Annotated in this window: 44 protein-coding genes, 2 pseudogenes and 1 other annotated feature (1 of these 47 cut by a window edge); of the genes and pseudogenes, 13 read left to right on the forward strand and 33 right to left on the reverse strand. The window is 45.3% G+C overall.

Annotated features, from left to right (window positions below):
* Together ACZM6M_RS06445 and ACZM6M_RS06450 are read left to right on the forward strand one after the other, a co-directional pair.
* On the forward strand, positions 1-776 hold the 3' end of the coding sequence (locus ACZM6M_RS06445) for a sensor histidine kinase (RefSeq protein WP_489489976.1). It extends 1069 nt beyond the left edge of the window; 776 of the gene's 1845 nt are visible here — the last part of the coding sequence; the start codon falls outside the window, past its left edge; it ends in the stop codon at positions 774-776.
* Positions 773-2260 carry a PHP domain-containing protein gene (locus ACZM6M_RS06450; RefSeq protein ID WP_489489977.1) on the forward strand — a complete coding sequence of 496 codons (1488 nt, stop codon included), beginning with the start codon at positions 773-775 and terminating at the stop codon, positions 2258-2260. The genes ACZM6M_RS06445 and ACZM6M_RS06450 overlap by 4 nt, the downstream gene beginning before the upstream one ends.
* Positions 2261-2322: 62 nt before the next feature.
* On the opposite strand, the gene ACZM6M_RS06455 is transcribed toward ACZM6M_RS06450, so the two are convergent.
* The 6 genes from ACZM6M_RS06455 to ACZM6M_RS06480 form a co-directional block, all read right to left on the reverse strand.
* On the reverse strand, positions 2323-4758 hold the full coding sequence (locus tag ACZM6M_RS06455; RefSeq protein ID WP_317438911.1) for a hypothetical protein: 2436 nt from the start codon (positions 4756-4758) through the stop codon (positions 2323-2325).
* A gap of 23 nt (positions 4759-4781) precedes the next feature.
* A complete protein-coding gene (locus ACZM6M_RS06460) occupies positions 4782-5648 on the reverse strand; it encodes a carbohydrate ABC transporter permease (RefSeq protein ID WP_066549054.1) in 867 nt (288 codons plus the stop codon).
* Positions 5649-5662: 14 nt separating this feature from the next.
* Positions 5663-6589: a carbohydrate ABC transporter permease gene (locus tag ACZM6M_RS06465; protein WP_296038127.1), complete on the reverse strand. Its 927-nt coding sequence runs from the start codon at positions 6587-6589 to the stop codon at positions 5663-5665.
* A gap of 121 nt (positions 6590-6710) precedes the next feature.
* On the reverse strand, positions 6711-8156 hold the full coding sequence (locus ACZM6M_RS06470) for an ABC transporter substrate-binding protein (RefSeq protein ID WP_489489979.1): 1446 nt from the start codon (positions 8154-8156) through the stop codon (positions 6711-6713).
* Positions 8157-8335: 179 nt separating this feature from the next.
* Complete coding sequence (locus tag ACZM6M_RS06475; RefSeq protein ID WP_178275760.1) at positions 8336-9505, reverse strand: AI-2E family transporter; 1170 nt, start codon at positions 9503-9505, stop codon at positions 8336-8338.
* A 16-nt stretch (positions 9506-9521) separates the two neighbouring features.
* The gene (locus ACZM6M_RS06480; protein ID WP_178275759.1) at positions 9522-10697 is read right to left on the reverse strand and encodes an alanyl-tRNA editing protein; all 1176 of its coding nucleotides are present in this window, start codon (positions 10695-10697) and stop codon (positions 9522-9524) included.
* Between the two features lie 190 nt (positions 10698-10887).
* On the opposite strand from ACZM6M_RS06480, the gene ACZM6M_RS06485 reads away from it, so the two are divergent.
* A complete protein-coding gene (locus tag ACZM6M_RS06485) occupies positions 10888-11121 on the forward strand; it encodes a hypothetical protein (protein WP_066549066.1) in 234 nt (77 codons plus the stop codon).
* A gap of 159 nt (positions 11122-11280) precedes the next feature.
* On the opposite strand, the gene ACZM6M_RS06490 is transcribed toward ACZM6M_RS06485, so the two are convergent.
* Positions 11281-11448, reverse strand: coding sequence for a hypothetical protein (locus ACZM6M_RS06490; protein ID WP_167544866.1), 168 nt, complete (start codon positions 11446-11448; stop codon positions 11281-11283).
* A 136-nt stretch (positions 11449-11584) separates the two neighbouring features.
* Between ACZM6M_RS06490 and ACZM6M_RS06495 the strand changes: the two genes are divergently transcribed.
* Positions 11585-12013, forward strand: coding sequence for a hypothetical protein (locus ACZM6M_RS06495; RefSeq protein ID WP_317438906.1), 429 nt, complete (start codon positions 11585-11587; stop codon positions 12011-12013).
* A gap of 67 nt (positions 12014-12080) precedes the next feature.
* Positions 12081-12362: a hypothetical protein gene (locus ACZM6M_RS06500; protein ID WP_066549070.1), complete on the forward strand. Its 282-nt coding sequence runs from the start codon at positions 12081-12083 to the stop codon at positions 12360-12362.
* A 41-nt stretch (positions 12363-12403) separates the two neighbouring features.
* On the opposite strand, the gene ACZM6M_RS06505 is transcribed toward ACZM6M_RS06500, so the two are convergent.
* The 17 genes from ACZM6M_RS06505 to ACZM6M_RS06585 form a co-directional block, all read right to left on the reverse strand.
* Positions 12404-13132, reverse strand: coding sequence for a L,D-transpeptidase family protein (locus ACZM6M_RS06505; protein ID WP_178275757.1), 729 nt, complete (start codon positions 13130-13132; stop codon positions 12404-12406).
* Between the two features lie 5 nt (positions 13133-13137).
* On the reverse strand, positions 13138-13395 hold the full coding sequence (locus ACZM6M_RS06510) for a hypothetical protein (RefSeq protein WP_418762139.1): 258 nt from the start codon (positions 13393-13395) through the stop codon (positions 13138-13140).
* Positions 13396-13503: 108 nt separating this feature from the next.
* Entirely contained in the window at positions 13504-14085 is a 582-nt protein-coding gene (locus tag ACZM6M_RS06515; RefSeq protein WP_066549074.1) for a 5S rRNA E-loop-binding protein, read from the reverse strand.
* A 103-nt stretch (positions 14086-14188) separates the two neighbouring features.
* Positions 14189-16603 (reverse strand): leucine--tRNA ligase, encoded by a 2415-nt coding sequence (leuS, locus tag ACZM6M_RS06520; protein ID WP_296038150.1) that lies wholly within the window; start codon positions 16601-16603, stop codon positions 14189-14191.
* Between the two features lie 81 nt (positions 16604-16684).
* Positions 16685-16921, reverse strand: a binding site (T-box leader).
* Positions 16922-17003: 82 nt separating this feature from the next.
* Entirely contained in the window at positions 17004-18005 is a 1002-nt protein-coding gene (locus ACZM6M_RS06525) for an isocitrate/isopropylmalate dehydrogenase family protein (protein WP_337434376.1), read from the reverse strand.
* Positions 18006-18008: 3 nt separating this feature from the next.
* Positions 18009-19352, reverse strand: coding sequence for a citrate synthase (locus tag ACZM6M_RS06530; RefSeq protein WP_337434377.1), 1344 nt, complete (start codon positions 19350-19352; stop codon positions 18009-18011).
* A gap of 20 nt (positions 19353-19372) precedes the next feature.
* The gene (locus ACZM6M_RS06535; protein WP_340277345.1) at positions 19373-21679 is read right to left on the reverse strand and encodes a hydratase; all 2307 of its coding nucleotides are present in this window, start codon (positions 21677-21679) and stop codon (positions 19373-19375) included.
* Positions 21680-22047: 368 nt separating this feature from the next.
* Positions 22048-22752, reverse strand: a complete 705-nt coding sequence (locus ACZM6M_RS06540) for an MFS transporter (protein ID WP_484074190.1) — start codon at positions 22750-22752, stop codon at positions 22048-22050.
* Positions 22753-22840: 88 nt separating this feature from the next.
* Entirely contained in the window at positions 22841-23368 is a 528-nt protein-coding gene (locus ACZM6M_RS06545; RefSeq protein WP_489489983.1) for a hypothetical protein, read from the reverse strand.
* Positions 23369-23406: 38 nt separating this feature from the next.
* The gene (locus ACZM6M_RS06550) at positions 23407-23622 is read right to left on the reverse strand and encodes a PF20097 family protein (protein ID WP_419504569.1); all 216 of its coding nucleotides are present in this window, start codon (positions 23620-23622) and stop codon (positions 23407-23409) included.
* Between the two features lie 296 nt (positions 23623-23918).
* Positions 23919-24245, reverse strand: a complete 327-nt coding sequence (locus ACZM6M_RS06555) for a DUF2651 family protein (RefSeq protein ID WP_066549100.1) — start codon at positions 24243-24245, stop codon at positions 23919-23921.
* A gap of 19 nt (positions 24246-24264) precedes the next feature.
* Complete coding sequence (locus ACZM6M_RS06560; RefSeq protein ID WP_066549102.1) at positions 24265-24957, reverse strand: MBL fold metallo-hydrolase; 693 nt, start codon at positions 24955-24957, stop codon at positions 24265-24267.
* An 83-nt stretch (positions 24958-25040) separates the two neighbouring features.
* Complete coding sequence (locus ACZM6M_RS06565) at positions 25041-25193, reverse strand: hypothetical protein (protein WP_317438888.1); 153 nt, start codon at positions 25191-25193, stop codon at positions 25041-25043.
* Positions 25190-25762, reverse strand: a complete 573-nt coding sequence (locus ACZM6M_RS06570) for a GrpB family protein (RefSeq protein WP_484074104.1) — start codon at positions 25760-25762, stop codon at positions 25190-25192. The genes ACZM6M_RS06565 and ACZM6M_RS06570 overlap by 4 nt, the downstream gene beginning before the upstream one ends.
* A 9-nt stretch (positions 25763-25771) precedes the next feature.
* Positions 25772-26158 (reverse strand): DUF5655 domain-containing protein, encoded by a 387-nt coding sequence (locus ACZM6M_RS06575; protein WP_337932999.1) that lies wholly within the window; start codon positions 26156-26158, stop codon positions 25772-25774.
* 25 nt (positions 26159-26183) lie between these two features.
* Entirely contained in the window at positions 26184-26678 is a 495-nt protein-coding gene (locus tag ACZM6M_RS06580; RefSeq protein WP_337434383.1) for a hypothetical protein, read from the reverse strand.
* Positions 26679-26707: 29 nt separating this feature from the next.
* Entirely contained in the window at positions 26708-27400 is a 693-nt protein-coding gene (locus ACZM6M_RS06585) for a DUF5714 domain-containing protein (RefSeq protein WP_337933003.1), read from the reverse strand.
* A gap of 180 nt (positions 27401-27580) precedes the next feature.
* On the opposite strand from ACZM6M_RS06585, the gene ACZM6M_RS06590 reads away from it, so the two are divergent.
* A complete protein-coding gene (locus tag ACZM6M_RS06590; RefSeq protein WP_337933005.1) occupies positions 27581-28231 on the forward strand; it encodes a Crp/Fnr family transcriptional regulator in 651 nt (216 codons plus the stop codon).
* A gap of 81 nt (positions 28232-28312) precedes the next feature.
* On the opposite strand, the gene rd is transcribed toward ACZM6M_RS06590, so the two are convergent.
* On the reverse strand, positions 28313-28477 hold the full coding sequence (gene rd, locus ACZM6M_RS06595) for a rubredoxin (RefSeq protein WP_066549112.1): 165 nt from the start codon (positions 28475-28477) through the stop codon (positions 28313-28315).
* Positions 28478-28565: 88 nt separating this feature from the next.
* Positions 28566-30659, reverse strand: coding sequence for an elongation factor G (locus tag ACZM6M_RS06600; protein WP_296038182.1), 2094 nt, complete (start codon positions 30657-30659; stop codon positions 28566-28568).
* Between the two features lie 329 nt (positions 30660-30988).
* On the opposite strand from ACZM6M_RS06600, the gene aroF reads away from it, so the two are divergent.
* From aroF to ACZM6M_RS06620, 4 genes are read left to right on the forward strand one after another with little or no spacing between them, the layout of a single operon-like run.
* Entirely contained in the window at positions 30989-32008 is a 1020-nt protein-coding gene (gene aroF, locus ACZM6M_RS06605) for a 3-deoxy-7-phosphoheptulonate synthase (RefSeq protein WP_296038184.1), read from the forward strand.
* Between the two features lie 34 nt (positions 32009-32042).
* A complete protein-coding gene (locus ACZM6M_RS06610) occupies positions 32043-33173 on the forward strand; it encodes a prephenate dehydrogenase/arogenate dehydrogenase family protein (RefSeq protein ID WP_489489985.1) in 1131 nt (376 codons plus the stop codon).
* A gap of 21 nt (positions 33174-33194) precedes the next feature.
* A complete protein-coding gene (gene aroA, locus ACZM6M_RS06615; RefSeq protein WP_337434387.1) occupies positions 33195-34487 on the forward strand; it encodes a 3-phosphoshikimate 1-carboxyvinyltransferase in 1293 nt (430 codons plus the stop codon).
* Positions 34487-34999 (forward strand): GNAT family N-acetyltransferase, encoded by a 513-nt coding sequence (locus ACZM6M_RS06620; RefSeq protein WP_066549130.1) that lies wholly within the window; start codon positions 34487-34489, stop codon positions 34997-34999. The genes aroA and ACZM6M_RS06620 overlap by 1 nt, the downstream gene beginning before the upstream one ends.
* Before the next feature lie 78 nt (positions 35000-35077).
* On the opposite strand, the gene ACZM6M_RS06625 is transcribed toward ACZM6M_RS06620, so the two are convergent.
* From ACZM6M_RS06625 to pdxR, 4 genes and pseudogenes are all read right to left on the reverse strand, one after another.
* Positions 35078-36565, reverse strand: a complete 1488-nt coding sequence (locus tag ACZM6M_RS06625; protein WP_340277325.1) for an aldehyde dehydrogenase family protein — start codon at positions 36563-36565, stop codon at positions 35078-35080.
* A gap of 16 nt (positions 36566-36581) precedes the next feature.
* Positions 36582-37196 (reverse strand): dehydroquinate synthase/iron-containing alcohol dehydrogenase family protein, encoded by a 615-nt coding sequence (locus ACZM6M_RS06630; protein WP_489489994.1) that lies wholly within the window; start codon positions 37194-37196, stop codon positions 36582-36584.
* 18 nt (positions 37197-37214) lie between these two features.
* A pseudogene (locus ACZM6M_RS06635) lies at positions 37215-37664 on the reverse strand (iron-containing alcohol dehydrogenase); the annotation flags it as partial.
* 118 nt (positions 37665-37782) lie between these two features.
* A complete protein-coding gene (gene pdxR, locus ACZM6M_RS06640) occupies positions 37783-39180 on the reverse strand; it encodes a MocR-like pyridoxine biosynthesis transcription factor PdxR (RefSeq protein WP_066549131.1) in 1398 nt (465 codons plus the stop codon).
* A 99-nt stretch (positions 39181-39279) separates the two neighbouring features.
* On the opposite strand from pdxR, the gene ACZM6M_RS06645 reads away from it, so the two are divergent.
* Positions 39280-40071 carry an SDR family oxidoreductase gene (locus tag ACZM6M_RS06645; RefSeq protein WP_489489987.1) on the forward strand — a complete coding sequence of 264 codons (792 nt, stop codon included), beginning with the start codon at positions 39280-39282 and terminating at the stop codon, positions 40069-40071.
* Between the two features lie 35 nt (positions 40072-40106).
* Positions 40107-40448, forward strand: coding sequence for a nuclear transport factor 2-like protein (locus tag ACZM6M_RS06650; protein ID WP_066549137.1), 342 nt, complete (start codon positions 40107-40109; stop codon positions 40446-40448).
* Here the strand turns inward: ACZM6M_RS06650 and ACZM6M_RS06655 are convergent.
* The 3 genes from ACZM6M_RS06655 to ACZM6M_RS06665 all read right to left on the reverse strand — a co-directional run bounded on the left by ACZM6M_RS06655 (position 40429) and on the right by ACZM6M_RS06665 (position 43326).
* Positions 40429-41145: a hypothetical protein gene (locus tag ACZM6M_RS06655; RefSeq protein WP_418926221.1), complete on the reverse strand. Its 717-nt coding sequence runs from the start codon at positions 41143-41145 to the stop codon at positions 40429-40431. The genes ACZM6M_RS06650 and ACZM6M_RS06655 overlap by 20 nt on opposite strands.
* On the reverse strand, positions 41138-42529 hold the full coding sequence (locus ACZM6M_RS06660) for an AAA family ATPase (protein WP_337434392.1): 1392 nt from the start codon (positions 42527-42529) through the stop codon (positions 41138-41140). Before ACZM6M_RS06660 ends, ACZM6M_RS06655 begins: the two co-directional genes overlap by 8 nt.
* Positions 42530-42882: 353 nt before the next feature.
* Entirely contained in the window at positions 42883-43326 is a 444-nt protein-coding gene (locus ACZM6M_RS06665; RefSeq protein ID WP_340277320.1) for a hypothetical protein, read from the reverse strand.
* 193 nt (positions 43327-43519) lie between these two features.
* Between ACZM6M_RS06665 and ACZM6M_RS06670 the strand changes: the two are divergent.
* Positions 43520-43993, forward strand: a pseudogene (locus ACZM6M_RS06670) (transposase); the annotation flags it as partial.

A 43993-nucleotide genomic window follows, 5' to 3' on the forward strand; every position in this document is an offset into this window, starting at 1 on the left:
ACCAGATGAAATATAAGGATGAAATAGGCCAGTTGAATATGGCTATCAATTCCATGTACAAAACGATACAAGAACAGATACAGCAGATACGCGAAAATGAAAGAGATAAATATCAGGCAGAAATACAGCTTTTATCTGCCCAGATCAGCCCCCATTTTCTGTATAATACTCTGGAATGCATCAACATGGAAATCCTGAGCGACCGAAAACAAACAGCCTCTGCCATGATTACAAGCCTGGGAGATTTTATGCGCATCGGACTGAATTACGGAAATGAACTGATCCCTTTATCCAGAGAACTGCTCCATGTCAAATCATATATAGATATTATGAATTATCGTTTCAGTCAGAAAATTGAATTGATCAGTACCATTCCTCCAGAGCTTACAGACTGTCTGATCTTAAAATCCATTCTGCAGCCTCTGGCCGAAAATTCCATACGGCACGGATTCAGTCTGGATGAATCTGGCTGTATTCCGGTTCCCATGCCGGAAATTTCTGTAAATGTTTTTGAAAATAACGGAATCCTCACAATTGAGGTGATCGATAACGGTCATGGTATTGATATTTCACGGGCAAATGAAGCTCTGTCTCGAGATGGGCGTCAGCCCTGTTCTAAGCATGTAGGCCTGAATAACGTCTACGCCCGCTTAAAAGCCTGCTACGGAACTGCTCAAATTCACTTTGAAACCATTCCTTATTTCAGGAATGTCGTCCGCATTACCATTCCTTATAAAATTGCCAAAAATAATCAAAAGGAGATAAAAACACTATGAACAGATATTGGGGAGACCTTCACAACCACTGCGGCATCACTTATGGCTACGGTTCTCTAAAACACGCCTTAGACCGTGCGAAAAGCCATCTTGATTTCTGCGCTGTCACCGGACATGCCATGTGGCCGGATATACCGGAGCGAAATGAAGAAACCGCTTTTGTGGTGGACTTTCACCACAGAGGCTTCCAAAAATTGTATGACCACTGGGAAGAAGTACGGCACACCATCGCAGAGGCTAATACAGAGGACTTTATCACCTTTCAGGCTTATGAAATGCATTCCTCTCTGTACGGGGACCATCATATTGTCACTCCTGACGACAGCCTTCCTCTGATTTACCGTGACTCTCCTGCGCAGCTGCTGCATGACAGCGGCTGTGACGGTATTACGGTTGCACATCATATTGGTTATACGCCCGGCTATCGCGGAATCAACTGGGATCTTTACGATCCTGCAGTAACGCCTTTAATCGAAGTTTGTTCCAAACATGGCTGCGGTATGAGTGAAACAGCCCCCTATCCGTATTATCACAATATGGGCCCCCGAGACAGCCGCTGCACCGTATACGAGGGTTTGAAGAGAGGATTTCATTTTGGTTTTGTAGGTTCTACCGATCATCACGCCGGCTATCCCGGATCTTATGGCGATGGAAAATTGGCTGTTCTGGCAGAATCAAAGACCAAATCTGCAATCTGGGATGGACTGAAAAACAGAAGAACCTATGCAGTAACAGGTGACCGGATTAAATGCGATTTTTCAGTGGACGGACATCTGATGGGCAGTATTGTTCCACTGACCTCACCCCGTCATCAAATTTCCTATCAGGTAGAAGGCTGTGCTAATATAGATAAAATTGTCATTTACCGTAATCTAAATCCCATTCATATTGCAGAAGGTTTAACCATGATGCCAAAATCAGAAGATAACCGTTATAAAATTCGGATTGAAATGGGATGGGGAAATAATGAGCAGGAACTTTTCCTATGGAAGGGAAGGATCAGAGTATCCGACGGACAAATTTTAGAAGCAGAGCCCTGTTTCCGCGGCAGAAGCGTTCTGGCTCCCAGTGCTTCCCAGGACGTATCCCAGGATAATATAAATGAAATTGATAATCGTATCCTGTCCATCAGCGATGATTCTGTTTCCTGGCAGTGCTTTACAGTCAAAAATCCATCTCCCGTTCAGCCCCAGACATGCGCTGTAATCGCCGAAATACAGGGCAGCAGAGATACTGTGGTAGAAATCGAAGTTAACGGCCACTGCCGCCGGACATCAATCGGTGAATTATGCAGATATGGATACAGTGAACATATGAAGCCATATCATTCACAGGCATACAAAGTTCATACTGCCGTTTCCTGCTCCCAGTATACTGCGGAAAACTCTTTTACTGACGAATGGGAGGGACCTGCATTCTATCATATGGAAGTGGCTCAAACCAATCAGCAGTGGGCATTTGTAAGCCCCATATTTTTCGAATAATTGTCTGCACAAAAAATGCCGCCGAAGCAATCAAGCCTGCGGCGGCATTTTACTGTTAATTTTTAAATATACTGTGTTTCGTCCCTGTATTTTTTATACATTACTTCAAATGCCCCTGTTCTCAGTTCTCCATCTGCATAAACCGGAGTTCTCTTTTTGCAGTTCTCAATAAAGGCTTCCATTGTATTATATTCCTTCTGATCCCCACAGAAAACACAGTACGCAATCTCATCTCCATAACTGCGGTATTCACAGTTAAAGACCTGATCCTGATAGGGCTGCAGTTTTTTGCTGCACCACATTCCTATATAACCATTTCCCTTTTTTCCAAACAACCAGTGATCTTCCACCTTGTTCTGATCAAACTTTACACCAGGCCAGTATACATGAGTGAAGTGAATCGGATGCTCTTTTGGAATCTGATACACAGCTCCCAGTATTCCCTTTTCCTGACGCACAGCCGGCATTACACCATTTCCATACCAGTATCCCGGCCGCATCTGGCTGGAATCACAGGTGCCGCCTGGATGATTGGCAAAAATCTGTGTTTCACTGTCCAAAGCACAGCTCCACATATGCTGCTGATACCCATAAACCCCAGGTTCAAAACAGGTTGTCCCATGGAACCGCTCATTCAAGGACTTTGTGTAAGCGTGGGAGGTTTTATCTACATTCTGTCTTTCTTCCAAAAGTGTCAAATTAACCCATCGGTCATAATCTGTATCTTTTCTTGGAGACTGAACAGATGTGATACAGTATGCCTCATTCTTCTCCAGCCGAATCACCGCATTTCCCGTATTATACTCTGTCAGAACAGGATCTCTCATAAGTTTTTTGAGGCCTTCCGGAATTTCGTAACGGCTGGTAGCGTAAAAGGCCAGCCATCCTTCCCCATAAGAGTATGGAACATCCGGATCAATCAGATTCATCAGAGCCTGCGCTCCCTGAAGGAACGGATAAATAACCTGACGATACACACGTCCCATAGGCGCAATCACGGAACCTTTATAGGTATGAAGAGCCAGCATTTCAAGCAGACGGTCTGTAACTTTGACTGCTCTGTCTGAAATTTCCTTCGGGGTATAGTCAATCACATTTAAGAGCCCGGCAAATGTCACACACATATATACTGTGCTGAGGAATTCTTCAAACCCTCTCTCCTCTACATCATCCAGCCATTGTTCTACTCTTTTTTTTCCTGCTTCCCACAGCTGACGGCCTGTCATGTGCGCACGGGTAAAATACTCTTCCGGATAAAATTCTCCTGCATTCATTGCAGATACATAGAACATCAGGGAGTGATTTTCACTCCAGAAACACATGGCATCTGATCCTTCCTGATCCATCCAATATCTGTAATTAAGTAGTACCTCCTTTACCCTATTCTTTAATTCATCATCTAACTCATAATTTTTAAGATACCTTACCAGACCGCAGACCAGAAAATCGGAACAGTCAAACCGTTTTTCAATCTGCGAAAGAGTTTCCAAAAACAGCTCTCTGTCTTTTGCTGTAATTCTTCCTGTTGCCTTTCGTGCCAGAATGTTAGAAATGGAAAATCCGAATTTTCCTCCCCGGCTTAAGGACTCTACATCGGAAATCCTATGATATATCGCTTCTTTATTTTTCTCATAGTCCATTACTTTCAGGAATGACGGCACAATCATCGCCGTATCTTCCATCCGTCTTGCAAGCTTCTGGCCCTCTGCCGTACATTCTACAACAATATACGGTCTGCCAGCTTCAAGAACCGCCTCTGTTGCCCCACCGATATCATGGCGTTCTACCTTTGTCTCTGCCTTAGCAAAATCAGGACTCATGGAATCATATCCCAACGTTGTTCCCTTTGGAGCAGGGGTGTGGCAGAAAAGTTTTCCGTCCTGTATGATCAGCTGATCCAGCCATTTAGCGCAGTTTAAAACGCAGTTTGTATGCTCCTCGTCCGGTAAAACCACACGAATTTCATCTTTATGATCAATAACCTGAATTCCAAAAAGTGTACGCGTATCCCTGACGCCCAGGGTCTGCAAACGAATATACAATCTGTTTATTCCCTTTTTCAGGTTAAACATAACATTCTGCTTCTGAATGGGTTTGTAAACCGGAGGAGCCATAGCGCAGACATGCTCACCATTGCACCAAAGATCAACAGATGCATAAGACCAGACCACAGCTCTCACCTGCATATCCTCCTCTGCTTCAAGCTGCGTGCAGGCATCCATCTCCACCCGGGTAAGTACAGAATAAAATGTGCTTAGGTCTACAAACCAGTTTCCATAGTTATAGTAATATCTCCACGGAAGACCCAGGCTTCCCGTTTCATTCAGTTTAACCCGATCCTGCGGCTCCTTTGTCTGAGGTCTGGTAAGAATCGATCGAAGGTATTTTTCATAACGAAGTTGATTTTCATCTGCTGTATGGTCAATAAACGGCTCTTCCCGCAGTCCCGATATCAGATACTGCATAATAAAACCTTCCTCATTCAGTCTGTTTTCCATCCTGATTTTCTCCTCTCTTTTGCTTATCCTTTTACAGCTCCCGCTGTCATTCCGCTCATAAAATGTTTACTGGAAAAAATATAAATTACCACAATCGGCACAATGGAAATAGTAGCTCCTGCAAACATCAGATTCCAGGCAGCCGTTCCGTCTCCGCTGTTTTTGAGCATGGTAACGCCTACTGTCAGGGGACGCATTTTTTCATTAGACATCGTAAATACCAGCGGCATAATATATTCATTCCAGCCTCCTCTGAATGACAAAAGTGCTATGGTAGCTAAAATAGGTTTTAACAGAGGCAGAATTACCATATGGTAGATCTGGAAAAATGTACATCCGTCAATCATGGCCGCTTCATCTAATTCCTTTGGAATTGTATTTACAAAGCCTCTTACCAGAAAAATATAGGTTGTCTGCGCAGTTCCCGCCGCAATCAGTATAACACTTAAAAGTGACTGATTCATCTTTAATTTTACCGCCAATTCAAACAGTGGACGCAGTGTAACGCTTCCTACATTTACAAACATAAATGCTACAAACAAACTGTACAGAAGTTCTTTTCCACGGAAATTTTTCCTGGCAAATACATAACCGGACATACTGGTTGCAAACAGGGTTACCAGCATGACGCCCAAACTTATAATTACACTGTTTAATGTATAGCGTGCAAAATTTGCCTTTTCCCAGGCTTCCTTATAATTATCCAGGACAAATTTTTCAGGAAGAAGCTTTGTTCCTCCCCGAAGAAGCTCTGCGTTTTCTTTAAAGGAACCAAAGACAATATAGATCAATGGATACAGCGTAAATCCTGCTACAATAATGAGAAATATCGTCAAAATCAGACGGATACATTTTGTTTTTGTAGAGTACACACTATGATTCTTTTCCATGTTCCTCTCCTTTCCTAAACTACATCATCCAGTTTTCTTGCCACAAACATATAAATCGCAGTGACAATACCTATAATAAGGGCAGCAACAACACTTAACATTGTAGCGTATCCAATTTGAGGCGTTGTACTGGAACTGAATATAAGCTTATAAATATAAGAAAACATAACATGAGAACGATTGTTTGGACCTCCGTCTGTAAGTACCAGAATTGACTGATAGTCCTTAAATGCAGTGGTGATCGCCAGCATTAAAATAACCTTCAGAACCGGGCTCAGCATAGGCAGTGTAATATGGAAAAAGGTCTGTACTCCGTTGGCTCCGTCAATTCGGCTGCTCTCATAAATTTCCTCCGGAATACTGCTCATACCAGATATAAAATAAATCATGTAATTGCCGAAACCACCCCATACTGCTACAATCACAATCGAAAGCATAACAATAGAAGGATCCCCCAACCAGTCAATAGGAGCCTGGATGAGCCCCATTTTCTGCAGGGATGCATTTAAAACACCATTATACACCGCAAAAATAAATCCAAAAATCAAACTGTAGATTGCAGAGCTAATAACAGTAGGCATAAAATAAATTCCCCTGTATATCGAGGATCCTGTCAGCTTCTGGTTTAAAAGCACTGCCAGAAGAAGGGATAGCGGAATTACAAATAAAAGCTTCAGTCCTGCATACTCAAAGGTATGGAGTACACTCCGCCAGAAGGTTTCATCCTCCAGCATACGCATGAAATTTCTTGCCCCTGTAAAATAAGCATTAAATCCATTATAGTCATAACAAATATATCGAAACAGCCAGAAGAACGGATAAATCGACATTACCACTAACAGGATTACAGCCGGAAGCATCATGAATACAGCTGCAAAATCTCCCCTGGAGTTAGCCCTAGCAATTCGATCCCGAAACGATAATTTATTACTGCTTTTCATAGCCAGCCTCCTTTTTCTTTTATTAAAGTGTTATAAAACAGTAAGAAGGTGCTGCAAGACCTGTGACAGTCACCTTACAGCACCTCCTGCATTAACCATATCCGATCGTTACACCCAGCACCTATTCTGTATATTCTACCGTTCCCTCACCCGGATGCAGGGGATCAAAATCTTTGATGACAATACGTTTTGTTTTTTCTATCTTGATATCATTTTCCAAAGCCTCATTGTAGCGCTTATTCAAATCCGCAATGGCTTCATCTGCACTGATATCACCCATAATTGCTCTCCAGATTACAGTTCCATAAGGATCTCCTTCCAGCGTTACAGAAGGAACTGTCGGATATACGCTTTCATAATCAGTCAGCGCGAAATCTGCAAGACGTCCTGTCTTAGATTTATCTATAATGCCATCCATATAATCGGAAATCGGAAGATATAATCCAGCCTCCAGATAACCCTTTAAGAATTCTTCACTGCTGAAAAATTTGATTACTTCCCAAGCTTTATCCTTATGAGGACAGGAGGAAAACATCATATATCCCTTCTGAGGTTTAATTGCCTGGGCTCCCTTTCTGGTTCCGTCTAAAGACGGTACCTCTGCAACGCCCCACTCAAACTTATCAATGGGGAACTGAGAAGTAAATACTCCCGCCTCCTGAGAAGCATTTCCCCAGATACCAAACGTGCCCTCTACAAACTGTGCTCTCATCGCATCTACTCCCTGAGACATGGATCCCGGGAATACACTGTTATTTGTAAAGAATTTGGATGCTGTTTCAATCAAAGGTTTATATCCGTCAAAATTAAACTTTCCTTCTTTAAAGTCATAACGGTAAATACCGCTTGTCTCAGCGACTCCTTCCAGCCATCGTTCAAACGGTACAGACTGGGTAAAACCTACGCCATAAGTGGTTCCTTCTCCCTGCTGTGTGATCTTGTCAGCCAGTTCCACTACACCTTCCAGTGTGTCAGGAAATTCCGTATATCCTGCTTTTTCCACCAGTTCTTTATTATATTCGATTCTAGTACCGCTTCTCATTCCTGTCGGAATCCAGTATACATTACCATCAATTACATTTATTCCCTCAAACTGCAGCTTGCTGGCTTCTGTAACCTTTTCATATTCAGCATCCTTTATGTACTCATTTAAGGGTTCCAGTATACCAGCTTCAGCAAATGTCTTCAGATCAAATCCACTGGTTGCTGCTCCCACACCTGCAATATCCGGCGCGGTCCCTGAGGAATACGCTAATGACATCATATTTGCATAATCATCTGTAATTACATTTAATGCAATTTCGATTCCCTTATCATTCGTATTATTAAATTCCTCGATTTTTGACTCCACATACTCAGAATCATGTCGATCCTGTGTCCATACTGTGACAACTGTCTTTTCTCCGGAGTCTGCTGCCTCCTCCTTTTTTTCGAACCCAGCCTCTGCACTCTTTTCTGTCTTTGCCGGCTCCTGATCCTTGGCAGCATCACTGCTGCCTGAACATCCTGCTAATGATGCTGCCATTGTCCCTGCCAACATCAGACTCACCCATCTTCTCCTTCTCATAATAACCTCCTTTGTTACTTTTAACTTGTTATTCTGATTTTACCATTTAAAACTATATATTTTGATGGCTTATTCCAATATAAATATCACTTTTTTAATTATAATGCACTATATTTACAAAAAAAAGACATTCTGTATCAGTGTTTATGCTGTAGCAGAATGTCTTTTTGCAATACTTTTTAATTTTCAGCACTGTCTCTTTTTAAATCATCTGGCTTTACGCTCAACTTTCTCCTTTTTAACCGTTCATTCACCGTATCCCGCAAAAGTGTATACAGCACGGAGCACAACGGAATAAAAATCAGCATTCCTACCACGCCCATCATACTGCCGCCCAGAGTTACAGCGACCAAAACCCAGATAGACGGCAGGCCCACAGAATTGCCTACCACATGGGGATAGATCATATTCCCCTCAATCTGCTGGAGAGTGAAAAATACCACACTGAACAGCAGCGCATCCATAGGGGAAATGATCAGCATGAGAAAAGCTCCTACCGCCCAGCCGATAAAGGCCCCAAATACGGGAATCAGCGCTGTAAATGCGATCAGAACACCGATGAGCAGCGCATAGGGCAGACGCAGCACCACAAGCACAATAAAAAACATAGAGCCCAGGATTACAGCTTCCATACACTGGCCGGTAAAGAAATTAGAAAATGTCCTTGAAGTAAGCGCTGCGATCCTCACAATCCCTTCAACGGTTCTCTCCGGAAGAAAAGCCGCCAGAAGCTTTTTTATCTGCCTGATAAGATTTTCTTTCTGAAGAAGAATATAAATTGAAAAAATAAAGCCGATCAGGAAAGTAGACATTCCATTCACAATGGATATAGCCGCAGAGAAGGTCGTATCCAGCATGGAGCCAGCTCCATTTTTCAAAAATTTCAAAGAGTCATTGAAAAGCTGCTGCCAGTCAATCTGAATCTGTTCCATATTGATAAGAATCTGGGGATTTTCTGCAAACAGCTGCTCAAGCCACTGACGGACTTCTCCGAAAAATACGGGGATACTGCTTTGAAGGCCTAATAGTGTGCGCACCAGCTGGGGAGCCACTACAAACATAACAAGAAACAGCACACCTGCCACCAGGAGGATGGACAGTGCCATACTCACAGGGCGCAGCAGACGGCTGCCCTTTTTCAGCACGTGGCTTAAGCTGCTCTCGATCCTGCGCATAGGTACATTTAGTACAAAAGCGATGGCTGCTCCCAGGATAAATGGGGCAGCCATATTAACAGCTGCCGCCAGCAGTCCCAGCACCTTTATATAATTGATGCCTACAATGACCGTAATCACGGTAAAGAGAATCAAGCCCCTTATTTTATTGATGGTATCGCGATTCAGTTCCATTTTCATTTCCTTTTCTTTACAATTTTCCTGCCTCTTCTAAAAATACAAGCCGGATTTCTTCCCTGGTTCCCTTAAGGGTTCCCTGAGCCATCATCATACTTCCGCCGCCTCTTCCCTCAAGGCGATCATTCATGGCCTTGCTTAAAGTCCTCATATCTGCCTGGCTGCTGCCAAGAGCATACTGATACAGACCAGCTTCATCATTTCCGGAAAATACACCTGTAATCCTTCCCTTGTTCTGTTCATAAAGCAGGGTGGCAAACTGGCGGAGCTGAAGCGGCTCCATGCCTTCCTCAAAAAATTCCTCCGGTCCGTGGCTTTCAGGACATACTGCAAGCTTCAGCTGAAAGATCTGACGCCACATTTCCCCGATATGCCCATCTTTTTGCTGGCTTTCCTGCTTAAGCTTTTCTACTGCCTCAGGAACCTGAGCTACTTTGGCGGAAAGAAAATTGGAAATGCGGATTTCATCCTTTAAACGGTTTCTGTAATCCAAAAGGGCCAGACGGCCGCAAAGCATGGAAATACGCACTCCGCCCTTATAATGGATCATCGTCCTTGTTTTGATTATACCCACTTCTCCCGTACGTTCTACATGGGTTCCGCAGCAGGCGCACACATCCGCGCCGGGGATTTCCACAATACGCACCTGTCCGGTAAGCTCTTTTTTACTCCTGTATTCCAGATTTTTTAATTCCTCATCTGATGGATAAAGCACCTTTACCGGCACATTGGCATATACAATTTCATTTGCCTCATCCTCCAGCATCTCAAGCTGTTCCTGGGTGAGAACACCGTTAAAATCAATCGTTACTTCATCCGCTCCCATGTGAAAGCCCACATTGTCATAGCCGAAATGGCGGTGCACCAGTCCGGATAAAATGTGCTCTCCGGTATGCTGCTGCATCAGGTCATACCGTCTATTCCAGTCTATGATTCCCTCGGCCCGGATTCCTGCTTCAATGGGCTCTGCCAGCTCATGAACAATCTCCCCCGCTCTCTCATGGACGCTTAATACAGAAATCCCGTTGATTGTTCCTGTATCATAGGGCTGTCCGCCGCCCTCAGGATAAAAGCCGGTCTGATCAAAGACAGCCTCCCATGTTCCTTTTTTTGATGGTGTACATGACAAAACGGTACACATAAAGCTTTTTACATAAGGTGTTCCGTAATATAAACGATTCTGATCCATTTTTTCTCCTCCGGTCCCATACGCATAATCTGCTGTCCGTTTTATACACGGACAGGACTGTAACAGATTATACTACATTTTGTCAGGCTCTTCCATTTAATTTTTCTAAAATTTTTTCGTATTTTCAGAAACATGAGCAAGCTTCCCTTCATATGATACATTGTAATCAAACAGTTCTGGAGGAACAAAAATGAGTGATGTAGCAGCAACAAATTGCGGATGCGGATGTGACTGCGGGTGCGGATGCCAGTCAGGAGGCGGCTTTAATATCATCTGGCTGATCCTGATCCTGTGCTGCTGCGGCGGAGGCAGCTTCGGCGGCGGATGCTGTGAACATAACCACGGCGGCGGATTCGGATGCGGATGCGATATCATCTGGATCCTTCTGATCCTGTGCTGCTGCGGCGGAAACAGCTTCTGCTGATTCCCCTGCGCACAGACTTAACGCTTTAACCCCCTTATCTTCCTCACAGGGCCGCAGACCGGCAGGCGCAGACAGCGTCCGAAGGGCTGCGGCCCTGTCCTTTAAAAAATAAGCCGAAGAAAAAGCGGCCCTCAGCCGCCCTTTCTCAATCCGTCCATCTTATCCCCGTTCGCCCGGTTTGTGAACTGCTTCCGGAGAAGATTTCAATGGACATCCCATTCCCTGGCAGCCGTTTTGACCGCCCATTTTTTCGTCCCTTTTTCTCAAAAGACAGGCTTCATCTATTTCATATACAGCATTTCCATCTATAACAAGCTTTCCATACATATACATTAACCTCTTTTTCCATACTTTGCGTTTTTGAAAATGGGGAATATCAATCCTTCCCTTATTTTATATATATGCATGAGATTCCCAAAAACAGCATATGTTTAGACCAAAGCATGAAAGCTGGTGAAGCAGTATGGCGAACCCTTCAGGGGAAAGCAGTGATTATAAACTCACCGATCTGGACTATCTCATTGGTGACCACCACCTTCAGATGATCAAGGCTGCCCTGCCTTTTTTAGAAGTACCGGAACAAAAAGCTGTATCTGTATTTGTAAAAGCTCAGGAATTAAAAAATACATTGGAGCTTTTTGAAACAGAAGAAATAGCTTCCATGGGAATCTGTTCTCTGGAAGAACCTCAGTCCCGCGGCTCTGTCAAAGAGCTTTTAAAGGCGATACGGCCTTATGGAACCCCACAGGAACAGGATCTAATCGATCTGGCAAAAGCCTTTATCGAAGGGCAGACCCCCATGGAACAGCTGCGCCGTCTCCTGTCTCCGGAACAGCAGGCCCGTTTTGAAACACTTCAAATGATGGTCACGGCTTTCCAGGCCATGGCATAATGCTTCGTACAAACATTCATTCTAAAAGGGAATCGTACATGCAGATCCCGGAAAGGATTACATAATTATGGACGACAGCTGGAAAAATGATCCCCGTCTTAAGACTATGGACAAAGAAAAACTGGAGCTTCTGACCCGCTTTGCCGAACAGGCAGGCCGATCCAAAAAGGAAGAGCTTCCCCAGACCCTTATGGCGATTCACTTAGAATCCCAAAAACAGGGAATCCATTTTAATGACAAAGAGACCGCTCTCCTTATAAATATCCTCAGCGCCCATATGACGCCCAAGGAAAAAAAGAAGGTCGATCTCTTAAAAATGATCTCTCAAAAACTTATGGCTGGAAAATAGCCCCAAATCACACAGATATTTTGTCAGCAGAGGCGGACTCGTCATCCGTCACTGCCGACAATAACAATCTTCGTATCCGATGTTACGTTCTTTATCAGCTCCTCCATCCGTTCCTGAGGCAGACAAATGCAGCCTGAAGAACCTTTATAGGAGGAATCCATAAAACAGTGAAGAAAGATAGCAGAACCCTCTCCCGGCACACAATCTGCATTGTAGGTCAGATTCAGAGCATAATTATAATAGGGCGAGGCCTGAATGAGGTTTTCGCCCGAAACCCAGTCCTTTGATACAGAAGATGTATTTACAAGGCGGTTATAATATGCACTGGCAGGATCATCCACCCAGATATCTCCCTGGACAATCTGGTGATAAGGCAGCACACTTCCCGGATCCTCCAAAAGGCCGAATGCCAGATCAAAGCTGTAAACTCCAGCCGGTGTGGCCTTATCTCCTTCCTTTTTATCTTCTGTGATCCCTTTGCTTCCCACATAGCCCGGCTCTGTCCACATATGCTGCCAGCCATTCTGCATATGAACATAGTAGGAAATATCAGCCTCACAGCCGACTGTTCCTTTAACAAGGATCAACTGATCTGTATTCTGAAACTGATCCTGCGTTTTTTTCTCGTCATGAGTTTTTATCTCACCGGGTCCGCCGCTCATTGCCCCTGTCTCAGCCTGTCCTGCTGCAAAAGCCGTTGCCGTCCCAAACATCAATGCTGCACAGATGCATACTCCAACAGCAGTGCCCATCCTTTTTCTTTTGTACATATCTCCTACCTCCGCTCCAGCGCCTTTTTCACAATATAGGCAGCTTCTTCCGCATCCTTTTTATCTACATAGGCATAGTACGAGGTCTGGCGTCTGAGAGTTTCTCCCACAGAAGCCGCAGTACCAGTCATCCAATTTACAGTAGTACCGTTTACATGTTTTGTTTCATATCTTATTCCATGTTCCTTAAGCGCTGCTGTTATCCGAAAGAAAAGCTCCAGATCCGTATTCATAAATATTTCTTTCTTTGAAAAACCAAACATAGAAGCACACACTCCTCTCTGATGATTTCATTCTACCATAGATTGATCCGAAAATCTCTTACAGTTTCCTGAATGTATGCCTCTGTTTTGACGATCTGTTTCTGTTTTCTATGTTTCTTCTGATCCATCTGTATCTGCCTGAGAATCCTGATATGTTTTATCACTGATACGCAGAACAATTTCCTCCGGATCCACCCGCAGTTCAATCGTATCACTCATAAGCTCAGGAATATCCTTCACCATTACCACTGTGCCTACCGCCATTCCATCCAGGTCAATGGTAATCGTATCGATCATGTCAGCCGGGAGAGATGCATATGGGATCTCCATCATCATCTTCTCCAGCTGGTTCCCAGCCTTTTCTTCATTCTCAAGCAGAATGTGGATTACACTGTTTACCTTCTCATCTGCAACCAGCGCCTGAAAGCTGAGGTGAAGGATTTCGTTATTCAGCGTGTTCAGGCTTTTTTCCTTAATCTGCGCCGGAATAGCCTGTCCCTCCAAGTCAATGGCAATCTTACTTCCCTCTCTTAACTGCCGCACCAGCCTGCGGGCCTCTGCCTCCTCCATCTGAATAGAAATGGACTCAGGAAGGGACTTTCCAATAATATTACCCGGAACCATCCCCAACTGTCTCAACCGCTTTGCCTTTATTCCAGTATCTCTCTTTTTTACATGAATCTGATCCATAATTTCGCCTCCTTATAGACTATATATGCCGTGTGCGGCGAAATATGCCTAAAAAAGAGGAGACCTTTCGCAACATACGAAAATCTCCTCTCTTTTTCTCAAATTATTTGCAGACAATATTTACAATTCTTCCAGGAACGTAAATCTCTTTTACGATATTTCCTGCCAGCTTGTCCTTTACCGCTTCTCTTCCCTGAGCGATCACATCATCCTTTGCAATATCAGCAGGTACGTTGATGACTGCGCGGGTCTTGCCGTTTACCTGAACAGCGATCTCAATCTCGTCGTCCTTCATGGCTTCCTCATCGCACTCCGGCCACTGGGAATGGAATACGCTGTCTGTGCCGCCCAGCTGGCTCCACAGCTCTTCGCCGATATGAGGTGCAAATGGAGCAAGGAGAGTAACGAAGGTCTTTAAGGTTTCTTTATCGATTCCTCCTTCCTTCTTTGCCAGCTCGATAAACTTGTTGTTGTACTCCATAAAGCCAGAAATAACGGTATTTAAGCTGAACTGGTTGAATCTCTGCTCAATATCATATACCAGCTTATGGCGGAGCTTGATCATTTCCTTTGTCGGCTGGATATCCTTATCCTTGCTGTCCATGACCAGGTTCCAGAAGCGATTTAAGAAACGGGAAACGCCCTCGATCCCTCGGTCATCCCACTCTGCATCCAGCTCCGGCGGTCCTACGAACAGCTCGTACAGACGCAGGGAATCACAGCCGTAATCTCTTACCAGGTCATCCGGGGAAACGACATTTCCCTTGGACTTGCTCATCTTGATGCCGTTCTTTCCGGTGATCATACCCTGGTTAAAGAGCTTCTTAAAGGGCTCATCAAAATCGACAACACCGATATCGCAAAGGAATTTGGTGTAGAAACGGGAATACAGAAGGTGAAGCACCGCATGCTCTACGCCACCGATATACATATCTACAGGAAGGTATTTATCTGCCTTTTCTCTGGAAACAAGGGCCTCACTGTTGTGGCTGTCCACATAGCGCAGGAAGTACCAGGAGGAACCGGCCCACTGAGGCATGGTATTGGTCTCTCTCTTTGCAGCAGCTCCGCAGACCGGACAGGTGGTATTGACCCACTCGTCAATGGCAGCCAGAGGAGATTCACCGGTACCGGTAGGCTGATAGCTCTCTACCTCAGGCAGACGCAGCGGAAGCTGATCCTCCGGAACAGGCACGCAGCCGCACTTTGGACAGTGGATGATCGGAATGGGCTCGCCCCAGTATCTCTGACGGGAGAATACCCAGTCGCGCAGCTTGTAGTTGACTGTCTTGCGTCCAAAGCCCTTTTCCTCGATCATCTGAGGAGCTTCTTTTTTCAGAACAGAGGACTCCATGCCGTTCCATTCGCCGGAATTGATCATGGTTCCACTTGCCTCTGTATAGGCTTCAGTCATATTTTCAATTTCCTTGCCGTCCTTTGCGATTACCTGAACGATAGGAAGGCCGAATTTCTTAGCAAATTCAAAGTCTCTGTCATCATGGGCAGGTACACACATGATAGCACCTGTGCCGTAATCAGCCAGTACATAATCGGACAGCCAGATTGGCGTCTTTGCTCCATTTAAGGGGTTGATGGCATAGCTGCCTGTAAAAACGCCGGTCTTTTCCTTTGCCTGCATACGGTCTACGTTGGAACGCATGGAGGAATCGAAAATATATTTTTCAACGGCTTCTCTTGTCTCATCGGTAGCCAGGCTCTTTGCCAGCTTGTGCTCCGGAGCCAGAACCATAAAGGTTGCGCCGTGAAGGGTATCAGGTCTTGTAGTATAAACGGTGATCTTTTCCTCTCTGCCGTCAATGGGGAATTCCACCTCGGCGCCGTAGGATTTGCCGATCCAGTCCGCCTGCATCTTCTTAACCTTTTCCGGCCAGTCTAATTTGTCAAGATCATTTAACAGGCGCTCTGCGTAGGCCGTGATCTTTAACATCCACTGACGGAGGTTCTTCTTTGTAACAGGGGTTCCGCATCGCTCGCAGCAGCCGTTTACCACCTCTTCGTTTGCAAGGCCGGTCTTACAGGAAGGGCACCAGTTGATAGGGAATTCCTTCTCATAGGCAAGTCCCTTTTTAAACATCTGCACAAAGATCCACTGCGTCCACTTGTAAAACTCAGGATCTGTGGTATTTACTTCCATATCCCAGTCATAGATTGCAGCAATCTGCTTGATCTGGCGCTTGATATTGGTAATGTTGGCCTCTGTGGACTTTGCAGGATGAACGCCCATCTTGATGGCATAATTTTCTGCCGGAAGTCCAAATGCATCCCATCCCATAGGATGGATCACATATTTGCCTCTTAACAGCTGATACCGGCTCCATACATCAGAGATTACATAGCCTCTCCAGTGACCTACATGAAGGCCGCTTCCAGATGGATACGGGAACATATCCAGGCAGTAGTATTTTTCTTTCGTTCCGTCATTTACATTGATCGGATTTTTTTCCCAGTTCTCACGCCACTTCTTTTCAATGGCGCTGTGATTGTACTGTGATGCCATAATTCATTCCTCCGTTAATATTAGTGCTCAGAGCTGGACACACTTTCCTGTAAAACAAAAAACCGCATCTCTTAAATTGCTTCAAGAGACGCGGTCATAGTTCCACGCGGTACCACTCTGATTCGCATGGTAAGCCCATGCGCACTCATCTGCCCCTGTAACGGTGGGCACTCCGGCTTTTCCTACTCAGACTGGCAAATGCCCTTCAGAAAAGCTGCTCCAGGACCAGTTCAGTATCCTCCTGCCGCCGGCTCTCAGCCTCTACCGGCTCTCTGTGAGACAAAATAAATACGTACTACTTCCTGTCAATGCATTTATACTGAATCTTAATTTAACACATTTGACAATGGCTGTCAATATACTGTCAAAAAAAGCCGTGGCTGTTTATACCGCCAAAAACTTACAGGCGTTCGATAATTGCCTTTGTATATGCTTCCGTTCCAGCGCATCCGCCCAGATCCGGCGTTAGAATCGTTCCATCCTTTAATACCTCATCCACTGCTCTTCGGATTTTTGCAGAAATCTCCTGCTTTCCCAGATGCTCTAACATCATGCAGGCGGACCACAAAAATGCAGTGGGATTGGCAATTCCCTTTCCTGCGATATCGGGGGCGCTGCCGTGAACTGCCTCAAACATGGCAAAGTCCGTTCCCATATTGCTGGAGGGCAGAAGACCCAGTCCGCCGATGAGCCCGCTGGTAAGATCCGACAGAATATCTCCATACAGATTTTCTGTCACTATTACGTCAAAGGTTTCCGGATGCATTACCAGCTGCATGGCTACATTATCAACGATCTTATCCTCTGCTTCAATTCCAGGATATTCCCGGCTGATCTCGTAAAAAACATCACGGAACAGGCCGTCGGAAAGCTTCATGATATTAGCCTTATGGACGCAGGTTACTTTTTTTCTTTTGTTCTTTACCGCATAGTCAAAGGCGGATCGGACAATGCGCTCACTGCATTTTCTGGTAATGATTTTAATGGAATGGGCCGTATTCTCATCAATCTTTTCTTCCACGCCTGCATAGAGATCCTCTGTGTTTTCTCTGAACATTACAATATCCACATGTTCAAAGGGCGTCTTAACTGCAGCGTTAGACTTTGCAGGGCGCATATTGGCGTAAAGATCGTATTTTTTGCGCAACGTTACATTCAGCGAACGGAAGCCGGTTCCTAATGGAGTCGTGATCGGAGATTTTAAAAGCACATGGGTCTTTTCAAAGGAAGCAAAGCCTTCTTCCGGTATCAGAGCACCATTTTCCTCATACTCTGCCGCTCCTACACGGAAAATCTCATAATCCAGATCTGCACCTGCCGCATCCAGGATTGCAAGCACTGCATCTGTAATCTCCGGTCCAATGCCGTCTCCCTTAAATACTGTGATTGTATTCGTTTCCATGACTTATCTCTCCTCCATTGGCATATAGTCCTTATTGTCCCCTACATACTTGGTAGCAGGACGCATGATCCGTCCGTCATACAGCTTGTTTTCGATATTGTGGGCCACCCAGCCTACCATACGGCTGCACATAAATAATGGTGTATACAGGTCTCTGGGAATATTTAACATTCCATAAGCAAAACCACTGTAATAGTCTACATTGGTAGGCAGAGCCACACCCTTTCTCTCCTTCATAACCTCCAGGGCAGCATTTTCAAACCTCTGGCGGAAGTCAAATTCCGTCATCTGCTTTTTCTCCTTAGCCACCTCTGCACAGCAGGCTCTGAGCATATCCGCACGGGGATCGGAAACCGTATAAACCGCATGGCCGAAACCGTATACCAGACCAGAACCGTCATACAGCTTTCCATCCATCAGCTTATGGACTGCAGCCCGCAGCTTTTTATCATCTGCCGTATAGCCTCCGACTTCATCCAAAACTGCATCCATCATTTCTGCCACCTTGATATTGGCGCCTCCGTGTCTGGGGCCTTTTAAAGAACCGATGCTGGCAGATACGGTCGAATAAATATCTGTCCCTGTAGAGGAAATTACCACGTTGGTAAAAGTAGAGTTATTTCCGCCGCCATGATCCGCATGAAGCATCAGGATCGTATCTAAGAGGCTGGCTTCCTTATCCGTAAACTTCTGATCTTTTCTCAGAACACTCAGGAAATTTTCTGCAATGGAATATTCCGGATTGGCATAATGGATAAAGAGGCTGTCTCTGTTATAATAATGAACCTTACTCTGATAGGCATAGCAGGCAATGGACGGCAGCTTTGCCACCAGGTTGATTCCTTTTACCAGCGTTTCATATACATCTGTATTGTCTGGATCGTCATCATAATTATACAGGGTAAGAACCGCATCCTGCAGCTTGTTCATCAGGTTCTTTCCCGGCATCCGCAGCAGGTTCATTTCCACAAATTCATCTGGTATCTCATAACAATCTCTTAAGATTGCACAGAACTGATCCAGCTCCTTTCTTTTTGGAAGATACCCAAAAAGCAGAAGGAAGCATACCTCCTCATAGCCGAAATGGCTGTTCAGCTTTCCCTTTACCAGATCGACCACATTGTAGCCTCTGTAATAAAGCTCTCCGGGAATCGCCACGATCTGTCCGTCCGCTCCCTCACTGTATCCTACAACATCTGCAACCCGTGTAAGCCCAACACGGACACCTGTGCCATCCTCATTTCTCAGACCTTTCTTTACATTGTATTCCTTATACCATTTATTAGGAATATCTGTATAATTCTGAGACTTTCCATAAAACTGTGCAAGATAGCTTTCTCTTGTCATGGCGGTTCTCCTTTCTGATTTTAATGACGGTTTCTGTTATAGTTGATCAGACATCCGGCCTTTACGATCTGCCGTTCTTCAGCCGTCATGTCTGCCATATAAAGCCTGATTTCTTTTATCGGTGCAGTTCCGTCTTTTCCCAGAACATACGCCGGAATTTCCTTTAAATCTCCTTCCAGGGCAGCTTTTATTCCGGGTACATAAATGTAATCACCCACTTCAAAATCCGGCTCCTCCTCCATCTGGAAGGGAAGCATACCCCAGTTAATTACATTGGAGCGGTAGCGCTTGGTCGCATACTCCTTACAGATATTTGCAAGACCGCCCAGCACTCTCTGGCAGCTGGCCGCCTGCTCTCTGGCAGATCCGTCGCCTGGTTTTACAGCATAAACCATGCTTCCAAGCTCTGTGTCATCCATTTTTACCATTTCATTTCCGGAAATGGTACGGATGGCTGCAAAGATACCTTCAAGAGCCGGTTCTGCTTCCAGCTGCGCTCCGGTGCCCCTGGTTCTTCTGGCTGTTTCCAGAGCTCCCGCCTCCTTGGCGCGGCCCACATACTCCGGATCCCTTCTGGATAAAGTAAACTCTGCCAGCCCCAGAGGATTGGAGCGGTAGGATGAGGTCTCGCCGGAGGGAATCAGCTCATCCGTAGTCGTCACAGGATCCAGAATCTTTGAACATACCTTTAATAAAATATTGTCTGTCAGCGGGCTCATCTCCGGCCAGTCTTTGATATTCGGCCCGTATACCAGATCTGCAGACGCATCACCCGCTCCAAAGCCTGTGTATACCCGGTTTCGATAAGAAGTATCGTCATATTCATACTCAGGCACCTGATCCCAGCCGTCCATCTCCCAGGCAGAAGTCAGTCTGCCTCCGTTTGCCGCTGTTGCCGCAATGGAACGGGCATCCATCAGCGCTACTGCTGCCATCTGTCCGTTTCCAGGCTTGGAGCCTTCCCGGTTAGGGAAATTCCTGGTAGTGTGGCGGATACTTAAACCATTATTGCAGGGCGTATCACCTGCGCCAAAGCAGGGGCCGCAGAAGGCGGTGCGGACAATGGCTCCCGCGTTCATCAGATCCGAAACAGCTCCCTTCTTTACCAGATCTGCAAATACAGGCTGAGAAGAAGGATAGACTGCCAGGGAGAACTCGCCGCAGCCGCAGTTTCTTCCCCGAAGGGCCTGAGCCGCTTCCATTACATTTGTATAATTTCCGCCGGCGCAGCCTGCAATCACTGCCTGCTGTACCATCAAATCTTTTCCCTGTACCTTATCAAGCAGGGTAAAGGATGCACGGCCGCCTGAAATCCTTGCAGCTTCCTTTTCCACCAGAGCCAAAATATCCGTCAGATTTTCCTTCAGCTCGTCAATCTCATATGTATTGCTGGGATGGAACGGCAGAGCGATCATGGGCTTTACCGTAGAGAGATCCACATACACACAGCCGTCATAGTAAGCCACATCAGCGGGATCCAGCTGTCTGTAATCCTCTTCTCTGTGATGCTTTGCCAGATAGTCCCTGGTGTCCTCATCAGTGCGCCAGATGGAGCTTAAACAGGTAGTTTCTGTGGTCATCACATCTACGCCGTTTCTGAAATCCGTTGTCATGGAAGAAACGCCGGGGCCTACAAATTCCATCACCTTATTTTTCACGTATCCATTTTTAAATACAGCTCCGATAATCGCAAGGGCAATATCCTGAGGCCCGGTTCCCGGTCTTGGCGCTCCGTCCAGATATACGGCAACTACGCCGGGATAAGACACATCATAGGTATCCTTAAGAAGCTGCTTTACCAGCTCTCCGCCGCCCTCTCCTACTGCCATGGTGCCGAGAGCGCCATAGCGGGTATGGCTGTCGGAGCCTAAAATCATCTTTCCGCAGCCTGCCATCCGCTCTCTCATGTACTGATGGATCACCGCAATGTGCGGAGGTACATAGATACCGCCGTACTTCTTTGCCGCAGAAAGCCCAAACATATGATCATCCTCATTGATGGTGCCGCCTACTGCGCAGAGCGTGTTGTGACAGTTCGTCAATACATAGGGAATAGGAAACTGCTCCATCCCGGAGGCTTTGGCTGTCTGGACGATCCCCACAAAGGTAATATCATGGGAAGCCATACTGTCAAAGCGAAGTTTTAAGTGCTCCATGTCCTCCGTTGTGTTGTGCGCCTTTAAAATAGAATAGGCAATCGTACCCTTTTTGGCAGTCTCACGGTCTGCCGCTTTTCCAGTTAGTGCCTCTACCTTTCCTGCTTCCTTTTCCGGAACCAGCTCTGTTCCATTTACCAGATAAACGCCGCCTTCATATAATGATACCATGCTCTCTACCTCCCGGATTCTCCTGTCTGTTTCCAAATCTGTGAATTCGTTGTTTTTTATACTATAAAACACAGATGCTTATTTGTCCAGTTGAAAAGTTGTAATTGATACAGCTTTTTAGTTGTGGCAAAACCGAATCTCCTGTACTCAGCACTGTTATTTACTATCACTTCACACTGTTAAAATATCTGTTTTGGCTTTTTGACAGTGTATGCGGCGGCTGTTATCCTCATGCCGGAATATGAAAAAGGTGGATCCATCTGTAAATTTGGGGATGTATTGAGGACGTTCATCCGGATTCTTATATGTATCTTTGAGCTTTTCATAATAGAATTGTATCGTTTCTTCTATAATATTTGCGAATAAGGTTATAAAGACTGCTTTGTATAACTTACCTGCGGTGATATTGCATTAGCGCAACCGCAGTATTTATCCTTTCTTGCCATTTTTCGCATTGCAATCAAAGCGGCCAACATGATCAAAGGAAATATGCATCCCATCAATAAACCTGTCTGAAGATTATCTCCTGCCTGCTGCGAAAAATATCCCACCATACTCGGACCCAAAGCACCACCCATATCTCCGGCTACAGCCAGCAGTGCAAACAAGGCTGTACCTCCTTTTGGAATCCTCGGAACAGTAATGCTGATACTTCCGGGCCACATAATACCAACTAAGAAGCCACATATGATACATCCAATCAACCCCAAAATCGGCATTGCAGACAGACCAACAAAAAGATAGCTCAATACACAAAGAACTCCCGATACCTGCATGAACTTTGTCAAATCTATCTTATCACCAAATTTGCCGTACAGCACACGGGCAATTCCCATTGTGATCGCAAACAAACACGGCCCCGCCAAATCGCCAACGGATTTTGTTAATCCTAATGCAGATTCTGCAAAAGCTGATGCCCACTGAGCCATTGACATTTCAAAAGCTCCGGCGCAAATCATCAGGATAATTGCAACTCCGAAAAAATGATTCGGGATACAAAATCCTATTTTCATAACCAGCAATGACAACCCCAGCCCCAAGCCCCAAACAACCATTTTTGTACCTTGCTTCATTTAAAATCACCCCCAGTACAACCGTTCCTGTTTATGCAATACATATCCTCTGCCGGATAAGGCCGGAAATCAGTATAGCCGCTGCTCCTCACGTATCCATCCGGCAGAAATACAGCGTATTGGTATCCGCATCATATAACCCCAGATCAAAATTAAAAGAATTTCTATGAAGAATATCCGCTCCGGATGCTTCACCCATTTTTATCTGCCTGTCGATTAACCGATAGTAACCGTTCCGGATTTCCGGAATCAATGGATTACCATCCTGATCGGTCAAATATGGCCCATATTTTCCTCCCCCATCCTCTGTGCCATAAACCAGAGTTTTCACGGTTTCATCCAACGGAAAAGCGTTCCATTTATTCTCCTGAATTTCTTTTAAAACCGCATCCTCCTTAAAATGAAGCACAATACAGGAAGTACCGTCCCCGTTCCCGCTGTCGGTGTCATAGTTTAATATCTCACTTCCCCCGGACGCGTCCAGAGAAAGGACTTCTGAAACAATATCCCGCGTATCTTTCCTACCGCAGGCTGTTATTGACATTATTAAAATTATAAATGCAATCCAGATTGATACATATTTTCCGATGACTGTCCAAATTGCTTCTATATCCATCCGGCTTCCTCCATAAAGTGAACTGTAAACCTTGGATTTTATCTATTTGCATAATCAATCATAATTTTTTTACAGCTGCTGCACTGATAAGCTTCGCAATGAGGTATCCTCCCTGAGCCTTTGCTTAATTCCAGATCACCATGTTTTTTAATTCGGAAAATATTACCGTCCGGGTTGTCAATTGCAAACGTAATATCTCTAGAACTCATTAAAAATCCTTTTTTCATTTCTTCACCACAATATGGGCACTTCATATTATTTCACCTCCGCAAATTTGATTGTTCCTACAATCTTTATGTTTCCTCCGTTTTGAAATATATCTGAGCAATTATACTGCCATTTTCCCTTTTCCAATGGTATCTCTTTAGTAAAATTGGTCGAACCAATTAATTTTTATATAACCCTTTCCAGCTTGGCAAACTGAACATTATGTTTATAAAAGTTTTATTAAAAGCAATAATATTTCCAGTTTGCAAAAAACCGGAGCCCATTTCTTTTCCACACTTAGGACAGTTCATCTGCCGGCACCTCCCTATTAAGCCAGACTTCCTTAGATTACCGATTTATTTTTTCTTAATGGTAATGCTATTAAATTCCCCAATAGTGCGATAACTGCGTATCCAACTACATATACCCATGCACTTGAGTTATAAAACATAAATATAGATGGGGTAAACATAATTGCTGCAATCAAAATATACCAAAAATCAAAGCCATTCCTGATTCCATAAAAAACAGATGTTATTAAACATATCAGAGGAATAATCATTAACATCACAATCACTGCACTTCCTGTATCTTTTATAAACCGGGGAATGATATAAAAATCTATAAACAATAAAATGTAAAAAATAATGTTCTTTTTTAATCCAGCCATAATTTCCTCCGTTGAACGCTTATGCTTCTAATGAATACAAATACGCAAGCAGTTCTTCCTTACCAAGCGGCTCACAGTGGCTTAATATACAGTATTCACAATCAACCGACTGAATTGTCTGTATCAAAGAATGCAGCTTATTCTTATCCATATATCCGTCATTAAAAAAATCCTCACTTGTGGAATCTCCTAAAAACAATACTCCTTCTTCCGGCACATAAACACAGACCGTATCCTCTGAATGCGGTGAAACTGTATGAAAGATTCGGGCCGTAAGCCCTCCTAAATCCAGCGTCATTTTATCTGAAAATGCTATATCTGACAGCACAATATTTAATTTCTCCTGTCCGTAATACTCTTTTCTAAAATGTTCATCTTCTTTTTTCAGATCTTCCATATACCCGGAGTCCCTCGCCTGTTCCTGCTGATCTTTGAGAAACTCATTTGTTTTGTCATGGGCAATGCTTATTCCGCTGATGGCATGCATACCAAACGTATGGTCATAATGCCAGTGTGTAATTACAGTAAAATCAGGTTTTCTAAAATGCTCTGATTCGACTGCCTCATAAAAATCCTGAACATGAGCAGCGGAATACCCGGCGTCAACCGCCAGAGATAATTTATCCCCTTTAAGATAAGCTAACATAGGCCGGTCTGCTTCAGGGTCATGTTCTAAAAAATAAATTCTGTTCGTTAATTTGTTTAATTTCATTTTCAATCTTCTCCTCCTTCGTCAATCTTCTCTCCTGAGAGAGAAAACCGGCAAACTCCTCCGTCGAAACCTCGCCCCAGTTTCTATAGGAAATGACGCTTCTTTTTCTTACCGCATGCTCCGGAAGCTTTATGGCATAAACCGATATCCAGCATAAAGCCAAGACAGATTACCTCCCTGTTCTTTGCGGCTTTCATGGAAGCCGCTTCACTCTCTCCAAATAATACCTCTATCATTTATCCTGTCCACATCCCCTGTGATCCAATTTTGCTTTTTCCGTGCACTCCTTAACAAATTCGCTCTTGGCGTCGGTATAAGCATCCCTGTTGTGTTCGTATTTCTTCCACAATGACAGCTTTAACGCCTCGTACTCTTTAGCGGCAGCAGGGTTTCCCTTCAAATAATCACGAAAATACAGCTCATCATGATCCCCATAATACCGCAAATGCAAATGAAATACCTTTTCCGCAAATCCATTCTCTGTATAGCCCTTATTGAATGATTTTCTGTTATCCCTTTCCGACATACAGATATATCCATGACGGGTTAACACCTCTTTTACATATTCCATAGAAGCTGTCTTCGGTATTTCCACCAGAATATCAATAATGGGCTTTGCCCAGATACCGGGAACCGCAGTGCTTCCCACATGACTGATCCGTACATCGGGCATCTGCAGAAATGTTTCGATCCGTCTTTTCTCCTGTGCATACCAATCGCTCCAATACGTCTTATGCTCAGAAAGAATAACCGGAAATAATTCCCACAATTCATTTAATGTCATTTCTGATAATAATTTATTCACAGACCCTCCTCATTTTAACTGCGCAAAATCATACGCCTGAGTAATCCAGTCAAACAGCTCCTCATCCAGATCAGAGGGCTTACTGATCACAAAATGAGTGATCCATCTGCCCGGATATGGCTCTGTCTTTACAGCCACACGATCCGAATTTAAAGGCTCTGCCAGTCCCAGAGTCAGTACAAAATAGCTTTCTGGAAGCTCTGCCTTCTTTTTCACTCTCAGAAATGACACACAGGCGTAGAGGTGTCTGTTATAAAAAGAAATCTGTGATTTCTGCACCTTTATTCTGGTTTCCGGAAAACGTGAAACCAGCATTTGAACAAAACATTCATACAGCGGATATGTATCCGGGCAGGAATCAAAAAACTGTCTGGCGTCCTGTACCGTATGATCCATAAAAACACTCCCTTCTGCCAGCGTTTCATATTTTTTCGGATTTATGTGTCTTATGCCCGAATAACACAAACAGAAACGGAACCAAGCATCTCAGCCATCCGATCAACGGGAGGGAAAAACCAAAGCGTTCCCTCAAATAGAAAGAAAAATCCACGAAAAAGCCCGTCCATTCCAGCGGCTTCCACAGGTACATAAACACAATAGCTCCAGGTCCCGTTACCGCACCAAGAAGTGATTGAACCAGAAGCAGAAGTATTCCATAGGCAGAAAGCACAAATGCAGAAATAAATCTCTCCTTTTTTGACAGTCCCCGGAGAAGAAGCATTCCGCCCAGTATCAAAACTGCCATAGTAATTCCCGCGCCTGCAAACAGCGATACCCTTTTGTCAATCACCCCCGGTTGGATTATGCCAAAACCAAGCACGATTCTTGTATAAATCGGGGCATAGAGAAAGCCTGCAATTACCGCGATCAGCGGAACTCTCCAGATACTGTTTCCGTATTTTTTTAATTTTTCCATAAAAGCACACCCCCACCTCTTTAAAAAAATTATCTCCCGGCCTTATAAAACGGACAAGCTTTCTGAATACATTGATTGTTCCGGTCGGAGCGCGTACAGGAAAACTCTTTTATTTCCATATGGACTCCAAGCTTTTCCTCAGTGAACCTTACCGCCTCTATGATCGACAGGTAGGAATCCCGTTTACAGCAGCGAGGGCCTCCCGCTTCACCAATCTTTTGAAGCGCCCTTGCTGTCATCTGATTGGACAGTCCCCATTCTTTTTCTGCCAGAGGAGTGGATTTTGTAACAATCGACAGATACATCCCCGTACTGATCCCTGCTCCGCAGGCTCCCCAAAAACCACAGGCTCCTCCGGGAACCTCTTTTCCGCGGCGGTACATCTCCGGCAGAGCCTTCCAAAGCTCCACCTTTCCCCCTGCATTATGATAGGCAGTAAGAAGCGCAGCTCCGACCATTACATGATGCTCCGGTCCATGCATATGGCAAAAAGGCATCGCCATCATTTTGTCAATTATCTTAATAGGATTTTTGCTGTGTTCATGCAGACACAGCCCGATTATACTGTCCATCCCCTGAGTATGACACTCACTGCACACATAATGCCCCTGAATACAGCGTGTTTTACTGCTTTCTTTTTTATGGCAGACCGCACATTCCATCAAAACATCCTCCTCCAGATATTCTAATGGCTGACGGCAGATCAAACATTCCTCTTTCATTGTATAGTTCTCCTTTATCACTCATTTCTATAATTATAAGATACAGGAAATATGCATAAAAGCAAAGGGATTTTTCTTTACAATCTCTTTACAGGCCCCCGCTTTATGTTGCAAATGCAACAGATATGTTTTATAATAACAACAGTTTACATCTAAACTACCAAAAGAAGGGATTCCCATATGACAGACTTTTTTCAGAAAAACCTATTTAAAAACATCTCATTAGATGAGTACAAACATCTGATCTCCTGCATGGAGGGGCGGATAAAAACCTTCCGGCCGGATGAAACCATCTGCTGCTATGACTCAGGCTCTCAGGAAATCGGCATTATAGGCCAGGGAAGAGCTTCTGTAGTACGTTTCGAATACAACGGGGCCAGGACCATTTTGGAACAACTGGTTCCCCAGAGCATCTTCGGCTCCATGCTCTCCTACGAAAGCAGCGACCAGACCGGCGTGAGTGTCATCTGCGATACGGAATGTGATGTCCTTTTTATTAAATACGACCGCATCTGTGCTTCCTGCGCAAATGCCTGCGCCTTTCACCACCAGCTTACAAGAAACCTTATAGATCTGATCTCCTGCCGGGCCAGAGATCTAAGCCGCAGGGTAGAGGTTCTTTCCCAGCGTACCATCCGTGACAAGCTCATGTGCTTTTTTTCCCAACAGGCTGTCCATTTTGGCTCTTCTGCCTTCCAGCTTCCCTTTACCATGGTAGATCTGGCTGATTATCTTTCTATTGACCGCAGCGCCATGACGCGGGAACTGAAAAAGATGAAGGATGAAAAACTGGTGGAAATTGACCGGAAATCAATCCGGCTGCTGGTATAGGTATTTTACGGGCACAACGAAAGACAACGCCTGGGAAAATTTCCTCAGACGCTGTCTTTTTATTCAGAGATCAAAACAATCCTATTCTTCTACTACAGAAAACAGATCCTTGCCAACTCCGCAGATCGGACATACCCAATCCTCAGGAATATCCTCAAACGCTGTACCGGGAGCAATACCGCTGTCCGGATCTCCTAACTCAGGGTCGTAAATATATCCACATGGATCACATACATATTTCTTCATAATTTAAAATCTCCTTTCGTAAATCTAGAGTTATCTTACCACAAGTATCTGCTGTTTTCTGTGATATATGCAACATTTATCATTTTATTTATTCTTCTTTTGCTGCGGCTCTTGCTTCGATTTCACGCTTCTGAACATCGCCGGGAGCCTGCTCATAACGACTGAATTCATAGGAGTAGTCTCCCAGACCGCCGGTCATGGAACGAAGATCGGTATTGTAGCCAAACAGCTCAGACATTGGGATATCTGCCTCAATGACCTGTTTGCCATGGTGATCGGATTCCATGCCAAGAACACGGCCTCTTCTGCGGTTTAAGTCACCCATAACATCACCGGTGAAACGATCCGGAACGGTTACCTTCAGAGAAGCAATCGGCTCCAGAAGAACCGGATTGGCATCCACGAATCCCTGCTTAAAAGCCAGAATAGTAGCCATCTTAAATGCCATCTCAGAGGAATCTACCGGATGGTAGGAACCGTCTAACAGAGTCGCCTTTAAGCCGACTACCGGATAACCGGCCAGAGGCCCCTTCTGTACGCACTCCTGAAGACCCTTCTCAACTGCGGGGAAGTAATTCTTCGGTACGGAACCGCCGAATACCTTCTCCTCAAATACATACGGTGTCTCCAGATCGCCGGAGGGCTCAAACTCCATGATAACATCGCCGTACTGTCCATGGCCGCCGGACTGCTTTTTGTGCTTGCCCTGTACCTTTACCTTCTTTCGCAAGGTCTCGCGGAAGGCAAATTTCGGCTTGGAAAGCTCAACTGCCACCTTATAACGAGACTGCAGCTTGCTTACCACTACATCCAGCTGCTGGTCGCCGATTCCATAGATCAGAGACTGGCGGTTTTCTGCGTCATTTTTAACGATCAGGGTCAGATCCTCTTCCATCATACGTGCCAGAGCGGTGGATACCTTGTCATCCTCGCCCTTATTTACTGCCTTGTAGGCCATATATGTATATGGAGTGGAAATCTGAGGCTTGTGGTATACGATCGGTGCGGTGCGCACTGCCATGGTGTCTCCGGTCTGAGTCACTGTAAGCTTTGCCACTGCTCCGATATCACCGGCCTTTAACTCGGAAACCTCGATCACGTCCTTACCGCGGAGCACATAAAGCTTTCCGATTTTCTCCTCAGCATCCTTATTTACATTATATACCGTTGTGTCTCCCTTTAACGTACCGGTACAGATCTTCATCAGAGAATATTTTCCAATAAATGGATCTACAATGGTCTTAAATACTCTTGCAGACAGGGATACATCATCATTGTACTTTGCAGTAAAGCGTTCGCCTGTGGATACGTCTACGCCAATACACTCAAAATGATCCGGTGACGGGAAGTATTTGTCCATGGCCTGCAAAAGCACCTTAAATCCCTGGCAGTTAATGCCGGAACCCATCATAACAGGAACGATATCGCCCTCGATTACATGAGTTCTGAGTGCCTGTGAAATTTCTTCCTGCGTAAACTCTTCGCCCAGGAAGTAGCGTTCCATATATTCCTCACTGGTCTCTGCAACGGCCTCGATGAGAGCGTCCCTTGCGATGGTCAGGTTCTTCTGAACATAGTCGGGAATCTCGCACTCCTCATAATCGCTTAAAGTAGTAAAACGGCGTCCTGCCATCTTAACCACGTTGACAAAGCCCACGAATTTTTCATTTTCACGAATAGGCAGCTGGAACGGAGCGATCTTACGTCCGAACTTCTTTTCCAGCTTTACCACCAGCTCACGATAGCTGGCATGATCATCATCCATATTGGTGACGAAAATCAGTCTGGGCAGATTGTACTTTTCGCACATCTCCCATGCTCTCTCTGTGCCGGGTTCAATGCCGGCCTTGCAGTTTACAACGATAATGGCAGCGTCTGCTACGCTGATAGCTTCCTCTGCTTCTCCCACGAAATCAAAAAATCCGGGAGTATCCAGGAGATTGATCTTAACAGGCCCGTTTTCGCCTTCATATTCCAGAGGAATGAGGGTGGTGGAAATGGAGAACTGCCTCTTGATCTCTTCTTTGTCATAATCACTGATGGTGTTGCCGTCGGGCACCTTACCCATACGCTTTGTTACACCTGTAATAAATGCCAGAGCCTCCGCAACGGTCGTCTTACCGGCGCCTCCGTGTCCAAGTAATACAACGTTGCGGATTTGTTCAGTACCATATACGTTCATAAACTTCCCTCCTGTGCATATTTATTTAAGCCATGTGTCTATTCTACTAAATTTTTCAGAATTTTTCAAGCTTTTTGACTTATTTGCACAATGAAATTTTTATTTTTATTTTAATGTCCGTGAAAGATCATAAAACTAAACCGGTTTTTCCAATTCTTTGACATTTTTTGCTTACACACCTTTGCGCCGCATGATGATTTTGTACATAAAAGTGTGAAACTTTAAAGTAATAAAGTGTTGACATTTTCAGACACAGGCTTTAAACTGAAGGATATCAGAAAAAAGAGGTTAGGGCAGATAGCAGTGTCCCTACGAAAAGGAGAATACAAATGATCATTATCATGAAGCCAGACGCCTCCAAAGAGGCTGTAAAAAAAGTAACCGATCTGATTGAAGCAAAAGGACTTCAGCCCCATCTTTCCGAGGGCTCCCAGGTAACCATCGTAGGCGTGGTAGGCGATAAGACAAAGCTGATGGGAAGCAACATCGAAATGAGCGAAGGCGTAGACAAGGTTGTTTCCGTCACTGAATCCTATAAGCTTGTAAATAAGAAATTCCATCCGGATGATTCTGTGATCCCGGTAGGCAATACCCATATCGGCCCTGGGACGCTCACCGTTATGGCCGGCCCCTGTGCCATTGAGTCAAGAGAACAGTTAATGGAAACCGCCTTTGCAGTAAAGAAAGCCGGAGCTACCTTCCTCCGGGGCGGCGCTTACAAGCCCCGTACTTCTCCCTACTCCTTCCAGGGCTTAGAAGAAGAGGGCTTAAAATATATGAAGGAAGCCAGAGAAGCCACCGGTTTAAATGTGATCTGCGAGGTCACCAGCGCCCACGCCATCGAGGCTGCCTCCAAATATGTGGATATGCTCCAGATCGGCGCCAGAAATATGCAGAATTTTGAGCTTTTAAAGGAGGCAGGAAAATCCGGTATGCCCGTTCTCTTAAAGAGAGGCCTGTGCGCTACCATTGATGAATGGCTCAATGCAGCAGAGTACATCATTTCTGAGGGGAATCCAAATATCGTACTCTGCGAGCGCGGTATCCGCACCTATGAGACCTCTACCCGCAACACTCTGGACATCAGCGCCGTGCCTGTGATCCGCCAGAAGAGCCATCTCCCTATTATCGTAGACCCCAGCCATGCCACCGGTGTAAGAGCCTATGTAGAGCCTCTGGCAAAGGCTGCGATCGCCGTAGGAGCAGACGGATTGATGATCGAGGTGCACCCAAATCCGGCCTGCGCCCTGTCTGACGGCCCCCAGTCTCTGACCTTTGACGCCTTTGAAAAGCTCATGGCCGACTTAAAGCCATACTGTGATCTGGCAGGCAGAACGGTCACACGGTAAAAGGGAAATCTTAAGATAAAGGGGGCTGCATCTTATGGAACAATTTACAATCAAGGACTCCACTATGGCCTTTATCGGTCTGGGACTGATCGGCGGTTCCCTTGCAAGGGGGCTCAAGCGGGCCCGTCCAGATATCCGCATTATGGCCTATATGCGGACCCGCTCCAAATTAGAGCAGGCCAAAAAAGACGGTATTATAGACGTGATCTTAAATGGGATCGGGGAAAAGCTCCTGGAATGTGATATCATTTTCCTGTGTACTCCTGTGGAGTATAATGCCCAGTATCTCTCTGCCATCCGCCCCTATTTAAAACCGGGAGCATTGATCACAGATGTAGGGAGCACCAAAACAGATATCCATAAAGAAATCCTGCGCCAGGGCCTTTCCCACTGTTTTGTGGGAGGCCATCCCATGGCCGGATCCGAAAAAACAGGCTATGAACATTCTACAGATCATCTTTTGGAAAATGCCTATTATATTGTGACCCCGCCAGAAGGCCTGACAGAGCCCTCTGCATCCTATTCGGACAACGTCTGCCGTCTGCTGGCAGTGGCTCAGGCTGTGGGAGCAATCCCTCTGGTGCTGGATTACAGGGAGCATGACAGGGTAACGGCTGCCATCAGCCATCTGCCCCATCTGGTGGCCTCCAGCCTGGTAAACCTGGTAAAGGACAGCGATTCCCCGGAAGGCATCATGCGCAGGGTCGCAGCAGGCGGCTTTAAGGACATTACCCGCATCGCCTCCTGCTCTCCTGAAATGTGGGAGCAGATCTGCATGACAAACGCCGGGCCCATCGGAGATATGCTGGAGCAGTATATCGGCTCCCTTCAGGATATTCTGGATCAGATTCGCGGACACAAGGACAAAGAGATTTACCGGCTGTTTGAAAAATCACGCACCTACCGAGATTCCATTACAGACCGGGCAAAAGGCCCTATCGAACCCTCCTATGAATTTTCAGTTGATGTGGTGGACGAGGTGGGATCCATTTCTACTATTGCCGTTATTTTAGCCGCAAAGGGCATCAGTATTAAAAATATCGGCATCAACAACAACAGAGAACACGGCGAAGGCGCTTTAAAAATTGCCTTTTATGACGAGGCTTCCATGAAGGAGGCCTGGGAACGGCTTGAAAAATACAAGTTTGAGCTGGTGCGGCTGTAAAACAGAAAGGAATCATATTTTATGGAACTGAAAAAATGGGGTCCCCTCCGGGGCGAAATCACAGTTCCCGGTGATAAATCCATTTCCCACCGGGCGGTTATGTTCGGCTCTCTTGCAAAGGGAACCACGGAAATCCACGGCTTTCTTCAGGGCGCCGACTGTCTTTCTACCATCTCCTGTTTTGAAAAAATGGGCGTTTCCATTGAAAATAAAGGGGATGTGGTTCTGGTACATGGAAACGGCCTTCACGGCCTAAAAAAACCGGAAACTATATTGGACTGCGGAAACAGCGGCACCACCACCCGCCTGATCTCAGGCATCCTCAGCGCACAGGATTTTGACGTTACTCTCACAGGAGATGCTTCTATCCAGAAACGGCCCATGAAACGGATTATGGAGCCCCTTTCCCGGATGGGAGCCGATATCACAAGCATCCGGGGAAATGACTGTGCTCCGCTCCTGATCCGTGGTACAAAGCTTCATGGGATCCATTACACCTCAAAGGTGGCCTCTGCCCAGGTAAAATCCGCCATTCTGCTGGCAGGCCTTTATGCCGACGGAATAACCCAGGTCACAGAGCCCTTTGTATCAAGAAATCATTCCGAACGGATGCTAAAGCTATTTGGAGCCTCTGTTTCCACAGAAGGGACAACCGCCTCTATCTCCCCTGCCACCCAGCTCTACGGACAAAAGGTCATGGTGCCGGGAGATATTTCCTCCGCCGCCTACTTTATCGCAGCCGGTCTGATGGTTCCCGGCTCTGAAATCCTGATCAAAAATGTAGGCATCAATCCTACCAGAGACGGGCTTCTCCATGTATGCCGCGCCATGGGAGCCGATCTGACCCTTTTAAATGTACGGGGCCAGGAGGGAGAACCAACGGCAGATATCCTGGTTCGCCACAGCGCCCTTCACGGAACCACCGTCGGCGGTGCCATCATTCCTACCCTCATTGACGAGCTTCCCATGATCGCTGCCATGGCGGCTGCGGCAGAAGGGGAAACAAGGATCTGTGATGCAGGGGAATTAAAAGTCAAGGAATCCAACCGCATTGCCGTCATGGTTGAAAACCTCACTGCCATGGGCGCTGATGTGACTGAAACAGAGGACGGCATGATCATCCGCGGCGGAAAGCCCCTCCATGGAGCTGTGATCAACAGCCACTTAGATCACCGGATCGCCATGACCTTTGCTGTGACCGCCCAGTGTGCGGAAGGACTCACAACCATACAGGGCGCGGACTGTGTCAATATCTCCTATCCCCGCTTCTATGAGGAGCTGATGGGACTGATTCAAAAGAGAGGCGTTTGTTAATGGATTTACAGTTAGTAAAAATGGGGCCTGAATACCGGGAAATGGCCGAGGATATGCTCCGTGAATGGAAGGCCTCCGGTGAAGCCATCATCCCAAGTGCTATTGATCAGGCAGACATTCATGATTTCCCAGCCTATTTAGACAGCCTGGAGCTTACGGAGGCGGTTCCCGGCCTGGTGCCCGATTCTACCTTTTTCTGCCTGGATAAAGAGAGAAATATCCTGGTGGGAGCCATCAATATCCGTCATTATTTAAATGACCATCTTTTAAAATTCGGCGGCCACATCGGAGACGGGGTACGTCCTTCTGAACGCCGGAAGGGAATTGCTACCCGGATGATTGCCCTGGGACTTGAGGAATGTAAAAAACTGGGTATCACCCGTGTCCTTATGACCTGCAAAAAGGAAAATACAGGCTCTGCCAAAAGTATTATGAACAACGGCGGCATCCTTGAAAATGAAATTGAAAAAGAAGACGGAACCGTGATGCAGCGGTACTGGATCACGCTGTAACCAAAAGAAATCCCCTGTAACCGGCCAGCCGGAATGTATCATTCTGACTGCCTGATTACAGGGGATGTTTTTTATATTTTATTTTGCAGGATAAAATCCGGTGGGAACTTCTGCCAGATTGATCATGATATTCTTCATCTGGGTGTAGTGATCCAGGATTACCTTGTGGGTTTCACGTCCAATGCCGGACTGCTTATATCCGCCAAAGGGGGCTCCCTCAGGGATTGCATTATAGGTATTTACCCACATGCGGCCTGTTTCCACGCCTCTTGCCACGCGCAAGGCACGGTTGATATCTCTGGTCCATACAGCACCGCCCAGTCCGTACTCACTGTCATTTGCCATGGCAATGACCTCTTCCTCTGTCTTAAACTTCAGGATGCAGGCCACCGGTCCGAAAATTTCCTCCTGAGCCACTCTCATGTGGTTGGTAACATCACCTAAGAGGGTAGGACGAAGGAAGCAGCCCTTTTCCAGCTCGCCCTCTTTGGCCTGAACACCGCCGCAGAGCAGCTTTGCGCCCTCTTCTTTGCCGATTTCCACATATTTTAAGATCTTCTCCATCTGACGGCGGTCGATCTGGCTGCCCATCTGGGTATCTTCTTCCCATGGAAGTCCAACCTTCACCTGGTTAAAGCGCTTGACAGCCTCCTCTACGAAGAGGTCGTAAATGCTCTCCTGGACGAACACGCGGGAGCCTGCGCAGCAGACCTGACCCTGGTTGAACAGGATACCCATCTGCAGGCCGTCCATAGCCATCTCCCAATCACAGTCCTCAAAGAAGATATTGGCAGATTTTCCGCCCAGCTCCAGCGTGGATGGGATCAGTTTTTCAGCCGCTGCCATAGCTACGCTGCGTCCTACCTCGGTAGAACCGGTAAATGCCAGCTTTCTAAAGCCCTTGTGTTCCAGCATATACTGGCCGGAACGGGAGCCGGAGCCTGTAATTACATTGAATACGCCTGCCGGGATTACATCCTGCACCAGTCTTGCAAATTCCAGTACGCTTAAGGAAGTGGTGCTGGATGGCTTAAATACGCTGCAGCAGCCGCTTGCCAGCACAGGAGCCAGCTTCCAGGCAGCCATAAGGAAGGGGAAGTTCCATGGGACGATCTGGCCTACCACGCCGATGGGTTCTCTTAAGATCAGGCTTAAGGTCGTATTTCCCAGCATATTGGCGCTTCCCTCTTCCGCCAGGATACAGCCTGCGAAGTAGCGGAAATGATCTGCCGCCATAGGCACGTCAACGGCCAGCGTCTCACGGATGGGCTTTCCGTTGTCCATAGACTCTACCATAGCCAGATGCTCCTTATTGGCGTCAATGATATCTGCAATCTTATTTAAGACAGCGGCCCGCTCTGCCACGGTTGTATTCTTCCAGCTTTCAAATGCTTTCCAGGCTGCAGCTACCGCCTCATCTACATCCTCTCTTGTAGCCTCGGCGCACTCTGCCAGAAAGCTCCCGTCTGCAGGACAGGTGGTCTTAAAAAGCTTCCCGTCTGAAGCGTCCTTCCACTGTCCTCCGATCAATAACTGATATTTACTCTGAAGCTCTGCTTTCTTCATAATGATTTCCTCCTTTTTAATACGCAGCTTTATAAATTCCGATTACCTGCTCCTTGGTTGCCTTGCGCGGATTGGTTAACTGGCATACATCCTTCATTGCATTCTCTGCCATGATCTCAAAATCTTCTTCCTTTACGCCCAGACTTCTTAAATCCTTCGGGATTCCTACCTGCTCGCTGAGCTGGCGGATTGCATGAATCGCTTTCTTTGCAGCCTCTGTGGCGGAAAGCCCTTCAATATTTTCGCCCATTGCCTTGGCAATATCGCGGAAACGGTTCATATTTCCGATCAGGTTAAATTCTTCTACATGAGGAAGCAGGATCGCGTTGCAGACGCCGTGAGGCAGATTATAAAAGCCGCCCAGCTGATGGGCCATGGCGTGTACATAGCCAAGTGACGCATTGTTAAAAGCAATACCTGCCAGATACTGACCGTAAGCCATCTTATCTCTGGCCTTCATATAGGTACCGTTTGCTACTGCCTTTGGCAAATACTGGGTAATCATGGTAATGGCCATCAGAGCCGCCGCATCGGTCAGCGGGTTAGCATTGGTTGATACATAAGCCTCGATAGCGTGTGTCAACGCATCCATCCCCGTTGCAGCAGTCAGTGACGGAGGCATTCCCACCATAAGCTTCGGATCGTTGATTGCGATCTGAGGCGTCACTCTCCAGTCAACGATTGCCATCTTTACATGGCGGCTGGTATCTGTAATAATACAGAAGCGTGTGATCTCAGACGCCGTTCCTGCGGTTGTATTGATTGCGACCATGGGACACATATTCTTTGTGGAACGGTCGATTCCTTCATAATCCCGTATATTTCCTCCGTTGGAAGCTACAAGACCGATCCCCTTTGCACAGTCATGGGAAGAGCCGCCGCCTAAAGAGATAATGGAATCACAGCCGTTTTCCTTAAATACCCTTAATCCGGCTTCTACATTGGTATCCTTGGGGTTTGGCTCTGCGCCCCCAAATACTACGCTCTCTACTCCGGCTTCGGATAAAATTCCCTGGATCATGGCTGCCATTCCCTGTTTCTCCAGGAATGCATCCGTAACGATCAGTGCCTTTTTGCCTCCCAGGCTCTTCATCAGACCGCCTGTTTCATAACCCCTGTGCGATCCGTTACCCCCGTGACACCATCATCCTACCATCCATCTGCGCTCTTTAAAACAGCCAAAACAAAATAATAAAAGGATGCCAGTTTAGCATCCTTTACCATTGCATAAATACATTTCCAAGTCTTCGGACCGCTTCACGAAGCCGTCCCTCATCCATATCGCTGTAATTGAGCACCAGTACCCTTTCATACTCCGGACGCACCCTGGTACAAAACTGGGACAGACAGGCTACTAAAATCCCCTGCTGCTTCGCTTTCTCACGAATCTGTCCGTCTGTGAGAGACGTATCCAGCTTTACCAGCAAATGGGTTCCGCTCTCTCCGCCCCGTACATCTGCTACCGGGAGCAGGGAGGACTGGCGGATGATCCGGATCAGCCGTTCCCCCTCTGTGTGATAATATTTCTTAAGGCGGCTCAGATGACGCTCAAAATACCCTTTCTCCATAAACTTTGCCAGAGCATACTGCTCACATGCAGAGGCTGTGTTGGAATAGAAATTGGCATTATCAATATACCGGCTGATCAGCGCTTCCGGCAGTACCATGTAGCTGATCCGGATCGCAGGAGCCAGAGTTTTGCTGAAAGTATTCATATAGATCACCCTCCCATTCCGATCCATGCTCTTTAGGGCAGGGATTGAGCGGGAACGGTAGCGGAACTCGCAGTCATAATCATCCTCGATCACATATCTGCCTTCCTTTTCTACGGCCCAATTTAAAAGCTCCTGTCTTCTTGCGGCAGACATGACTGTCCCCAGAGGATAATGATGCTCCGGTGACACATGGATCACATCTGCCCCGCTTTCTCTTAAGCTTTCCATACTGATCCCATTTTCATCCATTTCCGTATATCTCCAGGATAGACCATATTCCTCGTAGATCCTGGGAATCTTTTTGTATCCCGGATTTTCCACCCCATAAACAGAGTCTCCGGGAAGCAGCTTTACAAGCTTTCCATAAAGATATTCAATTCCTGCTCCTATGACAATACATTCCGGAGATACCACAATCCCTCTCAGCCTGTATAAATAGTCTGCAATAACCTCTCTCAGCTGCCTGACTCCCAGAAAATGGGCTCTCTGCACCAGCTCCATATCGTACTCGGAAAGCACCTCCCGCATGACCTTTCGCCACATGGAAAAGGGGAATTTTTCATATATGGTATTGTTAGCCGTAAAATCTGCAAACCACTTCTCCTCCCGGTACAGCTGGGGATATTCTGCTTTCTCAGGATGATACTGATCCATGGTCTCTACGTCTGCTACAAAATAGCCCTTTTTCTCCTTTGCGATCAGATAACCCTCCACCAGGAGCTGTTCATAGGCATTCACCACGGTTTTCACACTGATCCCATTATCTCTGGCAAGCTCTCTTCTGGAAGGCAGCTTTGTTCCCGGCAGGAGACGGCCTCTGAGAATGTCCTCCCTCAGACATTCATAAAGACATTCATAGAGGGGACACCCCCTTTTTTTCACTAATTCATAATGCAGCATTTTTATCTGGTATCCTTTTTTTTATTAAAACTGGGTATTAAATAGAGTTCAATTTCGATTATAATAGGGGTAATGCCATTTGTAAAGGGAGGAAATCGTATGGGAGTCTATGCAGTAACCGGAGGTTCTAACGGAATCGGAGCAAAAACCATTTCCATTTTAAAGCAAAAAGGCCATGAAACCATCAATATAGACTGGAAGCGTGGAGATATTGAAGCAGATCTGTCTCTTCCCGAAGGGAGGCAGAAGGCCATTGACGAGCTTTTCAGCCTCTGCCCTCAGGGACTGGACGGCCTGATCCTCTGTGCCGGCATCCCCGGCTCCCTAAAAGACCTGCGTCTGATCCTTTCCGTCAACTATTTCGGAACCATTTCCATTATAAAAGGCGCCTATGATCTTCTGAAGCAGAAAAACGGCGCCTGTGTCATCTCTGCCTCCAGCGCCATTTCCAGGGAAGATATGAAAACCGATCTGGTAGACCTTTTAAACAACAACAGAGACGATGAATATCGGATCCTTGAGGTGATCGGCCGGATGGATGGAGCAGACTTAAATACTGGAGATCAGATCTACGCTGCCTCCAAGTATGCACTCTGCCGCTGGATGCGCCGCCACTCTGCCTCCTATGCCGCCAACGGCGTTCGGATCAATGCCGTGGCTCCTGGGAATGTAAACACCCCTATGACAGCGACCGGGTCAAAAGATACGGCAGCGGCCTTAAATGCCCTTCCGATCCCCACAAAGTACGGCACAAAAAAGCAGATGGATCCGGAAGAAATCGCTTCTGTGATCACATTTCTCATCTCTCCTGAGGCCAGAGGCGTCAACGGGATCGTCATGTTTGTGGACGGTGGCACAGATGCGCTGTTGAATACGGAAAAGGTTTATTAGAAATTCAGATATAAAAGAAAGAAGGATCAGACACCATGACGGAACATTCTGCCATTGAACGATATATAGAAGCACTTGAAACGAAGGATTTTAAAGCACTGGGGGATTTATTCACTTCAGACGGACATTACTGCGACTACTGCCCCAACGGAACGTCCCAGCACGAATACCATCTCTACGGAAAAGAAGCAATCACTATGTTTTTTCAGAATAAGTTTCTGTTCCGCCAGTATTCCATCCTAAGCCCGGTCATCTTAAATGACCGCCAGGCAGAGTTCATCGCTTCCTTTGGAGGCTGCTATGTGATGGCGATCGCAAACCTCCAGCAGCTCTCTGCTGACGGCCATATCAGACGGCTTACGGTGCGGCCGCGGTGAACTGGCTGGAAGCACCGTTTTGCTCAAATAACAGATGCATATTGGAATGCCGATTTAAGGAGTTACAGTTCTTTTCGATATAGTTCCAGGTATCCTTATATGTGCCGGGAACAGCTACTGCCAGGCCGGAAATGAACTCTATAAACGCCTCTGCCCTTCCCTCATACAGATCAGCAAAATTATCGGATCGTATTTCTTTCTCTTCATTCGTAAAATCTTTCAGTTCACCATACAGGACATGTTCCAAATTACAGGAATTGAAATAAATCTGATAAGGGATACCGCGAATTTTTCCTGTTGTCCTCAGCTTGTAAAGGATTTCCCCTTTTCTTTTATTGCGTGCTCTTATTTCCAAAACATTTTTAGCTTCTATATGATCCTCGAAATATCGGACTGCTTCCACATCGGCAGCTCTTACCGCTTCATCCGGAATATACACGCCATCCATATCAACAATATGAACGATCCGGATAAAATCACCCCACTGATACGGATACTTGTTTTTAACTGCCTCAATCTGACCTTTTATTTTCTTTATAATGTTGTCTGCTGAAACATAATCCTTCAGTGTTATATCACCATGTACAACCACAAACTGCACCTCATTACTGGCAAAGTATTCTTTCATAATTGTCCCAAGGGCAGCTTCATCACTTGATCCTTCTACTATAAATATCACTACTTTTTTCTCAGTCATGCTGTATCGCCCTCCCCGCCTTTCTAAATGCGCGTGCAATACGCAGGCTGTCCGTTTCCTCATAAATCACTTCATCCTGACCACCCACCAGGATTCCTCTCAAATACATATTTCTGAGATTATTTGTAGCTTTTTTATTCTTCATCCGAATATATCTTCTATCCGGATTCGCCGTAGAAAACATGATACTGTCTTTATCCAGCATTTCCAGTGCACGAAGGTTATGAGAGGTAAAGATCAACTGACCTTTTGCACTTTGATTGAAAATATCAAGCAGTTCTCCCAGCATATATTCAAAAATCCCAGCATCCAGTTCATCAATCGCCAAACAGATAGAAGGATTCCCAAATGCCTGGATCAATGCATTTAATATCGAAATAATCTTGATGATCCCCTCTGATTCCATACGAATGGGAATAGCCGGCATATCACCACGGATTGAAACCAGTTCCACTCTGTAGCCATTTTCTCCTGAATCCATCAGCTGCATTCCATAATTATGGACAGCGATTTTCATTCCGGGAATGATTGTATATAAAACCATATTTACCTGATCTACAATCGTATCAAGAAGCTCCTTCTCTTCTTTCCCTAAAACAACCGGCTCAGTTAAAGAAATAGCAAGATCACCTTTCATCCCTATTTCGTTCTGTTCAATTTTAAACGCCATTGGCAGTAAAAAATTTGCTGAAATCACCCCGGAATGCGTGTTTCGTATTACAAACAGATCTTTCAATGCAAACTTGAATAATGCCTTTATGACCTCAGAATAATGTTTGAAATTATTTTCGTAATCACGGCAGAAAATTTCTCTGCTGCTTTCTCCAAATATATAAGAACAATTCGCTTTTTCAGCCATCTTTTTGGCTACAATAAGATCAGTTCTGTTCTCCCGACCGGCTTCAATCACCTCATCTAATCGTTTCTTTGGGGAAAATATATCCGCCCTGTCAATGCGTTTATAATCCATGAATACCGTTTTGTTGCTTCTGGAATTTCCCTGGTTTATCGCACAGCTTAAGGTTTCCCGAACGATCATTGCATATTTTTCACTTTTTTGCAGCACAATCGTGTAACTTACCTCATAAATAACATCTTCCGTAAAAATATTAAAATTTGCAGAAATTTCCCCACAGTCGCTTTTTGTATCAATATAATCCACAATTTTATCCTCAAGCGGATGACCAATCATAATTCTGTGCAGATAATATAATGCATCAATAACTGCCGTCTTCCCTGAACCATTTTGTCCATACACACCCAGCACTTCGGCATTCCTGTAAGAAAGGTGCTTGCGGTAAGTATTCGGCATAATGATTTGACCGTTTCTAACATTTTTAATATTGGAAATCGTCAGCGATGCCAGCCTTACAATACTCTCCATCTATGTCTTCCTCCATGAATCCAATTCTAACATGAACTGCACTCACTTTCAATATTTTTTGTATTTTTGCATTTTTTATTCCTTTTTCCAAAAAACAATTTTGTATATGGATAGGCAAATATCACAGCTGATATGCGCTGCTTCATCTTTACGAACTCATTCTTTTCACTCTGCCTGTTCCTCTTTTATCGCTTTGACTCTAAATACATATATATGATCCCCAATCATCAATATCTTCTAATTTAAAACATATTCCTTTATCTGTCTCCATTTCATAAGTGTCATAGACATTTACGTAATTTCTTACTGAATTTTTTACATCTGTCAATGTAGAGCCCAATCCTATAATATTTTTATTTTTCTTGCTTCATACTCAATTTTTCCAATTCATTAACAAGATCTTTTTCCATACGAAGTTTAAACCGAAAAATTACATTCTTAAACTCATTTATATTTTTGTAACTAACCCCATTCCCCTCTTTCTCTGTAAATCTTAAAATCCCTTCTTTCTCGTCCACTCGTATCATTTTGGCAGCATAAACGTTAGTCCGTAAGTCTATATTTAAAATATTATAAACTTCCTGAATTGTTATTTTCTGAGTTAAGCCTCCTGTGTTTTTTTCAGGGATCCAAATTCTTCCTTTATCTACATCACCCCGCTTCAATTTTGGATACCCTAATTTTTCCAAAACAGGGTCTAGCTCAGCCTTTATAATCTTACTTTTTGAATTGAAAATTCCTATCATAAAAACACCCCACATTATATGTAATTTGTATAAAGAAATACTGCCCTTCATACCCTACGCTTTTTCCGTTATACCTTTATCCTGAATTATTCACGACTTTGCCACGAATGTGGCTGAAAGCCACATAGTTACTGTATTTTAACTGAATATTGCTTTTCACCTATCAAGTGAATGAAAAAAGAGCATCCATTTGTGGTAAAATTAAGGTGTCTAATCAAAATAAATACCAACAAAGGAGCCCTTTATGAGTATTGTAAACACCTTATCACTAGAAAGCAATAGACAAATTAAAATAAATTTTGATGGAGGAGATTTATCCTCCGATGCAGGATTGCTTCTCATCAAAGAATTCTGTACTTGAAAAAGACACCCTTGCATCACAGCCTACGGTATCAAGATTCTTTAACCGTATGGATGAAGATACCTTAAATCAGTTACTTATGATTGGCAGAATACTCCGAAAGAGAGTTTATCGTATTCAGATGCCACAGGCTGTTATTCTGGATCTGGATTCCACTCTTCTTGATGCATACGGCAAACAGGAAGGCAGAGCCTTTAACTTTCATTATCAAAGCAATGGATACCATCCACTTGTCTGTTATGATGGAATGACCGGAGATCCGTATTCTGCTTCGTGGTGACAGCGGTTTCGCTACACCTGATCTTTATAAGCAGTGTGAGGAAAACGGCACAAGCTATGTGATCCGGCTGAAGGAGA

The organism is Enterocloster sp. (genome assembly GCF_057861365.1).

Bases quoted from the DNA above. Each gene is read 5' to 3' on its own strand.
- ACZM6M_RS06450 (WP_489489977.1), top strand. From the start codon at position 773: ATGAACAGATATTGGGGAGACCTTCACAACCACTGCGGCATCACTTAT.
- ACZM6M_RS06455 (WP_317438911.1), bottom strand. From the start codon at position 4,758: ATGGAAAACAGACTGAATGAGGAAGGTTTTATTATGCAGTATCTGATA.
- ACZM6M_RS06460 (WP_066549054.1), bottom strand. From the start codon at position 5,648: ATGGAAAAGAATCATAGTGTGTACTCTACAAAAACAAAATGTATCCGT.
- ACZM6M_RS06465 (WP_296038127.1), bottom strand. From the start codon at position 6,589: ATGAAAAGCAGTAATAAATTATCGTTTCGGGATCGAATTGCTAGGGCT.
- ACZM6M_RS06470 (WP_489489979.1), bottom strand. From the start codon at position 8,156: ATGAGAAGGAGAAGATGGGTGAGTCTGATGTTGGCAGGGACAATGGCA.
- ACZM6M_RS06475 (WP_178275760.1), bottom strand. From the start codon at position 9,505: ATGGAACTGAATCGCGATACCATCAATAAAATAAGGGGCTTGATTCTC.
- ACZM6M_RS06480 (WP_178275759.1), bottom strand. From the start codon at position 10,697: ATGGATCAGAATCGTTTATATTACGGAACACCTTATGTAAAAAGCTTT.
- ACZM6M_RS06485 (WP_066549066.1), top strand. From the start codon at position 10,888: ATGAGTGATGTAGCAGCAACAAATTGCGGATGCGGATGTGACTGCGGG.
- ACZM6M_RS06490 (WP_167544866.1), bottom strand. From the start codon at position 11,448: ATGTATGGAAAGCTTGTTATAGATGGAAATGCTGTATATGAAATAGAT.
- ACZM6M_RS06495 (WP_317438906.1), top strand. From the start codon at position 11,585: ATGGCGAACCCTTCAGGGGAAAGCAGTGATTATAAACTCACCGATCTG.
- ACZM6M_RS06500 (WP_066549070.1), top strand. From the start codon at position 12,081: ATGGACGACAGCTGGAAAAATGATCCCCGTCTTAAGACTATGGACAAA.
- ACZM6M_RS06505 (WP_178275757.1), bottom strand. From the start codon at position 13,132: ATGTACAAAAGAAAAAGGATGGGCACTGCTGTTGGAGTATGCATCTGT.
- ACZM6M_RS06510 (WP_418762139.1), bottom strand. From the start codon at position 13,395: ATGTTTGGTTTTTCAAAGAAAGAAATATTTATGAATACGGATCTGGAG.
- ACZM6M_RS06515 (WP_066549074.1), bottom strand. From the start codon at position 14,085: ATGGATCAGATTCATGTAAAAAAGAGAGATACTGGAATAAAGGCAAAG.
- leuS (WP_296038150.1), bottom strand. From the start codon at position 16,603: ATGGCATCACAGTACAATCACAGCGCCATTGAAAAGAAGTGGCGTGAG.
- ACZM6M_RS06525 (WP_337434376.1), bottom strand. From the start codon at position 18,005: ATGGAAACGAATACAATCACAGTATTTAAGGGAGACGGCATTGGACCG.
- ACZM6M_RS06530 (WP_337434377.1), bottom strand. From the start codon at position 19,352: ATGACAAGAGAAAGCTATCTTGCACAGTTTTATGGAAAGTCTCAGAAT.
- ACZM6M_RS06535 (WP_340277345.1), bottom strand. From the start codon at position 21,679: ATGGTATCATTATATGAAGGCGGCGTTTATCTGGTAAATGGAACAGAG.
- ACZM6M_RS06540 (WP_484074190.1), bottom strand. From the start codon at position 22,752: ATGAAGCAAGGTACAAAAATGGTTGTTTGGGGCTTGGGGCTGGGGTTG.
- ACZM6M_RS06545 (WP_489489983.1), bottom strand. From the start codon at position 23,368: ATGGATATAGAAGCAATTTGGACAGTCATCGGAAAATATGTATCAATC.
- ACZM6M_RS06550 (WP_419504569.1), bottom strand. From the start codon at position 23,622: ATGAAGTGCCCATATTGTGGTGAAGAAATGAAAAAAGGATTTTTAATG.
- ACZM6M_RS06555 (WP_066549100.1), bottom strand. From the start codon at position 24,245: ATGGCTGGATTAAAAAAGAACATTATTTTTTACATTTTATTGTTTATA.
- ACZM6M_RS06560 (WP_066549102.1), bottom strand. From the start codon at position 24,957: ATGAAATTAAACAAATTAACGAACAGAATTTATTTTTTAGAACATGAC.
- ACZM6M_RS06565 (WP_317438888.1), bottom strand. From the start codon at position 25,193: ATGATAGAGGTATTATTTGGAGAGAGTGAAGCGGCTTCCATGAAAGCC.
- ACZM6M_RS06575 (WP_337932999.1), bottom strand. From the start codon at position 26,158: ATGGATCATACGGTACAGGACGCCAGACAGTTTTTTGATTCCTGCCCG.
- ACZM6M_RS06580 (WP_337434383.1), bottom strand. From the start codon at position 26,678: ATGGAAAAATTAAAAAAATACGGAAACAGTATCTGGAGAGTTCCGCTG.
- ACZM6M_RS06585 (WP_337933003.1), bottom strand. From the start codon at position 27,400: ATGAAAGAGGAATGTTTGATCTGCCGTCAGCCATTAGAATATCTGGAG.
- ACZM6M_RS06590 (WP_337933005.1), top strand. From the start codon at position 27,581: ATGACAGACTTTTTTCAGAAAAACCTATTTAAAAACATCTCATTAGAT.
- rd (WP_066549112.1), bottom strand. From the start codon at position 28,477: ATGAAGAAATATGTATGTGATCCATGTGGATATATTTACGACCCTGAG.
- ACZM6M_RS06600 (WP_296038182.1), bottom strand. From the start codon at position 30,659: ATGAACGTATATGGTACTGAACAAATCCGCAACGTTGTATTACTTGGA.
- aroF (WP_296038184.1), top strand. From the start codon at position 30,989: ATGATCATTATCATGAAGCCAGACGCCTCCAAAGAGGCTGTAAAAAAA.
- ACZM6M_RS06610 (WP_489489985.1), top strand. From the start codon at position 32,043: ATGGAACAATTTACAATCAAGGACTCCACTATGGCCTTTATCGGTCTG.
- aroA (WP_337434387.1), top strand. From the start codon at position 33,195: ATGGAACTGAAAAAATGGGGTCCCCTCCGGGGCGAAATCACAGTTCCC.
- ACZM6M_RS06620 (WP_066549130.1), top strand. From the start codon at position 34,487: ATGGATTTACAGTTAGTAAAAATGGGGCCTGAATACCGGGAAATGGCC.
- ACZM6M_RS06625 (WP_340277325.1), bottom strand. From the start codon at position 36,565: ATGAAGAAAGCAGAGCTTCAGAGTAAATATCAGTTATTGATCGGAGGA.
- ACZM6M_RS06630 (WP_489489994.1), bottom strand. From the start codon at position 37,196: ATGGTGGGAATGCCTCCGTCACTGACTGCTGCAACGGGGATGGATGCG.
- pdxR (WP_066549131.1), bottom strand. From the start codon at position 39,180: ATGCTGCATTATGAATTAGTGAAAAAAAGGGGGTGTCCCCTCTATGAA.
- ACZM6M_RS06645 (WP_489489987.1), top strand. From the start codon at position 39,280: ATGGGAGTCTATGCAGTAACCGGAGGTTCTAACGGAATCGGAGCAAAA.
- ACZM6M_RS06650 (WP_066549137.1), top strand. From the start codon at position 40,107: ATGACGGAACATTCTGCCATTGAACGATATATAGAAGCACTTGAAACG.
- ACZM6M_RS06655 (WP_418926221.1), bottom strand. From the start codon at position 41,145: ATGACTGAGAAAAAAGTAGTGATATTTATAGTAGAAGGATCAAGTGAT.
- ACZM6M_RS06660 (WP_337434392.1), bottom strand. From the start codon at position 42,529: ATGGAGAGTATTGTAAGGCTGGCATCGCTGACGATTTCCAATATTAAA.
- ACZM6M_RS06665 (WP_340277320.1), bottom strand. From the start codon at position 43,326: ATGAAGGGCAGTATTTCTTTATACAAATTACATATAATGTGGGGTGTT.